The following is a 57,671-nucleotide window of genomic DNA, read 5'->3' as shown; positions in this document are numbered from 1 at the left end:
AGGTGCTGGTCCCGGCGAGCTGGCTCCATGCTCCGTCGTCAATTTTTATTTTGACCCAGGACAGGGCATGGGAGGAGGATGCTGTCCCGCTGATGACGGCATTTCCGGACAGGGTAGCACCTGCTGCTGGGCTGGCAATAGTGACCGTCGGGGGAGGCTGGCAGGCAGCCGACTGAGTGACCAGGCTGCTGGCAAGGCCGCAGGAGTCCACCGCTTTGATGCCGAAGTTACTGTACCCTTGAATACTCAGGCTCCTGCTCGTCTGACCTGCCGGAATGGAGCTGTCGATCAGTGTTTGTGCATCCCCGCTCAGCCCATAGATCCGGTATCCGCAGACATCATTATCTCCCTGGCCGGAAACAGGGTCATCGGCTGACAGAGACCAGTTAAAAGTTACGGTACTGCCTGCGATACTGAAGGAGAAGTCAGCCGGTCCGTCAGGGGGATCGGTATCGGTGACCGTGGCAGAAGATTGCGGGGAGTTGACACTTTCATATTTATCATCGAAGGCTCTTACTACATAGTAATAGGTGCCGCAGGGAAGATTTGCATCCTGGTAGGTGTAGGTCCTGGTAACTCCGCTCTCGATATTGGGATCGGCGAAGATCAAGGTGTACGGCCCGCCTGAGGCAGTACCCCGGTAAATCCGATAGGCGGAAACGTCGCATTCCGGATTGCCGGTCCAGGTGAGGGTAATCACCCGGCCCTGTGCGGCAGCGGTTAAATTCCCGACTGCATCCGGAGCGTTGCTGTCCATGATGGTCCGCTCCGTGGAATAATTACCTACCCCTGCGCTATTGACCGCCGCGACACTGACATAATATGTCAGGTGGTTGGGATCTTTTATCGGACCGATATCGATATCGCAACTCGTACTATTTTGAGGGTAAGCGGTGTAGTGACGGGTTAGCGGAGTAAGATCATAGGCCACGATATATCCGCTGACAGCGCATTCGGCAGGCAGGTTTTGGTTCTGATTATCCCTGGTAACCGCCGACCAGGTAACATGTATGGTACAGGGCGACAGGGAGTTAAGCCCGGCCAGGGGGGAGAGGGTGGGAGTTGCCGGCAGCAGGCAGCTCGTTTCCCTGAAATTCCGCAGGCGAAAATCAGCCAGTAATTCGGTACGCTTGTAACCATCTGAGGAACCATCCACATATTCACTTTGAGCAGAGGTGCGGGTTATCAGTTGCAGCCGATAATTCGGGAATGCGGCGGGGATGATCTGAAGATTCTCGACATCCTCGGCTACATCCACGTAATCAGCTTCATTATGCTTTCTCTTGAGGATGGGGTGTCCTGCGGTATGATGAAGATGAGAGGGGTCATTCTCCTCATTGATTACGGTATAGGTTATGACATTGATCTCCCTGACAGGCGCTCCTCCAGCATAGTTTGCAGCCAGTCCCTGATATCCTGCCAGGGAAGGATTGGTGTCAATTGCCAGGGTGTTCCCGGAGACAGCCACAACCCGCGCGAATTCGGTATGGTCGCCGAGGCGAATAATATCATTGGGCCTGAATTTGGAGCTTGCGGAATAGCCGGGGCTGTTGGGATCAAGGGTAATAGTAGTGCTGCTGCTGGATGCACTGGCCAAGAGTTTAGTCTCTCTGGCATCAGCCATCAGAAGGGTAATCATGTCCGGAGCGGAACCATTGCCTTGAGTGATGATCGGGCAGGAAGCTGAAGAGAGGTTGACGGTTTGGGGGTAAGTGGGGAGATAATCACTCGCTATCCAGCTCGAAAGATTATTTAAAAATGCAGCCTCCAGAACCTTGTAGCCGGATGAGCGAAGCTCCCTGAGGAGAATATCCTGTGAAGCCCGTGCACTCTGCGAGGATCCGATCATTTCCCGCTCCTCCTGGAAGGTTTTCTTCTGCGAGGTAATGACCTCAAAAGCAGCCAGGAGAGTAATCATGAAAACAGCCATGGATATCATCAGCTCTACAAAGGTAAAGCCTCTTTTATCCCCGTATAGTCCATACTCGATACATCCAGACATAAAATCTCCTGTTGGGGAAATGACCTCAAGGTTACTGGTTTGCCATCATGGTTTGCACGGAGACTGCATGTGGACCGAGGATGTCGGTCCAACTGACGGTGACCGTTATCAGCCTGGTGTCAGAAATCGGTCCATTGGCTGTCGTGACCGTGCGACTGAAGTACCCTCCCGGCTGTCCTTTCTCATCAATATTATTTTCCTGACTGTTGGACAGGGCATTATAACCCAATGCCTTGATCGCTTCTATTTTCGCCTGGCAAAGATTACAGGCCATGGTGGTTTTCCGGGAAATGGCACCGCTTCGGGCAGCATTCACGATAACATTTCCCATACCGAGAACCGAGATGGTCAGAATGGCCAGAGCGATGAGCAATTCCATAATAGTAAACCCTTCTTCCATCAGGCAACAGGACGTTCTCTCCGGATAGCGGTCTTTAATCCCAGGTATCATAGACTTTAATCCCTCCCGCCAGGTTGATGGTTATCTTCTTCCTGCCCCCATCACCGTTTTGAATTTTGATTGTCGAGGCTGTCGAACATAACCCCTTTGGATTGAAAACCGGATCCTGGGTTACGCTGCTGATATCGATATTTTTTTGATAATACAGGTTGGAACTGTCATTTAACCTTCTCTCCAGATCAACCAAAGCACCCGGCCAGTTCGATCCTTCTGATTTGTTGCCTTCCTCAATCCGGTAACTCTCCGCTGAGGTATTAAAACTGAGCCGGAATTCCCTGGAAGTCGCGATTGAGCGCATCCGGGCAAACTGCAGATCATTTACAATTTGCTGAGCAGTACTATTCAGTCTGATTCCGGGCATCATGTGGACGACAGCCGGTCCGGCAAGAGTAGCCAGGATGACAATTATCGAAGTGATGACCAGAATCTCGATCATGGTGAAAGCGTTCTGATGAGACAATAGCCGATCGTTCATGGCTGGATAAATACCTCCTGTATATTATGGTACCAGGATTCTTATCATGGGAAGCTTAAAATATCCTCCCCTATTTTTTCATCGACCGGGAGGGTACAGAAATTCGGGGAATATGACTTCCCGGTTGTTCCCCAGGTAATCATTTTATTCCCGGAAGTGGGAAACATTTTATCATATGATTACTATTGACATTGGTGGTTTTAGTTAGTTATAATTTTCATGGCAATATCGAGATGAATAAAACTATTGTTCTCTGCTCAATAAACCAAGGAAGGGTTTTTAAGCTTCAAGCAGTTCCTTCAAAAGCTTGCGCTAAGAATCAATATGCCGGGGCGGATAACTATCCGGCCCTGAGTCGCTTAACCGGTCTGGGGGGATCATAAATGGGCGTGATTATTTATTATTACAATTCAGCATGACGCTGAATAATAAAAACTTATATTCTGGAGGTAGCCATGCTAAAGGTGGAGAAGAGAGTGGGAAAAAGGCATTGTATTTCTCCGGTAGTATTGTCCTGTCTCACAATTTTTAGTTTGAGTGTTTTAATTCATTTCCTGATTCCTCCTTCAATCAGAGCAGCCGGTGATCTCATCACGATCAAAGATCCATCGCTATTAGCTGCCATTCAGCCTGTTTCGATAGCCGCCATACAACCGATTGATTTATCAGGGCTAAGGTCCATCGATATAGCAAGAATCATCCCTGCGGCAACCACGCCGGAAGCATTACAACCTGTATCTGTTGTCCTGAATGAAGAAATTCTTTCAGCTCAATTGCCGATCACCAGGTCCTTTGAGTTCAAGACCATTACTCCGCTGAATACCAGGAATTTCTCAATCCAAAGCCAGCTCGCTGCGGTTAATTTCTCCAAGATTACGGGAAATAACCAGGAATATCAGAAAATATCGCTGATAGGAAAAGAAGGGTTTGTGAGTGGGGAGGAGGGTCAGCCCGCGCTGCCTGGTTTTACCAAAGTTGTAGCTATACCTGTCGGGGCTGAAATGAATGTCAGGGTTATCGAGGGGGAACCGAAAGTAATCACTGGTATCAGGGTCTGCCCGTTTCAGCCGATTCCGGAAGACCAGGCCGGGACAGCCCAAAGCTTTGAAACAACCCCGGCCTTTATCGATAAGATAAATTACCGGCTGAACAGGTTCCTGCCGGAGGATTTGATTGCCATCCGTTATGACATGCTGCGCGGCTGCAAAGTCGCCATCATCAAGGTGACCACGGCCCGGTATAATCCTGCCCTGAAAGAGCTTCGTCTTTATCCTGATCTTACCCTTGATATCAGTTTTACCGGCGGAGAAGACAGCTACATACCGGATGAAAAAAGGTCTCTCTATTTTGAGGATACCTACAGCATGGTTCTGGCTAATTCCGCGAAAGTCGGTATATTAAGCAAGGCTGAACTGCTGGCTAAATTGGGCGCTGTTCTCTACCTGCGGTGTGATTTGCTCATCATTACCCCGGATGAATTCGTAACTCAGGCTGAAACTCTGGCTGCCTGGAAGCGGGAAAAAGGATTCTGGACCTGGGTCCGTACCCTGGATGACATCCAGGATGCACAAGGGGGAACTTCGGCTGCGCATATCAGGGAATATATCAGAGATATATATGACAATCATAACCTCAGTTATGTATTGCTCATGGGAGACGCGGAGGATATCCCTACCCATTATTACACTCCATCCGGATCAACAGTGCAGGCACCTACCGACCTCTATTATGCTGACATGGATAATGGTGCAGGACAGTATTTCCCGGACCTGGCCATTGGACGGCTGCCGGTCAATTCATCGACCGAGGCACAGAGGGTTGTCGACCGGATCATCGCCTATGAAAAGACTCCACCAACGAATTCAGGCTTCTACCGGCGGGTTATCCTGGGAGCATATTTTCAGGATGGTAATAACGATGGCCAGGACGACCGGAATTACGTCCAGACTATTCAGGAGTTATACAGCTTCTTTACCGGCAAGGGCTACACAGTTCAGAGAGAATACGTCAGCAGCAGCAGTAACCCGCAGTACTATTCGGACGGCACCGCTATTCCGGCGGATCTGAAAAAACCGGGCTTCCCCTGGGACGGCAATGCCGCTGATATCGTAACCGGCCTCAATGAAGGGGCTGTTCTTATGGCTCACCGGGATCATGCCGGAAGGAGCGGCTGGGCACATCCGAGTTTTACCACATCCAATTTTGCCAGCTTGAATACCGGCAGCCTGAGTCCGGTAATTTTCAGCATCAACTGCCAGTCAGGCTGGTTTGATAATGAGACCGACTCGGATTCCTCTACCACCACGGAGTCCTTTGCCGAGCAGCTTGTAACCAGAGATGGAGGGGCCGCGGCTGTTATCGCGGCCACCAGAAATTCTCCAACCTATCCGAACGATGATCTGGTCAGGGGCCTGACTGAATTCATCTGGCCGGATTTTCACCTTACCCCTTCAGTGACGGCCACATCCAAACGGCTGGGCGATGTACTGAATGCCGCCAAGCTGTATGTCAATGATCACTGGTCCGGCAGCACTGTCCAACGGGAATTCGAGCTTTATCACTGCCTGGGTGATCCCACGATGGAAGTCTGGACGAAAAATCCCCATCCGACGATTATCATCCCCTGGACAAAGTTGTATAAAGAGATTGTATACATCAAGCTCCCCGATCCGGGTCCGGATCCGATTAAGCAGCTCGCCGGGCAATTCATCGTTCCGGCATCGGAAGATGATGTTCTGGTCTCTCTGATCAGGGATGGAGAGATTCTGGGGCAGGGGATATCCCGGAATGGCCAGGCGGTCATCGATGTGGATGAATCAGTTGAGGATTTAACCGGGGTACAGGTTTCCTACCGCCTGCCTTCCGGGTATACCATGCTCGTCAATGGCCCGGAGTCAGGGGGGGATGAATGCCTGTGTAACGAGGATGACAGCGGAATCCTGGATCTGGGAGATGCAGTGGGTAAGGCGGGTTCGCAGGTGACAATCCCCGTCAGAATCCAGAGTGCACCCAATGCTGTTGAGAGCTTTGGCTTCGATGTGGTTTATGATACCGACTCCCTGGTCTATATCGATGATGGAAGGCTCGATGACGAGAAGGGTCCGCTCAGCCGGTCTCTCGATTTCTTTTCCGTGAGCGATCTGGGAGGACGTATCCATATTGGAGGATTTGACAGCAGTCTGGATAATAATAGCATTGTCAGGGGGAGCACGGGAGTTGTGGTCAATCTGAAGTTTGAGATCATTTCGGAGCGGGAGGATTGCACCTCCCCGCTGAGAGTGGAAGCCCTGGTAGATATGATCAGGACCTGGAGCGCTTCGGGCGGGTGTGTAAGGACTCTGCCTCACTGTGATGGCGATTTGAACGGGGATGGCCGCATCACGCCGGGCGATGCCCTGATCGCCTTCACCTGCTCGATGGGGAGCGGTCCCTGTCCTGCATGCTGTGATGTCAACGCAGATGGAGAAGTCACTGTCAGAGATGCTGAGTGCATTTTTCATAAGTATATGAAGCTTCCTTCGTGTCTGGATTAGACAAAGATACCTCAAAGTCCCCCTTGAAAAGGGGGACTTTGAGGCGTCGAGCTCAAAGGCTGAATGTTCGATTGAATTCAGGCTGCGTTTTTCTCCCTCCCCCCTGTGGGGAGAGGGCTGGGGTGAGGGGTGTGACCGGTGGTTATTCCTTATCATAATCATAATGATATTGACCCTGACGGCAGGTGGATGGGCATAAAAATTGAAGTATGGATAAAGGCAGGATACACACATTATTATGCATAAGTAGTCTCCAGGAAGGATCGTCTATAAAGAAAGGAAAAGAGGCTAAGACTATCTCTTGTTCATTTCTTGAGACTAGGAGAAAAGGTATTTTTAGCTTTAAACCGCTACTACGAAAGGTAAGAAAGTTTGAGAGTCTATCCTAGAACTCCATTTCAGGTCAATGAGTTCGTCAGTTCCCAAAGATTTTGGAATAAGCGCTGATAACATTGCGTGTTCAAGAGTGTTGGCTTGATGAATGTCCATACTGAGAGGCTATTCAAATCCTAAATCCCAAATCGCACCTATTGGTCGGAGGTTTTGGAAGAGGCGCTGAGTCATTCTGATGTTAAAGGGATAGGAGGGGAAGCAGAGGAATGCAAGGAGCATGAGTATGACGTTCTTCAAACTGTATGAGTTGGGAAAAGCAGGAGTTCTTGCAAAAGGGTTCTCCGGTATGTAATGTTTTACACATATCCCTAATATATTAAAAAGTAAGAAGAAATAAGTAAACAAGTTTTAAACTATGAATTCTTTTTCACATAGGAGAGAAACTCTGGCATCAGTATACCACCGGAAAAATTATGACTCAGGAGATATTAGTTTTTAGGAAATAGTTTAATTTGTATCCGGAATAACCAGGAGGGTTGGTATATCAGCTTGTTATTATTTATGTTTATGATATTTAAAGTTTCAGGGTATAAAGAGGTGCAGGTGGACATAAATATTTTTCACATGGCAGGGAAACTTTTATGAATGAGGAAAGATGCTGGAAGCTCCCGGTCAGTGGTATTTATAAGGCCTTGAATGGAAATCAGGTTAAGGAAGTAAGGTACAAAACTTGCATAAGCTACTGCAAGGTTAAGAAGGGAAAAGCGGCGGCGATTTAGGTTAAGGCTTTGGATAGGTGGAACCTTGAGAGCGGTATGCCAGTGCAGTATGCTGTTTACGGTAAGTATGGCATCGGAGTAAGCAGGGATCAGGAATGTAATTATGCGTACAGCAGTCAGTGACCGACCACACACTTGATAAGCGAGTATGAAAATAATTGCCTATAATACCAATACCTGATTACTCATAAAGACATTAGCCTGACGTGGAAATGATTCCTGGAAATGATCGGAAAAGAAACCATAACAGGAAAAGATAAAGTGTCATATATCTCAGTAGAATTTAGATTGTCTGAAATAACTGTCTTTGCAGAGGAGGTGATGAGAAAGAATCATTATCTAGGAGATTCTAGAGAGAGTAAAAGTCATAAGGAGGTGAGATGGTAGGTTAGGATAATCGTACAATACAATTCATCGTCGTCATCCCAGGTTATAACACGTTAACCTAGTATTTTTTTGTAATGGTTAGGAGGTTTTCACATGTCTATGAAAAAAGGAATTACTTTTATCGCAACTTTATTGATTCTAGCCTGTGTAGTCTTTACGGGAAGTGGCGCCTGGGCGGCATCGTCGACTACACCGACTATGAAACAAGAAGATGTCACTGCTTACAAAAAGGGGGACAAGACCCAAGCTCCCTATAATAAGATTTCACAGGATAACAGAACCATTTATTATGAAGGGACAGGCTATTCAGGAGTATTAGGCGGCTCCGATATCACCGTTGTAGGTTACCAGTATTATGATAAGGATGGCGACGGGGAGCCTGAATTCGTCGCGTATAAGGATTTCCATATTCCTCCGATCAGTTCCGTCAATAGCTGTACCTACAGCGCTGGTACGGTGAAAGGAAACTTTACTCTGCTCGAGACGATCGGCGATGAGGAGTCCGGATTAATCGGGGAAGGTATTGTTAAGTTGGAAGTCCTGATCAAAGGGATGGATGCTCCAAAGTCGTTCTGGCTGGAATACAATCCTCCTGCAATTGACTTGGATGAAAGCTTCCTGCCTGATACTGGCAGCCAGATTCGGAAATTCTTTGTAGCGACCATTACCTCTGCAGATGGAGATACCTTGGAGAGCACAACGATGGATGAAACTGGCGAAGATGTGGAAAGGCCGGTATATGTCTGGATGAAATCGAAGCTGGCCGGTTCTGAAGACAAGAACTATAAAGTAAGAGTTCAGTCTTCCGAATTCAGCAAGTCGGTTTCATTGGTAATCGATCCATTATCACAGACTTCAGATCTGCGGTTTGAGGTAAAAGATGAAAGCGGACTTTCTTATGTGACTGATTTGGATGAGATTGGCGGGAATGTTTCCTTTCTGCAAACTATTGATCCACAACAATCTTCCATGTTAGCAACGACTGAGGTTGCGCTGGTTAATGATGAACCCGTCCTCATGGTGAAAATGCCTGCTGGAGCTCTTGATTTTGATGAAGTGAGAATGAACAAGCTCAATGTAAATGGGAAATTCATCACCACCAATAATGACTGGAGTCAGGCGGATGCGGAAGGTTATCGGTACCTGGTAGTCCCGGCCACCGAAGATGTTGATGTCTATGCCTGGGGTTCAGCCGAACAGGTGACACTGGCTGTGGACAACGATGAAAATCCTGATGATTACGATGTTTACTTTGGTATTGTTGATGGATCTGCCCCGGTTTTAATGCAGGCTCTTCGGGATGAAGTTAACAACCGGACCCTGTTGATCTTCAATGAACCCCTGGATAAATCAGCACCCATCGACGGCATTGAAGTATGGAAGAGTTCTTCCGATCACGAATTCGTGAAATATACCGGCAAAGCAACCTATTCTACGACCAATGCCAATGTAATCGTTCTGCCTGAGAAATTGGCAGTGGGTTATGGGGTAAGAGTTGGTGACATCGGTGATATTGATGAGATATACAGAGATCAGCAAAGCCTGATCAGAGACCTCAGCGGAAACCGGATCATCGAAAGAGAAGTAAGCGTGATGAACGGTTTAAGAGTGAAAGAAGTGAGAGTGACGAGTGTTGGTGAAAATTTCACTACAATCGACATTCAATTCAGTGGTGATCTCGATCTCAATACTCCTGCAGAATGGGGTGACGCTGAATATTATCTGGTTAAGACATCTGCTGACAAGCTTGCTCTGCCAGAAGATGACCTCGCGACAGACTGGCTCTTTGATTCTGACGGCGATGGTACGCTGGATGCTTTGCGTTATTCCAAGATTGAGGATGAATTAGATCCGGTTCCAGACGAGGCAGATACCGTGCGGTTGACCATTAATGCAAGGCTGACTGATACCAGTGATGCCGGTCTTCCCCAAGTGTCGATTTCTTCGCTCGGTGCAACCCATATCAAGGGTGAAACTGGTGCGCTCCTGGTGAACGATAATAAGGGAGTAGCCTCCGTTGATGCGGTTGGCCCGTATATTGTGTCTGCATCATATAACAAGAACCCATCCAATACACAGCTTCTGGATGATGATGTAAAGAACCACGTGATGACCCTTACCTTCAGTGAGCCAATCCAGTGCGGAGCCGTATATTTCCCACGGTATGATTTGACCCTGGTAGATCGTGACGGCAATGCATTTGATGAAGACCTGGCTTTTGGACGGCATGCGGAATTCACCCCAAGGACTGGCTACTCAGCTCAAATCCAGGTTAAGATGGGCGAAAACTATGGCGATGAGGAAGACGAGCAGGTTATCCCAGTTATTGAAGGGGAGACCCGGGTACGTATTCAAGCTGAAAAGGGTGAAGGCTTCCGCGATAAACATGACAACCCGGCATGGGCTCGGGATATGGAAGATATGGGATTGGAAGAATTTGTGCGTCTGGTGACAATCAAAGATGGGACCACTCCCTGGATCGTAAGTGTCAGCACAGTTGATAGCAGTATCCATGATGGAGAGGAAATTGGAAATGGACAGATTGAGGCTCTGAGAGTGGTATGGAGCGAACCTGTCGATCAATGGTTTGATGAGCCGGTTGGTGTTGCATCGGTAGTGGGTTATTCTTTACTGAATCCCAAAACCTCGTCTATAGATATCGTAGATGATGATACTGTCGATGTCATGTTGAAAGAACGAGTGGATATGCCGGACACCAGTGCACGCCCATCATTGACTCTGAATCTAGCCCCCAATGTCAATTATTATGAAGAGGCCAACGAAAGACCAGAGGGTGAGGAAAAACTCCGGGTTGATAGCAAGATTGTAATTCCATCCTCCGGAATCACTGATGGGGCCCGTCCAGTTCCATTGAAGGTTACGTTCCAAAAAACCAAGTCTCCTGCGGCCGGCACGACAGGTACGTTTGAGTATACATTCAGAGTAAAATATTCTGAACCGATCGATCCGAATGTCTGGAGTGATGCTGAGCATGATGCAAGTCTCGATTTTGAAATTCGAGGTAATGCTTCAGGTAGTGCAGAGCCAGCTTTAGCCGATCTTACAATTGGCGAGTATATTGTGCACGAGTGTGAGCAAAATCCCACCACTTTGTCTTTTAAGGTTACGTATACGGGAAATGCACCAATCAATGAAACTGATCCTACTCCACTCTATGTTATGCCGGTTGAAACGGGTTATGAGAGTGCCGCATTTGATCCTGCGGATATGGGGCCGGATGATTGGCAGATCGGCGTTTACGACAAGAACTGGAACTTCGCTGCATCGAGTGCCATTTGGTCAGATCGACCGGATGATCTTGAGGCACAAAAGCACGAGATTGATGGCGGTTTGACCAGTGCTGTAGAAGGACACGATGTAACTACCGCTGCTGGTACGATGATATTGCGCGGAAAAATCATCGGTCCTGATGGCGATCCGGTTGAACCCGCTGTTGCTGAAAATCCGACGGATGCCGAGAAGTGGAGAATCTACGCTTACAGTCTGAATAACCTCTTCCGTTATGAGCATTCACGGCATTTGGAAGCTCAGCATGACGACGAAGATCATCCCGATTGGGTTACTGGATATGAGGTTGTCGATGGCACAGTCGTCGATCCCAATAGTGCTGCCTATGACCGCTATGATATGGTAAGACAAGTACTTGCACCAAATACTTTTACAGAAGGCGATGATGCTGAAAATGGTGTTTGTTTTGGGTCAGCCTATGTCGATCCGAATGGCGAATACATGATGAATATCTACGGCGATATGCTTGGCTCTGGCCTGGAAGATGGTTTTAAATCCGGCGAGCCGATCTATCTGGTTGTTGAAACTCCTGCGGAGCCTGGCGATGACATTACGCCCCATAAATATCTGGTCACCAACGGATGCAAGAACGATGCTGGTTTCTATGTTGAGTGGAAAGATAATGAGTATATAGCCCACGATATCGATCTTACCAAGTATGAAGAGATACCGCTGAAGAAGGGCTGGAACCTGGTTTCTTTCTCGACTCTCAAGAGATATGTCCTGGGTGATGGTAAAGTCGCTGGTACATCATTGCAGGTGAACGTTGACGGCACCTGGAAGGATATTGATGCAAGTACCCTGGTCAAGGCTGCCAGTGTCGATATGGTTATTCCTTCCTTGTATCAGCAATGGTCCAGAATATTTACCGTTAACCCATCGAAATCAGATAGAGTGGATGCGCTGAGAGTGACTGAACCTGTTACTACCGGCCAGTTGAACTTCACCGGTGGTGTAGAGTACTTCTCTGTTGGATATGGCTACTGGATCAATATCCCGTCCGTACTGAACGCTAACCTGGTTGTTCTTGGAGATTCTCTGAGAGACAGCACCAACTACCGGCTGCCGGTTAATGTGGGCGTATACGGTGGTTGGAACCTGCTTGGGTATTGGGGCCAGAAAGTTTCCTATACCTACCTGCCGTATGGTGTAGGATTCTCCAGTATTTTCGATGCAGATGAGGCTGACTGCTATAATCAGGTGTCGGCGATCAGTGAGGCTTTCTGGTCGATCGGATCGAAGCTTGATGGCGTCAGAACCTTCTATCAGAACGATCCCACCAATATGGATTCAAGCAAGATATCCAAGGCTTGGTATCCTGCCAAACCTGGACGGCCTGAGCTGAACGAAATTACCTATGTTGGTCCAGGCTTCGGATATTGGGTAAGGATTACGGACGAGTGTGATGTGATGTGGTAATGCCTTGTATCATGATCTCTTACGAGGTCAGATATAAAGTATACTACTGATCTTTCACAAGAGTTGAGTTTCATGGTGAGGCCTCTGAAAAGGGGCCTCACCATAAACTCTTTACGAAAACTTTGTAAAATAAGAGTCAGGAGAGTAGGAAAAAATGCCAGGCAAGAACAAGTTATCAATAACCCTGTTGGTCCTTGGCGTTTGTACTATTACTATTCTTGGCTGGATGTGGTGCTCATCCTACAGAACAGAAAAGGGCGAGGAGATGGATGGTACTTTGTTGGATAATGAGGAGACAGCCCTTCTCCTGGACAAGATTGATGGCTTGCTGAACGATTCTTCAAAGAAAAAAAATTCCGATATGCATGAGGCCAGCGAAATCCTTCATCCGGAAGTACACCATGAGGATGAGAAGGTTGAGCCGCCCAAAAATCAAATAGCCGCTCATGATCTGGAAGATAAAAATAAAAAAAGTGTAAGCTGGTGGGAAAACAACCAACAAAACTATAGAACTTATCCAGACATGCAGGGAAATGGCCAGCCAGGGAATCCGACGATAGCTCAAGGGCAAACAAAGCACAAAAGCGAAAAAATTTACGGATCAGGATACGGATCAGGATCTTTAATTTCTCTTGCTTCAAAGGAAAAAACCCTCCCTTCGTCATACGGGAAACCATTGGCGGAATCCTCGACCACGAATAATGGAGGCAATCCCATTCCGTGGTTAAGGCCGCCGGTAACTCCTCCCGAAGACACTCCAATCTCACCGGAACCAGAGGATAATATTCCCGATCCTGAAGCAAACCCCTGGAGTGTTGATTTCTGGGGACATATAACCAATCCTCCTAATGAAGGTGCCTGGGTGGTTGCCTATAACACCGAGGGGAAGGTCTGTGGGAAAACCAGGGTTAAGAAGGATGGAACATATGGAATTCTTCATGTTTATATGGATGATGCAGGGACTCCGGAGAAAGAAGGGATGCAACTGGGAGAGCCGATTATTTTTCAGGTTGGCGGGAAGAGGGCTGAGCCGGTAATACCAGGGAAAGCTGTATGCCAGGGAGATGGTTTAAACCAGCTCGATTTAAAGGTTGAATCATGAGGGAGGTTTGAAATCGATGCCTAAACGGTGCAAGGGTATATTCATAATTATCGCAGCTATCCTGTTGCTGCAGGCGTATTCAGTTTCTGCCTGTGGTCCGAAACATTTTGACGTTGAATCTAATTGGAAACCAGACTTATTGCCGGATATCAGCATGTTCACGGATATTGGTGGAATCCTGAAAATTAATGGTCAAACCAGGGCCTGTGATGAAATCGGAGTTTTCTATAAGGGTATATGCGTCGGAAGGACAACTGTAGAGAGTGAAGAGGGAATCTACGTCGTGCACATTTTTAATTATACGGCTTTTAAGGAAGGTGTTTGGGCCGGTGATAATGGGCCGACGACTTCAAGTGTCCTTGAGGTAAGAATTTGGGATGCCCAAAACCAAGTGGAGGTCAAACCCGGCACTCAGGGATACACGGTCAATATTCTTGATTCGGCAGTGAAAAATTCAGCCGGAAATCTGATATATAAGCCGAATACCACTGGCAAGTGGCGTGTCGATATAACGTATACTATGGAGTTAGACGTCACTCAGGTTGTGCCGAGCCAAAGTTATACGGGGCAAAGCCAGGAGATCACCATTACGGGAAAAAATTTCGCTCAGGGAGCGAAGGTTTTCATCGGTACTACAGAGTTATCATCAGTAATCGTTCAAAACTCAACCACCCTGAAAGCTATCGTACCTGCTACCATACCGGAGGGGACTTATGACCTGATGGTAACAGCGGGTTCCCTCAGCAGAACTTTGACGGGTGTATTTAAAGTGCTCGCAAAACCGGCGACAAGGATTAACAGGCTCATACCTAATAGGGGAGTCAACGATGAAGTAACACCGGTCACCGTGGTAGGGTTAAATCTCATGGAAGGCAGCACGGTAAAAATCGGGAATGTAAAGTTGATCAACCTGGTTTATTCCGGAGATCATATGACGATCGATGGTGACGTTCCGAGGGGGATCCCGGCTGGAATTTATACCGTAACCGTTATTGGTCCGGGAGGAGAAACCTGCGAGCTTGCCAGTGGGTTTACTGTTTTGCAGGGGCATGAAGAAACGATGAATCTGGTGCCTGGATTGAATTTTGTAGCCTACCCGGCCACTGCACCTGCATCGTACAAATCGTATGATTTCGTGTCTGATTTTTTCAGTCCTCAAACTCTGGACAGTCTCTGGTATTATAAAAATCAGGATAACCGATGGGAAGTCACTTTCTGGGACAATGATGGATACCCCAGCGGTGACAACTTTGCAATCGAAAACGGGAAAGGATATCTGCTCTATTCCAAGGTTAATGATGGGCTTTCTTTTCCCGGCTGGGGAAGTCGTTTCGAAACTCAACTTTATCGAGGGACGAATGTGGTTTCATTTAGCCTGCCAGGTACATCCTCTAATTATACATCCTATGATCTTATCCAATATATGCTTAATCAGCAATTAAAGGTTGTCGCTATTCAGAAATATGAAAGGGAAAGCGGCCGGTGGCAGATTACGTTCGGATTATCCGGCCAGCCTGTGGGAGATAAATTCAATATTAATAAAGATGAAAGCTATGTTGTTTACATGAAGGAAGATAAGCTGGTAATGCTGCAATAGAAAAATATAAACTCATATAGTAAGATATTAAAAAATAGGGAGGTATGATTATTGATCCCTAAAAAATCTAACAGGTTTTAATAAGATCATTGGAATAAAGAAGGAGGTGTATTTTATTCAGACAAGACATCTATTTCATCCTTGCTCTTTTATCCATAACACTTATCAGGAACATATCCAGAAGGTTACAGGGGTGTCCACATATGAGAGAATATGAAAAAGAGAATGCATTGCGAAAGAATGCATTATTAGTTTTTCTGAGCCTTGTGCTCATTCTTTTATCGGGAATGAAGGTAGCTCAGGCTCAGCAGGTAATTTTCGTTGATCAAAAGCAAAGGTTCTGGACAGATTCGGTTAAGACCATTACCGAAGGAATTGAGAAAGCTCAAAAGGCCAATTGTACAGAAATCTGGGTGGCTGCAGGTACCTATAGAGAAAGGATAAAACTGTCACCGGGAATCTGTATCTATGGTGGTTTCACAGGTGAAGAAGTTGTAGGAGGAAATCAAACAAGAAAGGAGGTAAGGGATAATAGAGATATTCTTACCAATGTAACCGTGATAGATGCGGAACTGAAAGGAACTGCCGTAACAGGGGCTTCGGGGGCTGTTATTGATGGTTTCATGATAAAGAATGGAAAAGCGGCTCAAGGTGGAGGGATTCTCTGTAATGAAAGTAATCCCTATGCAGGTGCCACGGTAACTATCATGAATTGTACGATAACGGGAAATGAAGCGACTACCGGTAATGGAGGGGGGATTTATCTCTGCAACTATAAACCGATTATCATTAATTGTGAAATCGTCGAGAATGATGCCCCTCGCGGGGCTGGCGGAGGTATTGCTCTCCTGAGCACTATGGATGGTCTCATCAAGAATAATGAGATTCAGCGGAATATTTCATCGAAAGGTGCTGGCCTTTATATTAATTCCGCAGGAGCTCAGGTCGAGATTCGAAATAATCTGATTACCCGCAATAGTGCAACAACCGGCTCGGGTGGTGGTCTTTATATGGAAAGGTGCAGCACTCCCCTGGTTTCCAACAATATTATTGCGCAAAATCAGGCCGTAACCGGTGGTGGCGGAATTTATTTATGGGGCAGCCATCCAGTTATCATCAACGATACGATAGCTGAAAACTACGCTACCATGAATGCATACTCCGAGTTACTGTGTGATCTTTCCCAACCAGCCATTACCAATAGCATAGTCTGGAGTATCGGCGGTGGTGAGGCTGTTTACAGCCCATACCCCATGACCAAGGTAACCTATTCCGATATTTCCAATCTTGGATCAATAGAAATAGAAGGCGCAAACACAAACATCAGCCAGGATCCCAAGTTTAAAGATACGCTCTATCATCTTCAAACCGGGATTGACGGCAGTGTTTGCATTGACGCCGGCGATCCGGCTTCTTCTCTCGATCGGGATTTAAGCCGTAATGACATGGGTGCCTACGGTGGACAGAACGCCGGTAAGGTTGGCTGTGATTATGCATTTCCGGTTATCGATGTAAAGCTCGACCCAATTCCCGGTATTGAGGCTAATAATATTGAAGGCACTATGACCTGGTTCAAGGTTGTCCCGATTTATCCGGATAACTCTTTGGGAATCTATTTGAATGACGTTCTCATCGTCGAGTTGAAAGACAATGATGGACTTCCCCCAAAAGTCGTGATTACCGATTCAATCGGTATACCACTTGATCCGAATACGATTTCCCTGGCCAATGGGAAGAATGTGCTGACGATTAAGGCAACTGACGGATTTGGTCACCAGGCGGTTCGCAGTATAAATATCGATGTAGTTGATACTACGCCCCCTGAGATCATCTGCCCCGCTGGAATAACGGTTGAGGCGGAAGGACCCGAAGGAGTAGCTGCTACCAGCGCTGCCATTCAGGCTTTTCTGAAAGGTGCAACGGCCACCGATATTGTCGATGGATCAGTTACCCCAACCACTGATGCTCCGCAAATGCTGAAAGTCGGCAAAACCATTGTTACTTTCACCGCAACCGACAAGGCCGGGCAATCAAGTACCTGTCAAGCTACGGTAAGCGTGGTCGATACCACATCTCCTGTTATAAGCTGTCCAGATGCCATTACGGTTGAGGCGGAAGGACCCGAAGGAGTAGCTGCTACCAGCGCTGCCATTCAGGCTTTTCTGAAAGGTGCAACGGCCACCGATATTGTCGATGGATCAGTAACGCCGACTTATGAGGCCCCGGAGATGTTTAAGGTCGGCAAAACCGTGGTCACCTTCACAGCTACTGATAAGGCCGGTAAATCAAGTACCTGTTCTGCTGCCGTAACGGTTGTAGACACAACTCCTCCGGCCATGAGTTGCCCTGATGGCATTACGGTCGAGGCTGAGGGTGCCGATGGAGTATCAGCCAATAATGAGGCCATTCAAGCTTTCCTGAACGGTGCAACGGCCACTGACATTGTCGATGGCGCAGTGACACCTGTTGCCAATGCTCCGGCTGTGTTTGGGATTGGCCAAACCGTAGTTACTTTCACAGCAACCGATAAGGCAGGCAACTCGAATACGTGTTCTGCCACCGTAATTGTGGAAGATACCACAGCCCCGGTTATTACCAGTTGTCCACAAAGCATCACCGTAAAAGCAGAAAGCCCGCGTGGTGCTGCCATTGACAGCGCTGCCATCCAGGCTTTCCTGAATAGTTTCACGGCTACGGATGTTGTGGGGGTAAATCTTACTAATGATGCTCCAGCTATTTTCCCGGTTGGTGATACGGTAGTTACTTTTACAGCTATAGATAGTGCCAATCACACAAGCACCTGTAAAGCTACCGTGACTGTTATGAGGACTGGAGATATTAATGGAGACGGCAAGTTAAGTGCAGCGGATGCCCTGTCCGTTTTCCAATGCTATCTCGAAGAAGGCCCCTGTAATCAAGGGTGTGATGTTGATGGCGATGGGAGAATTTCGGCCAAGGATGCACTGTGCGTATTCTTGAAATATCTTGGAGAGCCATCCTGTCTTGACTAAGAAATGCAGCGAAGAGAATAATCGAGAGTTATTCGATCGCTGACATAAATTAGCCGAGAAAGTGCGGACTAATGAGTATACCCGGCCTAGTTATTTAATGATTCTGAGCGGAGCGAAAGAATCCTGGAACCTTACGGAAAAAGGATTTCCGCTCCGCTCAAAGTAACAACACCTCCAAGTAACTGCCGCGTATTGAGCTCATAGGTTTATAAAGTAGTAGGGTAGATATTATTTTTAGGACTTAGGATAGAGGGAGCTTACATTATGAGTAATAAGTATAAACTAAGCGTTAGTTTTCTCATGATAATGTTAATAACTTTTATCGGTTCTTCCCTGGTCTTTGCAGATGGGTTTACCGTCGATACCCAGCGTTGCGTTGACGCTGGCGGAACGGTAGTTTTTACCATCTCAGTGACCAATGCGCCAAAGGCAGTATCGAGTTTTGGATTTGAGATCAACTTTGATCCAAGTGTGTTGGAGTATGTGAGCTTTAAACCCGGTGACGCGCTTGCCGGTTTCGGATTCTGCCAATATAACAAGATAAGCCCGAATACGGTAAAGGTCGGCGGTCTTGATCCATATGGTACCGGTGGTCTTGCTGCCGGGGCGAGCGGCAAGGTAGGAGAAATAACCTTTAAAGTTTTACAATGCGGTTCCTCTCCAGTCAGCGTGGTTAAATTAGCTGATGATATGGCAGACTGGCCGGCACAGGCTGGTGCATTGCAGCCGGATGTCCAGCATGCACCGGTGTTACAGACAATCGGTAACCAGAATGTAATGGTTGACAGCACGTTATCCTTCACTGCCCAGGCAACGGATGAAGATGGTGATACTATCACCTATTCAATTTTAAACGCACCGGATGGCGCTTCCTTCGATAGTCAAACTGGTCAATTCAACTGGACTCCGGGTCAGGCCCAGGCAAACCAGTCCTATACAGTAGTAATTACGGCTACTGACGGTACTGGCAGAAGTGACGACGAAACGATCACCATAACTGTTCAGGAACCCAGTGCCCCGGTTTTACAGCCGATTGGCAATAAAACGGTCTCGGCAGGAGATACCCTGTCATTTACCGCTCTGGCAACCGACGCTGATGGAGATGCCATTACCTATGCAGCTTCCAACGCACCGGCTGGTGCCACCTTCGACAGTTTAACCGGCCAGTTTACCTGGATTCCGACTCAGGCTGAGGCAGGCCAGACCTATTCAGTAGTAATTACGGCTACCGATACTACTGGCAGAAGCGCTTCTGAGACAGTTTCAATTACAGTTACTTCAGCAACATTGTCCCTTAACAGTCAGAGCTGTACCGGAATGGTTGGCGAAGAGGTTACCTTTACGATTTCGGTAAACGGTGCTACCAACAAGGTCAATAATTTCGGCCTTGAAGTAGGTTTCGATGAGAATATACTGGAATTCAAGCCCAGTACGGATGAAATAACCCGCGGGACCCTTACTCATGATTTTGACTTTTTCGGCGTGAGCCATCCCAGAGCCAATACGTTAAAGGTGGCTGGAGCAGGGAGAACAGGGTTCGATCAGGCGAGCAGTGGATCTTTAGTTAATCTGGTTTTTGTCGTAAAAAGCTGCGGACCTGCAACCGTGAGCATTATCCGTGACCGTCTTGACGACGACATGATTGGCTGGTCAGTTGCAGACGGGCAGCTCGTTGAAGCTCCCTCAATAGTTTGTCCTTCCAGTATCGTAGTTGAAGCAGACAGTATCGGAGGAGCATCAATCAGCAATCCTCAAATTCAGGCATTCCTGAATGGAGCTACAGCTACGGATGCTCTGAATAATTTATTGCCGGTTACTACCAATGCGCCTGCTATGTTCGGGCTTGGTATTACTGAGGTAACTTTCATGACGGTTAATGGCGCTGGTACAGTGAATAGCTGTAAGGCCACAGTAACTGTACAGGATACTATGGGTCCTGCAATCAACTGCCCCGGAGATATCACGGTCGAGGCAACAGGACCTGATGGTATACCTGCCAGCGCATTACAGAGTTTCTTGAACAGCGCAGTTGCCACAGACGTTGTCGAAGGCTCGTTGAATGTTACCAGTAATGCTCCCGCTGTATTCCCTCTCGGAGCCACGGTGGTGACCTTCAGTGCCCAGGATAGTGGAGGATATGTATCAAGCTGTTCAGCTACGGTTAATGTAATGGATAACACGCCTCCATCTATTAGCTGTCCGGGTACAGTCCTTCGGCTGGAAGCGGAAGATTCATTTGGCGTGCCAGCAGATAGATCAGCGATAATTTCCTTCTTTGGAGACGTAGCAGCAACGGATGCGGGAGATGCTTCAGTAACAATTACGAATGATGCCCCTGCTCAATTCCCAATTGGTACGACTCAGGTTACTTTTACCGCTCAGGATGATTATGGCAATACGGACTCTTGTGCTGCTACAGTGATTGTCGAGGATACAACAGCGCCTCTCATTAATTGCCCCGGAAATATTACGGTCGAGGCAGCCACACCAGGCGGTGTTGATATCAGCAATGCTCAGATTCAAAGTTTCTTGAATGGGGCTACTGCTTCCGACAGCGCATCGGCAGTATCAATTACCAACAATGCTCCATCTCAATTTGGGCCTGGCAGTCATGAGGTAATCTTCACTGCGCTCGATGCTTATGGAAATTCCGATACCTGCTCGGCTGTGGTGACTGTCGAGCTCAAGGATACAACACCACCTGTTATTAATTGTCCTCAGGGTATCACGGTAATGGCTTTTGATAAAGACGGGGTATCCGCTGGCAATGCTCAGATTCAGGCTTTCTTGAACGCAGCTACTGCATCTGACAATATTGATGGCGACGTCCAGGTTACCAACAATGCTCCAGGTACGTTCCCGCTTGGTTCAACCACAGTGACTTTCACCGCAGTTGATAGTTTATCGAATTCGGCTAATTGTCAGGCTGTTGTGCTGGTAGAGGATCAGACACCTCCTGTCGTCACTTGTCCTTCCGATATTACGGTTGAGACGGAGAGTGCATCCGGCGTACCGGCGACCGATGCCAAGATCAAAGCTTTCCTTGATGCATTTACCGCTTCGGATGTTATTGACGGATCGGCAGTAACTCTTACTAATACTGCTCCCACACAGTTTGCCGTGGGTGATACGGTAGTAACATTCGCCGCTATTGACAAGTCTGGAAATAGCCAGAGCTGTACAGCTAAAGTAACGGTTAAGCAGGTTGCGCCAGCATACGGTGGCCTTTATAATTTCTTCAGTGGCGGCTATAACGCCTACACCGGCTGGAATGGGCTCAGTACATCATACTATCAGCCATCGGCTAATCTCTATCAGCCATACAACGACCAGTTATACAACTTCCAGCAGTCATGGGATTTAAAACCAAACTATAGCCAGCAGTGGTATACGCCGGTAACTTCAAATATCTGGAATCAGACGTCATTATTTAATGGCTACCAACCCTGGTTTACCTGGTTTTAATTATTGTGGTATTTCGTGATTACCTCTTAATCTTTGGTACCCAAAGGTGGCGGAGCTTCTTTCAGGGGAGCTCCGCCAACCTTTCAAATGAGGGTAAAAATATTCAGATATGGGAGAATAGAGAGTACGTCAGCTTTTACCACACCATGATTAGCTAATAGCCAAAAATTGCATGATAAACAGGGGTGATGGGAAATAAAAATAAACTCGGATAAAATAGCTGTAACCTTAAAGAATGCTATCTGATCGTGTTAGATAATCAAGTTGCTCGTAATATGTTTATCAAGGCTATTAAAAAAGCATTAGGAGAGGGGCTTAGCTGTGAAAGAAAAAAATTATTCATCCCTGAAAGTATTTCTGTATTTCTTTCTTCTCGGTAGCTTGCATATCATATTATTAAACTCAACAATAACATATGCATCATCACAGGTTGTTGTGGCAGATGTATCTACCAAATCCTTTAGTGTCATTTACAACTTATCAGAGCCTTATCATCCTGATGACCTGGACCTGCTTGTTTTTGATGGAAGCGGAAAATTGATCAGGGAAGGGATTACGATAGAAAGTGATGATGCCGGTTCAGTCCCTATGGCATCTCAAGCAAATAGAATCAAGAGGTTCATAGTTAAAGGCTTAACGGCCAATACCACCTATTACTATCAGCTTCTTGCAAATGGTGTGGCTTTTTTGCCTGCCGATAACCCACTTAATCAGGGGCAGAAATACGCGGTAACAACGGAGAAGTACGATGGTACCGAAAATTTAAGGATAACGAATGCTGATTTAACGACAAATGATACTCTTTTGTTGCCGGAATGTAATGTAAATAATCCCTCTGCGGTCGGCGCGTCACTGGTACTTGTCAATGTCCTTGATAGTCAGAATGGTAACAATAGCAGGCTTAATGATTATCCATTATCATCCTGGGTAGGAGAATGTTCTCTTGCAGATGGACAAAAATATGCCTTCATTAACTTAAATAACCTGTTTAATAAAGAATACCATACACCGCTCGAATTAGCAGGCGGAGAAAGAATCGAAATTATTTATTTACGGCAAACGCAAACTGCCGCAGACAGTGAACTGAAATTAAATGCAGACCTTCCCCAGGAAACAATGGTTTATACCTCGTTCAAGCCAACGGCTATTCCCCAACCCAGGATTGCATATTCTTATCATTTGGATGGAGATTACGATGGATATGGAAGCAACGACGTATCTCTTCTTTTTACAGCTACTGTTCCCTATGGATATAGCAGGAATGGGGGCGATTGCAATGACGCCGATGCTCAAATACATCCGGGAGGAGCGGAACGCTGTGACGGGAAAGATAATAACTGCGATGGCAAGGTGGATGAGAACCTTACGCAGAACTGCTCAAATGTATGTGGGAGCGGTACCGAGACCTGTCAAAATGGACAGTGGGTTGGCTGCACAGCACCGCAGCAAGGTACTGAAGTGTGCGATGGGATCGATAATAACTGTGATGGCAGAATAGATGAAAACCTGACTCAGAGCTGCTCAACCCTCTGTGGTACGGGTGTGGAGACCTGCCAGAATGGAAGATGGGCTGGCTGTACTGCTCAGCAACCACAATCAGAAATATGTGGTGATAGGGTGGATAATAATTGTGATGGCAACATTGACGAAAACTGCTGCACCGGAGACCTCAATGGTGATGGCAGTATAACCCCCGCTGATGCGTTGTTTGCCTTTAGATGCTATTTGGGTCTTGGGCTCTGTGATCCATGCGCAGATGTAGATAAGAACGGTTCGGTTACCCCAGCAGATGCGCTTTGTTTATTCAGGAAATATCTGGGTATTCCCAGTTGTATGAACTGAGGAATCTATACATTCTACGACATATCTGACCGCCTATCCTTCCTTCTCTGTCAGGAAAGAAGGATAGGCGGCCCGCCTTGTCTGCCTGCTTATTTTCTCTCTATGCCTGTTCAATGATATCTTTAACAATATACGTCTTCTTATCCTGGGATTCGTGATAGGTGCGGATCAGGATTTCGGCTAAAAGCCCGATCATAATGAATTGTACACCAAGAATAGTGAGAAGGATGGCGAGTAAGATCAGAGGGTTTTTGTGGACCCAAACTCCCTGGTAATATTTTTCAATCAAGGTGATGAGCCCGGTAAGAAATCCTGAGCCGGTAAGGATCATTCCAAAGGTCCCGAAAAAGTATATGGGGCTTGTCGAGTAGTCACAGAGGAATTTAACGGTTATCAGGTCGAGGATGACTTTGAAAATACGAAGGATACTGTACTTGGAAGCTCCGGCGGTTCTTGGCCGGTGATTAACTTCAACCTCCGTGACTTTCGCTCCTACCCACGATGCATAAGCAGGGATAAAGCGATGCATTTCACCATATAGTTTGATATTTTTGATTATTTCCTTCTTATACGCTTTCAGGGTACAGCCATAATCATGAACAAATACTCCCGTCACCCAGGCAATAAGCCGATTGGCAAGGAAGGATGGCAGCTTTCTCGCAAAAAAGGCATCTTTTCGCCTCTTTCTCCATCCGCAGACAAGATCGAATCCTTGATCGAGAATATCTAACAGCATGAGGATATCGGCAGGGTCGTTCTGCCGGTCTCCGTCCATTGATACGATTACATCTCCGCGGGCAAGATCAAAGCCGGCACTCAATGCAGCAGTCTGACCGAAATTGCCGCGAAAGATAACACATTTGACCCGGTTATCTTTACGGCAGATTTCCCGGAGAACCTGAGGTGTACGATCGCAACTTCCATCATCCACAAAGATAATCTCGTAGGGCTGCTGATAATTCCGAAGGCTTTGGGTAATTTCCTCAAAGAGAGGATAGACATTCAGCTCTTCGTTGTAGGCAGGGATGATGATAGAGAGTTTTGGTCTCGGTTGGTTCTTTTCCATGCGGGATAAGTTATTTCAGGCTGAGCTGATCAAGTTTTTTTCTGATAAAATTTTCGGTAGAAGGGTCGAGGATAATTGCCCTGCGGTAGTTTATCTTGGCATGCTCGATATCGCCCATCTTCAGATACGTTTCAGCCAGCAGAAGATACCCGCGAACGTCCCGCGGCTCAAGAGCGACAATTTCCTCTCCCACCTGAATCGCCTCAGGTAATTTGTTCTGGGCCAGGTAAATGCTTTGCAGGATATATCTGGGAAAAATGAACTTGGGATTAACCTGCATATTGCGGTTACATTCCTGTATATATCGAGGAATATTGTCCAATTCGATGCTTTTCTCCTCCATGGTAAGCACAGGATGCAGGAGAAAATAGCCATCCCGCTCAATAAGTTTCCGATTTTCCGGTATGTTTCGAATATACACGACATTGCGGTCATCAAAGTAGACCAGCACCCATTCTCCTGTTTTTTTCAGATATTTGAAATGTTCAACCAAGTCATCCTGCTGATAATTTAAGACAATATAATCGATATGATATTTTTGAAACAGGGCTTGAAAGTCTTTTACGCTCAGCATGGCGTTCTGATGTTCAAGGTAAAGCCGTTCTCCATACGGTAAGTCACGAGAATCCATAACCACCCGTGTTTCGGGGTAGAGCTCATGGATAATATAGGTTCCATAGGTATAGGGGTTGAAGCAATTCCCCTTGATATGGTTTTCTTTGACATACCTGATAGCCTCAACCGGCATATTCGAGGCGACTCCAAGTCCGAAGGGCTTCCGGCTTCCGCGCCGATAGAAGTATCCATACTGAAAGGTCATGCCAGTAAGCACTATGGTAACGCAAAGGATTGTGATCTTACAGAGCAGATCTGCCCTGGCTGATCCCTTTTTGTTGAGCAGCAGATCGAAAAAATTATCGAAGTTCAGGCTCATTATCGGTGCTGTAGCCAAAGCAAAGGTAGTGATGTTACGGTGCATTCTCAATGACATGGCCAAAAAAAGCGCACACAGCGCAGCGTTGGTAAGATCGAAATGTTTCCAGTCGAGTAAAAATGAAAGTCCTAATAGAGCCATCCAGATTTCGAAATACAGGAAAGCATAGGAAGCCATAAAGGTTGGGCTCTTGAAGGGAGGCTGCCATTCATAAATCTGACTCATGAAGATTTTCTTGGAGGTTAGCTCAAAGGGATAACTATAGATACTGATCCCATGCGGATTGATCGAAAGAACGATTCCGGAGATCAGCCAGATGATCCAGAGTTTTTTCAACCGCTGCACGGAAAGGATATCATTCTGAAGGAAGGTGTAGTATCGGTTAATAAAGGTCCTGAACGTCTCAAACAGAGCAAAAAGAGTAATTATTCCCATTCCAACGACGAATCCCCCATGAATGTTAACCCACAGAAGCAGAAGTACCGGCAGCCAGATTAAATAGTCTTTCCGTTGGTATTTATAGGCGAAAAGAATATAAAAGAAGATAGGAACGAACATCTCGGTAAACATATGGGGTCTATCAAGAAAGCGCACGGCAGCATTAAACAGGGCAAAAACTATTATAGGGTAAAAGACAGTCCATCGGTTCCTGGTCAATCGGCAGGTTGCGACCATAAACACTGTCAAAAGCACGACCATCAGGGCTTTAAAAAAGATGAGAGCATTCACGGCCCCAATCTGATAAACAAGATAAAATATTACGCCAGCCAGCCATTCATGATTAACCCAGGGCATGCCAATGGTCCGGAAGGAATACGTATCTTTATAGAGAAAGTGGCGGTTCTTGAGAATCAGTTCACCATTTTTCAGGTGCATCCAGATATCATTATTGGACATCTGCGATATATTCAGGGTAAAGGCAAGCGTTACCAGACAGATAAACAAAAGAGCAATAATCCATTTATTGGCTATCGTAAGGCCTGTCACTGAAGCATCTTTGTTCAGCTCAGCGAGATAAGATTCTTTATCTTTCAGGGTAGTTTGGGGCTCCAGCTCCTCCAAAACATAGTCCTCCACTTCACGGACTGAACAGCCAAATTCATGAGCAATATGAACGATCGAAAATTTTCCATAATTGCTTTGAATGAACTTTTTTACTTTTTCTTTCAATGGCATGCAGTTGAATTCCTTTTATGGCCAAAGAGCTTACAAAAATAGAGTAAAAAAGAATATAATATCAATTTGATAGTAAGAAAAAATATTCCCGGTTAGGTTAGCATGTATCCAATTGTTTGTCAATGAAGTACATTGCGGGAAAAGAAACATGTCTGCAGGTATGGCTTATTGAACTCGTTTCCCGGGATCAGCGAGCTCGACTGAAATTATTAGTGTGAAGGCGTATCGAGGTTAATTACTCGAAGAATATAATTATCTTCTTCTTCGAGCAGGTCGATAGTCTGCATCTCCCCTCGGTAGTCACGTCCATCACGATCATAATAAACAGTGACTTCCGGGCTCAAGGGGGCTCCAGAGTAGACCTTGGTTACTATCCCCACTTCACCTCCGGCCAACCGTACACAAGTCCCAAGGGGATAAAGCGACAGGGCGTTAATTAAACCATTAGCCATAGTTCGGTCTAACTGGTTTTTGGAAAGCTGAAGAATAGATTGCAAGGCATCGAAGGGGAGTGCACATTTACGGTAAGGACGAAAGTGGGTCATGGATTCAAAGCAGTCGGCGATAGCAATAATTTTAGCGAACTCATGGATATTTTTACCATTGATCCCTTCAGGATAACCGCTGCCATCTTCCCGTTCATGTTCCTGAATAACCGCTTTTTCAAGGTCTTCACTAACTCTGGTGAACTTATCGAGGAGAAGCAATCCCTGATTGGGATGCTGCCGGAGTTTCTCCCGCTGTTCCGGGGTGAAGGCTTCAGCAGAATAGATCAGCCCCTCCAGAGCAAACATACCGATGTCATGCAGCAGTGCAGCAAATCCAAGCTCAAGGAGCTCCTCATCGGAGTAATTCAAAGTCCGTCCGATAAGCAGGGAGATAAGACAGACATTGAGAGAGTTGTGGAGTTGGAACTTTTTCTGGTTTGAAATAAGGGCCAGCGTGAGGATCTCGTTATAATCGATGGGAAGTTGAGAGATCATCTCGTGTAACAGTTGCTTAACGATGTTGATCTTTTTCACCGGAAATGATGAAGGGGAATTGACCAGGCTTTCGAAGTTCATAAGAAGAATATCGTAAACTTCAGAATAGTGAGACCTGGTGGCGAATTGTTGCTGGCTGAGTTGCATCAGAATATTTTTTTTCGTTGGATCAATGATTTCTTTCATTGTGTGGATTTCCTTATTCTCGGTAAGATCAAAGCATATACTATTATAGTAAATTAATAATCCAGGGTTCAAGTAAAAAGTACCGCCCGGAATATATTCTTTCAACGGTGCAGCGAATGAGCATTTTCCCGGCCTGTAAAATAAGTCGGATAAACCAGGTGAAAGTTATGCTGAAGAATGAAACATAATTTCACTGATGGTCATGTCATGGTCATGAGAAGGCGGAATGGTCATTTGCGTTAAATTTGGCTTGATTTATGAGGCGGATATATGTAAAATAAGCATAAATATTTCTTGCTTCCATCTTTTTTGTATTCTCGATGTTCCAAAGTGATCGCATTCTCATTGCTTCAGTTGACAGAGTGAGCAAAAGGTGTTATTACTTAAAAAAATAATGCTCACCATCAGGAGTAATAATTCATTTATACTAATCGTGTGATATAACGTGGAAAAATATTTTTGTATTCATGGGCATTTCTATCAGCCCCCCCGGGAGAACCCCTGGCTGGAGGAAATTGAAGTTCAACCTACGGCCACTCCCTATCATGATTGGAATGATAAGATCGCTGCCGAGTGCTACTCGCCCAATTCCGCCTCTCGGATCATTGACGGTAAGAATCAGATTCTGAAGATAATAAACAATTACCAGAAATTAAGCTTTAATTTTGGGCCTGCACTCCTTTCCTGGTTAAAAAAATATGTGCCGGAAACTTACAGCCGAATAGTAGAGGCAGACCGTCTCAGCCAGAAGGAGCGGTCAGGACATGGTAATGCCATTGCTCAGGGGTATAATCATCTCATTATGCCCCTGGCTTCGAAGAGGGACCAACAGACCCAGACGATCTGGGCCATCAGGGATTTTGAATATCATTTTCATCGAAAACCGGAAGGAATGTGGCTGCCCGAAGCAGCGGTTAACATGGAAGTTCTGCAAACCTTGAGTGAGCAGGGCATTCAATTTACGATCCTGGCTCCTCATCAGGCCCGCAGGATTCGGAAAATCGGGGCTGAAGAATGGATGGAAACCGGGCAGGGTAATATTGATCCGACACTTGCCTATAAGTGCTTTCTCAGGGATGGCCGCTCGATTGTCATCTTTTTTTACGATGCTCCCATCTCTTTCTCGATCGCTTTTGACCGGGTACTGGAAAGCGGCGATTACTTCGTCCAGAGAATCATGAAAGGATTTAACGATGGCCGGGTCTGGCCCCAGATTCTGCATCTGGCTACAGACGGGGAATCTTACGGCCATCACTTCAAGTTTGGTGAGATGGCGCTGACCTATGCCCTTGACTACATCGAAAGGAATAATATTGCCAGGCTTACCAATTATGCCGAGTATCTGGAAAAACATCCTCCCAAGTTTCAGGTGGAAATTTTTGAAAACACCTCATGGAGCTGTGCTCACGGGATCCAGCGCTGGCGAGCCAACTGCGGCTGCAATTCAGGCAGGTATTATGGCTGGAATCAGCAGTGGAGGCAGCCTTTGCGCGAGGGGCTGGACAGGCTGAAGGCAGCCCTTGATGAGCTGTTCGAGCGGGAAGGAAGGCGGTATCTGGCAGACCCTTGGGCGGCCAGGGACGCATATATCAGTGTTATTCTTGACCGTGCACAGGACAATGTCGAGCGGTTTCTGGCTGAGTACCGGCAGCACCCTCTTCAGCAATCTGAAAAGGTTCAGGCTCTGAAGCTCCTGGAGATGCAGCGCTGCGGCCTGCTCATGTTTACCAGTTGCGGCTGGTTTTTCGATGATATTTCAGGAATCGAGACAGTTCAGATTCTTAAATATGCGGCCAGGGCCATCCAACTGGCCCGTGAGGTCGGCGGACCGCCGGAGATTGACAAGATATTGCTCGACAAACTGGCCGAAGCCAGAAGCAATGTTTCCGAAATGGGAACTGGCGCGGATATTTTCCGCAAAGTAGTTCTCCCCTCTCAGGTTGACTTTCGGAGGGTCTTATCCCACTATGCCATCAGCTCTCTCTATGAGGATTACGAGCAGCAGCAGGAAATTTACAGCTATCGGGTAACGAGGAAGGATTTTGACAAGAAGGAGGCAAATTCCAGTCACCTGGCTGTTGGCACCGTCACGGTGTCAAGCCTGATCACCTGGGAGACCTACGAGGCTGCATTTACTGTCTTTCATCCGGCAGGTCTTGATCTTCGCTCCTACATACTTACCGATTCGGAAGGTGCACTGCCCGGTCACGAAGTCAGGCAAAACCTCCTGGCACACTTTGCCCAATCTGATATCGAAGGGGTCAACCGGATCATTGCAGAGAATTATGGAGCAAATTATTTGAGTCTCGGCGAGCTGTTCATAGAGGAGCGAATCAAGATTACTTCACTGATCAGCAAGCATATTCTGAAACACTTCACCGATACCTACCGCAATCTCTACCGTGAGCACTATCAGATGATGGACTATCTGCGGAAGGTGGAGGTTCCTATTCCCAAGGGATTTTTAGTGGCTGCGGAATATTTTCTCTATGATGAGTTTATCAGCAGATTGAAAAACCTGGCAATTCCGGCAGACTGCGATAGCTGCAGCCGCCTTTCCAGCATCATGCAGCAGGCCGAACACTGGCAGGTAAAGCTTTCGACCCAGGAAGCGGGCCTTCTGATCCGCCAGCAACTGGAGAACAGGCTTCGCCTGCTTGCCAGCGATCCATCCACCAGCGACCTTTCAACCATTCGGCAGCTTTTTTCCATAGCTGAGAAGCTTCAACTGTCCATGAACCTTTGGCAGATGCAGAATTTCTTCCAAAGCCTTTTGCTCAATTATCCTGGGGTGCTGCGGGCTGAAGCTCCCGGCCTGAACCTGTCCCACGAAAGGGTTGAAGAGCTGCGGCAGATGGGGAGACTGCTGAAGTTTAACGTGGGGTAGGAAGCTCAGCAGCCAGGCGTTAAAGTGGCAGTTTAATCCTCAGCAATCCTTCGCAGGACAAGGCCGGTCGGCAGTTTGGGATAGAAGAAAGTTGATTTTTGGGGCATCTGCTGGCCGATGCGGGCAATCTGGTTAACCATATGAATCGGGGTCGGATTCACGAAGACAGCCATCTGGGATTCCTGGCTGTTGACATCGTCGATCGCCTCCCGATAATCGTGAGAGAACCCCAGACAGGTCTCCTTGACCAGGCTGGTATGAGTGCCCAGGATATGGTTAACCAGGAGATGGTCCAGAATGGTTACCGGCAGTTGCTTGCAGATGGAAGGCTGGTCGCTGGAGATTTCCCTCTCGATATCGACTTCCGGCTTCAGGGTGAGCAGATAGTAGTTTTTATCTCCGGTATACAGGCCGAAGGCAGAAAGATGGCGGTTTCCTTTCTCCGACAGGTGGGAAAACATCTTCTCCCGTGCCTGCCGCTCGCTGCTGGTCAGGCCATCAAAGGGATAGCCGTCGATCCTGAAGTATTGGCTGACGATCGTCTTCCAGTTCCGGAGGGTTTCCGCCGGCAGATTCCTGAGCAGCCGATGGTAGGGAAGAATGGTCAGACCGGGCTCATCCATACTGGCAAAATACATCATCACAAAGGAGGCTGCATTGCGGGATGATGCGGTTGCAGGCAGGGTGCACTGCTGCATCTGTCGGCAGTAGGTCAGGGCGGTTTCGTACCGGTGGTGTCCGTCAGCCAGGAGCACGAATTTGGGTTGCATTTCACCAATAATCCCTTGAATAATGCGGGATGAAGTTATCCTCCACACCCGATGGAGGATCCGCTCCTGGGAAAGGATATCGATAAAGGGTCTGGTGCCAGCCTTGGCCTCATCGAGCAGAGTACCAATCGTGCGGGACGGATCAGGATAGAGAGCGAAAATCGGGCTGAGATTGGTCCGGCAGGCATGAATGAGCTTTAATCGGTCCTCTTTTGGTTTAGCGAGGGTTTTTTCATGGGGCAGGACCTTGCCTGAACCGTATTCCTCCAGCCTGATAAGGGCAGTAAACCCTGTGCGGACCAGTTTTTGTCCACTCCCCGGCAGGGTGTATTCATCCTCCATGAGATAGATGCACTCTTCGGTATCCTGGCGGAGGATCCCCTCCCGGAGCCAGGATCGCAGCGAATGAGCTGCCCGGGTATATTGATTATTCGATTCATCGTCCTGGGGCTCGGATTTTCCTTTGATCAGCCGGATAATGTTATACGGGCTATTTTGATAGAGTCTCTCTCTGGCTTCATCGGAGATAACATCATACGGCGGCGCGATGACCAAAGAGAGATTTTGTACGAACTCCTGATTATAGACAATACCCTGAAATGGTTTAATTTCAGCCATGCTTTTCCTGCTCCCTCTACATGACTCCCCCAAGGATCATCCGGCGGCAGGATTCACTCGCCCCGGCAAGTCTCTCAAGGTTTTCCCTGGTAACGAGTTCAAGCAGGGGGAATAAATCGGGCTCATGGGAGAACAGCTCATTGACGAGAGATGGATGGACCTTGAGTTTATCGGTTTGAATAGTATGAAGGTCCCAGTTGCCGATCAGCTCCAGGACTCCCTCTTTTCCCTGGTTGTAAAAAACATCGCTGATGATGGCCAGGATGGCGGAATTACCCGACATAACAGCCACTTCAGCAGCTTGAAGTGCAGCCTTGTCCCCATTGAAGGAGACAGCCAGACCGCCTGATTTCCTCACCCATGAAAGAGCATCCGCGTCCAGGATACTGCCGCCGAAATAGAGTATTCCCTCGGCAGGATTACCCGTTTTTTCAAGGCTGTCTTTGACGGCAGTCACTTTTTCGATTCCGGTCAGAGCGGCACCCTGGGTCAGGATTTTTCCAATCTCCATACCGCTGATTTCTTCAGTGAGTATAATCTCAAGCCTCCGGCAATAGGGAAGATGTTCAGGAACGAGCGCCGTTGAGGAAACTGCCGACCTTTGAGTCCAGGACAACGGGGGCATGTTAATGATTTCGTCGGCGAGGTCTTTCAGGGTCTCCAGCTCGGATATAGTTATCGCCGTGGAATCAAGGTCCATCGGCGTATAATAAGCTTCCTCATCCCTGAAACCAAGCAGGTGGCCCAGGGACTCAATGAATGGCCGGTAGGCAGAGCTGACGAAAAAGCAGGGGATGCCGCAGGCCCGGATCATATCCAGAAACTTTCCGGCTCCAGGTACGAGTGAGATGCTGACGGTCGAATATTCCGCGATCCGCCGGTCAGTAGCTCCGAAGGCTTTGAGAAAGGGCAAAAGATAACAAAGGAATTTACCCGGCTGATAGGGAGATGTCAGCTTTGCCCCGCTGAGCTTTGCCTCACTGAGAAAACTGTCATACCGCTGAAGGCGTGAAAACAGAACATTCCCCTGGGGGATAAAATGACAGGCAAGCTCATAGGCAATACTGTTTCTGGTAATCAGGCCCTGGCAGGCCAGATTGACCTGCCGCCGGCAAGAATATTCCTGTTTCAATCCTTTATTCTTGAGGACATCCGGGCGGTAGATCAGGCAAGCCCTGCTTCCTCATCCTCCTCCTCGAAATACTCCTCCTCTTCCTCTTCCTCTTCACCTTCCTCCTGTTCAATAAGGAAGGTCTCAATTTCCTGCGTCAGGCAGTAGCCGTTCACGAGAAGCTCTCCGTTGCGGTAGACCATCCGGTCTTCGATTCTGATCACTCCAGTAATGATATCCTGGAGGGTAAGGTTGATGAGAGGACTTTCCAGTTCTTCTCCAGCTTCTTTGATGGCCGAAAACAGAGGAATACTTTCTCCCTCGGTGGCCATGAGCTGGCTCAGGGGCTGGGTTCGCATCCTTCTGTCCAGATCCTGCCAGAAAGAGGAAAATTCTTTTCTTTTGATAAAATAGTTACAATACGTGATGGGAATCCCCCGCTCGGTGTCATCTTCGGTCAAAAGGTGCAGGGTGGCCCCTGCTTCAGCGCTTCTGGTTCCGATCAACTGCCAGATAACAGTCGGCCAGGTGCCCGAAGGTCCATCGGGGAGAGCGGATCGAAACTGAATTGCGGTATATTTCCTGACAAATTCAATGCTGATCCTGGGGGTATAACCCACCAGGAGAGCGATATCTATTGGGTAATTGGAAATTTTTTCCATTACCTGCCGGTGGTATTCTTCGTACCAGTCGGGTGGAAAACCGGTTTCCTGTTCGGCAGGGTGAGATTTGAGGTCTTTTTGGAATTCCAGAGAGGAATGAGTTATCAGGTTAATTCCCAGCTCCTGGACGGAAGTAAGAAACTGATCACTTTTTGAATCTTCCCCTTTACGGCGGTTGCAAAAAAGATAGGCGATATCAACATTCAGACCTAATTCATGAATTGCCTTGTAGGTGCCGGTAAAAAGATCATGAGCCTTGCTATCCTCAGCAGTGGTAAACCATCCAATAGTTAAAGACATAGCTTATCTGTTTTCTCCCTCATGCAATTATGGTTTGGAACACCTTGACAATACAGGAACTTCCATTTCCTTTCCGTGAATTTCTTCCGCTGATCGCAGATAAATAGCAGATAAATATATGATCTCAGTCGTTAAATCAGGCCAATCCGATTTTTTTGTACAAGAGAGGAAAATCTATCCTCTGGTCGATAAGCTCAACTGCCCGGTTCACCTTCCGTTGATCCCGGACCCGGATTCGGCCAAATATCCGCTCTACCTTCTCGACCGTAGCCTGCGTATCATCCTTGGCCACCATAACCGGAACATTATGTTCCTCTGCCTGGACGAGAATGAGATCACTGGGATAGAGATTCCCGGTTAAAATGATGCACTTGGTGGATGTCTCCAAAGCTGCCAGTTGAATTTCCGGTCGGTCTCCCCCGGTAATGACCGCTTTGTTTTTTTTCTGGCGAAAATATTTGAGCGCCCGGTCAACGGTCATGGCGCCGATAGTATAGCTTTCGACCAATTCATCCAGCCTGTCGTTGCAGCAGAGGACTTCGGCGTTCAGCGTGGAGCCTAATTCTTTTACCGTGACCGCATTCAGCAGTTGATCGTAGGGAATGATACCGAAGGTATCGATCCCCCGTGAGCTTAAGAAAGGGGCAATCCTGCGCTCGACGTACTCAATTCTTTCCGGGGCGACCCGGTTCAGGATAACGCCGATGAGCCGCTCTTTCAGGGCTTCTTTAACTCCCAGAATGCAATCCACGCAAACTTCGGTGGTAAAGCGGTCGATCAGGATAACCTGGGTATTCAGAAGCTTCTGGGCAATATACAAGCCGGAAAGGCCCAGGAAAGCTCCTTCATATAAATCGCTTCCTCCTCCAACCAGCATAATGTCCCGGCCTTCCGATAATTTGAGATGGGCTTCGATCAATTTTCCTTCCAGCCCCTCTGTCTTGTTCCGATATGCCTGCACTATCATGTCCTGAGTGACGACAATAGGACAAATGGTATCCAGTGGCTCACGGAGAGAGAGCGCTTTGGCGATGAAAATGGCATCCTCATCGGTGATTACATCCCCCACCTGGGCAGTGGGTTTGCCAATAGGTTTCATATAACTGAAGTGGAAACCATCCCGCGCAAATCGGGTTCCGAGCCCTAAACAGACCATGCTCTTTCCCGAATAACCGGCCGTTGATCCGATGTATAAGGAAATCATTATCTTCCCTCCAGAGCAAATGAGTTTAACATCATAATACGGTTAGTTTGGGCTGATGGTAAACCGAGCATCTACGGCCACGGCCCCTTGACCAGATTCTTTCATAAGCAGCGGATTAATGTCCGCCTCTAAAATTTCAGGAAAATCAACAGCCAGTTGTGAGAGCCGAAGGAGGGCTTCGACAATGGCTTCGATGTCAACGGTCTTCTGCCCCCGCACCCCTGCCAGCATCGGGTATGACTTGATCTCCGTGATCATGGCCTGTGCCTCCTCCCGGCAGATGGGAGCGATTCGGAAAGAGACATCCTTGAGCACTTCGACATAAATCCCACCAAGCCCAAACATGATGAGAGGACCGAACTGGGGGTCTCTGGCCATACCTAAAATGACCTCTCGCTTTCCTTCATACATCTTTTGGATGGATACTCCCTGAATCAGGGCATGAGGCATAAACTTGCGGACTTTGGCCATGATTTCCTGGAAGGCGGCATGAACCTCTTCAGGAGTTTTCAATCCTACCTTCACACCCCCGACATCCGATTTATGCAGGATTTCCGGAGATACAATCTTGAGGACCACCGGATAGCCGATCCCTTCGGCCAGGGCAACGGCCATATCGGAATCCTCGGCCACTCGGGAAGACGGCACTTCAAATCCATAGGCGGCCAGAATCTCTCTGGCTTTCAGATCACCGATTTCAACCTGCCCCGTGTTTCGAATCTGATCGATAATCTGACGGACCCGGCCCCTGTCCGCCTCAAGAGACACATACGTGAGCGGCGGTTGCTCCTGCCATCGCCGGTATTTCCACATCTTGTGAAACGACTCGATAGCATGCTCAGGATAGCTGTAGTTCGGTATTCTATATTTTGCCAGCCGCTCGATTCCCTCCCTGACCGCATACTCTCCCATAAAGGATGCCAGAATCGGCTTTTCGGTGGACATCGAAACCTCACCAATGACCTCCGCCGTCTGCGGTATCTCGGTCATGGCCTGCGGGGTGAGAATGACCAGTACGCCATGTACCTTGGGGTCCTCCAGCACCACTTCCAGTGTTTTCTGGTATCTGTCCGCCCTGGCATCTCCCAGGATATCGACAGGATTATAGACACCCGCTGCCGGAGGAAGCAGAGTAGCCAGCTTGTCGGTTGTTTCCTTAGCGAGAAAAAGAAGATTGATGTTATTTTTTTCCGCAGCATCCGCTGCCAGAATCCCTGGTCCTCCTGCATTGGTAATGATGGCCAGGTTCGGCCCCTTGGGCAGCGGCTGATAGGCAAAGGCCAGGGCATAGTTAAAAAGCTCCTCGATGGTCCTGGCCCGGATGACTCCCGTCTGCTTAAAGGCTGATTCAAAGGCGACATCCGATCCGGTAAGGCTGCCGGTATGGGAGGATGCAGCCCTCGTCCCCGCCGAGGTGCTTCCCGATTTGGTAATGACGATCGGCTTGACTTTGCTTACCTGCCTGGCTTTATGCAGAAATTCCTGTCCCTTCTCTATTCCTTCCAGGTACCCCAGAATGACTTTGGAATCATGGTCCTGACATAAGGATTCCAGGATGCTGCTTTCAGCAAGGTCAGCCTTGTTGCCAAGACTGATGAATTTGGAAAACCCGATTTTTTGGCCTACTGCCCAGTCCAGAATTGCAGTGCCAAGAGCACCTGACTGAGAGAAAAAAGCGATGTTTCCCCTGGGGGGCATCTCACTGGAAAAGGATGCGTTCAGGCTGGTCGAGGTATTGATGAGCCCCAGGCAATTCGGCCCCAGAATGCGTATCCCATATTCGTGCGCTGTCTGCAAAAGCTCTTTTTCCCGCAGCGCACCATCCTTCCCCGCTTCCTTAAAGCCTGCCGAGATAACGATAGCTGCCTTGATCCCCTTTTGAGCGCATTGGATAAGAGCTTCCTTGACATACTGGGCCGGAATGACGATGACGGCCAGATCAACCTGGCCGTCCGGAAGATCCATGATTCCGGCATAAACTTTTTTCCCCAGAATAGTGCTGGCCTTGGGGTTAATGGGGAAAACTTGCCCGGAGAAGCCACCGAGAAGCAAGTTCTTGACAATCTCATGACCAACCTTCCCCTGTTCTCTCGAAGCGCCAACGATTGCCACTGACCGTGGAGAGAAAAATTTATCGAGCATTTTTTACCCTTATTGAGTCTTGGTGGGCCTTATTGAGCCTTATTTACGCTCATTTACCCCTATTTGCCATTCTTGACCGCCTTCTTAATCGCCTTTTGGATAATCACTATTCCATTATTGGCTCCAGGAACAGCCCCCTTTATCAGAATCAGATTCTGTTCCGGCCGGATATCGACAACTTTCAGGTTCTGCACGGTTATCCGCTCATTGCCCATACGTCCGGCCATCCGCAGACCCTTGAATACCCGGCCGGGATAGGTGTTGCTGCCGACGGAACCGCCGTGCCGGCTGTAATCGTGGGTCCCGTGAGCCCCCGGAGCCCCGCGGAATCCATGCCGCTTGATGACCCCGGCAAACCCCCGGCCCTTTGAATTGCCAATAACATCAATATAATCACCAGCCTGAAAGAGCTGATCGGCCTTGATTTCCTGGCCTACTTCATAATTGCCTATTTCGGCCTCATCCAGCCGCATCTCTTTGAGGATTTTTTTCGGAGCAACGCCTGCTTTTTTAAAATGCCCCTGAAGCGGTTTGATTGTCCGGGACTCTTTTTTGTCTAAAAATCCCAATTGAATGGCATTGTAATGATCGGTACCTTTCACTTTTTTCTGTACCACCGTGCAGGGATCGACCTGAATAACGGTTACCGGCACCGCCTCTCCGCCTTCCCGTAAAAGCTGCGTCATTCCAAGCTTTTTCCCTAAAATACCCATCGGCATATTTACTCTCCTTGTTCTACTGAAGTTGTTCTCTTGAGGTTGCTCTATCCTGTTTTTCTGATAGCTGAGATTGACTTTCAGCCACTATTATCTATTTTTCGGCAACCAGAATGCCATACTCTAGCTAAAAGAGCAATTATGGCACCTTCGCCAAGGAATGTCAAGATGCGGCGTGACCGTGATTTCGGACATTGACGTGAAATGATGGCGTCAAATCAGTATCTTACTATTACTCTGGGAGAATGACAGGGATGCTTATGTTTGGTTTCACTACCGGACACTTTTTTAAAAATAGATTGAGAGTGCATTAGCAGTCACTTATGATATACTCTAACTAATTGAAACAATAAGTAAAAAGGAGTCGCTCATATGTGATAAATGACCCAAGAGCTTTGTAACAAGAAGTATACGGGAAACCTTAAAAGTTGTTCCTGAGCCTTTTGTATTATTGATTTCACAATAAAGGTAACTCTTTCATAGACATTGAGGTTGCGATGGTTTCGACGAAATTGGAGTACCTTGGCATAATTTAGGCAGATTGGGCTGTGCCACACCTCGAAATGGGAGGAGAAAGAGCAGCCAGAGTATCCCCACCCCAGGCTTTCAGACCGATTCTCATGCACATCCCCTCGCCCTCCTCTTCCAAAAAGCTATAGCAGGAATCTGAAGGCATTTGGACTGAATGAGGCCGGGATCAGCCTGGAATTGCTGGATGATAGGGGCATCACCGGAAGGAAGAAATCCCCCTGCCCCTTCGCATCGGAAGGGGCAGGGGGCCATAATTATCACGGAATCACGGAACCTGTCTCATGGGAAGATGGAGACGGACGGACAATCTAGGCAACCGTCCGCTTCTTCATCGCGGTCTCGTAGAGACTGACGTACTCCCTGGCTGAAGCCTTCCATGAGTGGTCTTCGCTCATGCCGTTCTTCATGAGTTTGGTCCATCTTTGCCTGTCTTCGAAAACACTGAGGGCTCTCTTTACGGTTTCAATCAGGGCCTGGGATGAGTATTCGCTGAACTTGAAACCATTCCCCTTGCCGGTATTGGGATCGTACTCCTGGATCGTATCGTCCAGACCCCCGGTGGCCCTGACAATCGGCACAGTACCGTATTTGAGGCTGTAGATCTGATTGAGGCCGCAGGGCTCATATTTGGAAGGCATCAAAAACATGTCGCTGCCGGCTTCGATCTTGTGAGCCAGGGTATTGTTGAAGGCAATGACAACTCCCAGCTTCTGAGAGTACTCCTTCTTTAATTTGGTGAACAGGTCATGATATTTTTGCTCTCCGGTCCCCAATACCACCATGGCCAGATTCATTCTCATCAATTCGGGCATTGCCTCGGACAGGATATCGAATCCTTTTTGATCCGCCAGCCGGGTAATCATGCCGATGATGGGAGCATTTTCCGGCACCTTCATTGTAAACTCACTGAGCAGGTCCTCCCGGTCGGCTTTCTTTCCCTCCAGGGTGCTGGCGGTATAGGTGCTTTTGATTAACTTGTCTTTTTCCGGGCTCCATTCATCGTAGTCTACCCCGTTGACGATCCCGTAGAGATCTTTGCTCCGGAATTGCAGCACGCCCTCCATGCCAAGGCCAAACTCCGGGGTCTGAATTTCCCGGCTGTATCCTCTGCTGACGGTTGATATGACATCGGAATACATCAGACCGGCTTTGAGAAAGCTGATATCTCCATAATATTCTATTCCATTGATGGAGAAGACATCCCAGGGAAGATTGGTCATGGGCATATCCAGAGCCCAGAATTTCCCCTGGTAGCCCAGGTTATGGACGGTAAAAACCGTAGCCGTGTTTTTAAAGAACTCATCCTGTGCATAGAGAACTTTCAGGTACGTGGGGACGAGCCCGGTCTGCCAGTCATTAACATGAATAATGTCCGGCGCGAAATCCAGTTTTTTGAGCATCTCCAGAATCGACCGGCTGAAAAAGATGAATCGCTCGGCATTGTCCGGGTAATCCCCCTGCGGGGTGGTGTAAAGGTACTCCCGGTCATAGTAGCGGTCATGTTTGATCAGATAGGTTGGAACCGTATCATGGAGCATGGTTGACAGAACGATGGCCCGCTCCTTCCGGTCGGCGATCGGCACTTCCAGAACCGGGATTTCCTCCTTGAGTTGTGGGTTATGCTGCTTGACCATGGTGTAGAGCGGCATAACTACCCGGACGTCATGCCCAAGGCTTTTTAATGCCTTGGGCAGGGCTCCGGCGACATCTGCCAGCCCGCCTGTCTTGGCTAATGGAGCGACTTCTGGAGAAGCGACGAGTATCTTGAGTTTTTTCGGCATGAATAATCCTCCTTTATAACTTTCTTTTACCCCCCTGTGGGAGTTTATGACTGCCTGAACGCTTGCTTACAAGCCTTGGTATTATTTTTTCGGATTAACATGGTGATCTTTATGATAATTAATGTGAGCTTTATTTGCTATCTTAAAAAATGTAATAAATTGAATCAAGAAAAAAGTGCAACCTGCGACCCCGGATCATATACTCTCTCTGTGGGCATAGGGAATACCCTGTCGATATAGGGAATAAGTGGTAGTTGTTTATTCATTTTTTCGGAAGACTTGACTTTCATGATCGGAAGGGTGAAAATTTTCTGGCGGATATTTCCGGAAGGAATCGATGAACCTTGGTTGACAGGGAGATAACAAGGCTATATAATGATTTAAATTGGTAGGCACTGTTTTTTCAACACGTTTAATTCAAATAAAAAGTAAGGAGGCTGCTTTTTGACCTGTCATTCGATAACTGGCAGTACCCATGAAGAGCCCTATGAGACCGGGCCCTTATCGTGCGGTCTGATTATTTTCCGGACCTGTGGATTGGCTGAAGAGCGGATTGGCGCAAAACTGCAAAGTCTCCTCACCCGGGATGAGCGGATATCGGTTTCCTTTTTGTCTCATCCCCTGGGAACGGATGTCCAGGTGAGGCTTCATTCCTCCCAATCCCTTGAGCCCGACTTCGTGACCCGGGTGCGGGATGAGGTTCGCCTCCGGCTGGGGGAATATCTTTATGGAGAGGGTGAAGAGAGCATGGAGGAGGTGGTCGGTAACCAGCTTCGGCAAAACCGCCATACCCTGGCTACGGCAGAGTCGTGTACCGGCGGTCTGATCGCCAGCCGGGTCACGGATGTGCCGGGCAGCTCGGATTATTTCCTGCAAGGGGTGGTTACTTACAGCAATCAGGCCAAGAAGGAGCTGCTCGGAGTCAGGGAGGAAACCCTGTGCCGGTTTGGTGCGGTCAGCGGACAGGTCGTGCGGGAGATGTGTATTGGATTGAAGAGAATAAGCAGGGCGGATCTGACCCTGGCTGTCAGCGGCATTGCCGGACCGGGCGGAGGAAGTGCCGAAAAGCCGGTGGGACTGGTTTTCCTTTGCTTGTACGATGGACAGAACTTTTCGCTGAAAGAATGCCGGCTCCAGGGTTCCCGGAAAGAGATCAAGCTGGAGGCTTCCCAAATGGCCCTGGACCTGGTGAGAAGGTATTATCTATGAAAGAGAACGAGGTTATTCGATCCTTTGTGGCCATGGCTATTGATCCCGGCATCCAGAAGGAGATCGGCAATCTTCAGGCCAGACTGATGAAGGAAGCTCAAAAGACGGCCTGCCGGGTGAGCTGGGTCAAGCCGGAGACGATACACCTGACCGTAAAGTTTCTGGGAGATATTGCCGCGGTTCAGGTCGGGCCTATCTTGCATGCGCTTCGAAAGGCAGCCGAGGAAGTCAAAGCCTTTAATCTAAAAATTGAGGGGATCGGGGTTTTCCCCGGTCTGCGAAATCCGCGGGTGGTCTGGGTCGGGATTTCGGAAGGAGTGGAGCCCTTGCGGATCGTCCAGGCGAGGGTGGAAGAGGAACTGGCCGCTCTTGGTTTTCCGAGGGAAAAGAAGAAGTTCAATCCCCATCTCACTCTGGGCAGGATTCGCTCTCTCGAAGGCGCGGCAGCTCTGGGCAAGCTCCTGGCCGATGTGCCCCACCCGGTGTTCGGCCAGGCAATGATCCGGGACATCAGGCTGATGAAAAGTGACCTGCGGCCTGAAGGAGCGGTTCATACCGAGCTGGGGCGGATCCCGCTGGTCTGATTTTTCTATGGCAGCATGGGGTTGGTGGCGAGCATGACGAGAACCCGGCAGGAAGCCGGGGAAATGGATATCCAGCAGATATCTTTAAGGAGAAACACAACAATTATGGAAGATAAAACAATAAATATGGAAGATGCCAGAAAAGAAAAACTGAAAGCCCTTGATTTAGCCATGCATCAGATCGAGCGATCCTTTGGCAAGGGATCGATCATGAAGCTGGGGTCGAATTTCGCCATGGATATCCCGGTCATTCCCACCGGAGTGCTGACCCTGGACATGGCCCTTGGCGTGAATGGAGTACCCCGCGGCCGGGTCATCGAGATCTATGGCCAGGAATCTTCAGGAAAAACGACCCTGGCCCTGCATATCGTAGCCGAAGCCCAGAAACTGGGAGGCATGGCAGCTTTTATCGATGCCGAGCATGCCATGGATCCGGTTTATGCCAAAAAGCTTGGGGTCAATACGGATGACCTCCTGATCTCGCAGCCCGATACCGGCGAACAGGCATTGGAGATTACCGAAACCCTGGTCCGCAGCACCGCTCTGGATATCATCGTGGTCGATTCGGTAGCCGCTCTTGTCCCCCGGGCCGAGCTTGAGGGAGATATGGGCGACTCCCATATGGGTGTTCAGGCCCGTCTGATGTCACAGGCTCTGCGCAAACTGACCGGCGCTATTTCCAAATCCAGAACCTGTGTCGTTTTCATCAACCAGGTGAGGGAGAAAATCGGCATGATGTTCGGCAATCCTGAGACAACCACCGGCGGACGGGCCCTGAAGTTTTATGCTTCGGTCCGGATGGAAATCCGAAAAGGAAGCCCGATCAAGGTCGGCGAAGAGATGATCGGCAGCCGGGCCATAGTCAAGGTTACGAAAAACAAGGTCGCACCTCCGTTTCGGAGCGCTGAATTCGATATCCTCTACAGCGAGGGAATCTCCAAAGAAGGAGCCCTGCTGGATGTAGCCCTGCAAAAGGAACTGATCCAAAAGAGCGGGGCCTGGTTCAGCTACGGAAACGAGAAGCTGGGCCAGGGACGCGAGAACGCCCGGCTCTTTCTCAAGAGTAACCCTGACATCTTCCAGGAAATCGCTGACAAGATCAGAGCGATGGGGGGCTCCGCCTCTCCCAAAGGGAGCTCAGCAGGAGATGGAGAGGAGAGCGACTTCGAGGAGTGATAATGATCCTCCCAGGAGGACTGCACCCCTTCGAATGGTGAATTATGCCAGCAGAAGAAGACTTCCAGAGGGCCAGGGACCTGGCCCTCAATTACCTTTCCTGCCGCCCCCGGAGCAGCAAAGAGGTATATGAGCGGCTTCGGCGCAAGGGCTGCTCCGATGAGGTGGCTCACGATGTTATCGAGTACCTGGCCGAGCGCCGGTACCTGGATGACCGCATGTTTGCCGAGGATTGGGCTGACTTTTCGATTAACCGGAAGCTGAGCGGCAGAATCCTGCTCAGGCAGGAGCTTCGGCTCAAAGGCATCCCGGCTGAAATTATCGACGATGTAATCCGAAGAGCCTATGATCATCCTGAAGGCAGAGAAAGGGAAGTGGCCCTTCGGCTCGCGCGAAAGCGCATCCGCAGCTTTCGCAAGGGAGATAGAGAAAAGCTGATGCGAAGCCTCATCAGCCTTCTTGCCCGGCACGGATTTCCCCGCTCCATCATCCGGGAGACGGTGCTGGAAGTGCTTGGAGGACCGGCAGGGGATGAGGATTTCGATGACTGCCCTGATGGAGAACTATGATGGTATATTCACAGATGCCCTCTGGTATTGACAAGGATTTTATCAAAAAAGTTAACCATGCGCTGCGGCAAAGGAAATCTCTTCCTTCTTATATACAGGCAGACTGGAATGATATTATTGAAGAACTCTCGGAGACTGCTCCAGAATGGGAAACCGTCAAGGAGTCTATTAGTTATACAAGGAAGAGGGGGTAATGTGCAGATGCTCATCGGCTTTGAAATATTCATAATTGGAAGGGGGCAGTGTAGATATGAGAATCAGCGAAATATCTGTTACAGGTCTGTTTAACCTTTTCAACCACAGAATTATGATGAAACTCAAGGACAAGATAACTATAATTCATGGGCCTAATGGATATGGCAAGACTGCAATTCTTCAAATAATAAGCGACATTTTTAATGGGAGATATTTCTACCTCCGGAAATATCCATTCTCAGCGATTTCGATAAAATTCGATGACAACTCTGAATTAACTATTTCCCAGGCAAAACTAAAAAACTCGAAGAAGGGAATGGATGCCAAGTCTTTGACGTTTGAATTCAGATCCCCGGATGGGAACCAGGATTCGTACACATATAATCCACTTGCGAGAGATATCCGTCCGGATTTTCCTCTTCATTCATTCGAGGATATAATCCCTGGGCTTATAAGGGTCAGCTCAGAGCTCTGGATGGATCGAAGAACCGGCGAAAAGCTGACCTTACCAGATGTTATAGACAGATATGGTGAAGAACTACCGATATCCAAGACCAGTATGCTGAGAGAAAGTTCCACGCCGGAATGGCTTAAAAAGTTGCGCTCTAAAATTTTTGTTCATTTCATTGACACAAGGCGTCTATATTCCTCAAGAAATACAAATACCAAACTCCGAGAGCCCTTAGAACCCTCCGTTGTGGAGTACTCAAAAGAGATTGCAAGCGTTATTCAGAAAAAGCTTGCAGATTATGCAAATTTATCTCAAAAGCTTGATAGCACATTTCCAATACGATTGGTAGATCAGCGAGCCTCTGCAATGCTATCTGCTGAGGAGCTTGAAAAAAAACTCAGTGAGCTTGAGGCACAGCGCCAAAGGTATGTCGAAGTTGGCATACTTGATAAAGAACGGGATTTTAATTTGCCTCTTACTAAGGATATCGATGAAAGCAAGCTGGCAGTTCTCTCCGTTTACGTAGATGATGTTCAGCAGAAGCTCAATGTGCTTGATGAACTCGCATCTAAGATAGAAATCTTCAAAGGCATTATTAATGAGCAATTTCGGTATAAAAAGCTTATTATCGAGAAGCAGGAGGGTTTTCACTTCCTCTGCGATAGTAATGCTCCTCTCCTTCCGGATAGCCTTTCTTCCGGGGAACAGCATGAAGTTGTGTTACTATACCAGCTCTTATTTAAGGTTCCGCCAAATTCTCTCATCCTCATTGATGAGCCTGAGATTTCACTGCATATAGCATGGCAGGAGAGATTTCTGGCTGATCTCACAAAGATTACATCACTCTCTGGCTTTGATGTCTTATTGGCTACACACTCTCCGGAAATCATTAATGACCGCTGGGACCTGACTGTTCAGCTTGAAGGACCATAAGGGTGAAAGAACGAATCACTGGTTTTTATGTTGCCAATTCAATAAGAATGAAGCGGTCCGGCTACCAAGGATCGTTTTTGATAGTGGAAGGCCCGGATGATTCTAAGGTTTACAAACGGTTTCTCGATGATCATACCTGTAGAGTCATTATCGCTCATGGAAAACAGAATGCAATTGATGCCTGGGAACAATTGGGCGGTGTTCAAGCAAAAGATGTTATCGTAATAGCCGATAGTGATTTTGATCGCTTACGAGATATTGCCAGAAAAAGTGTTAACTTCCTGTTTACTGACTTCCATGACCTCGAATGTATGATATTTGCGTCCGCTGCCCTCGACAATTATTTAGATGAGTTTGCAAGCAGTGAAAAAGTAAAAAGCTTTTGTGAAGCTTGTAGAACAACGGTTCGTGAACATATACTCCAATGTTCCTCCCCCATAGGTTATTTGAGGTTTATTTCTGAAATTTTACATCTAAAATTGACTTTCGAGGGCTTGAAGTATGATAAGTTTATTGATAAGAAAGAAGTTAAGATTAATGTAAGCAAGATGATTAGAAAAGTCATGGAATTATCTTCAAATAGCTCTATGGATGACCAGCAGCTTGAAGCAGAGCTTGTCTCTCTGAAAAGCAAAGGCTATGACCTTTGGCAGATATGCTGTGGAAAGGACATGATTGGTGTTCTATCAATTGCGATGAGACGTGCAATTGCTACAAGGAAGGAAAGTGAATGTCTCGCAGAAGATATTGCTGCTACTTTACGGCTGGCATTCGATTTTACCATGTTCACCCAAACCAGATTATATGAGGAAATACTTCAGTGGCAGAAAGAAACAGGTCGAAGTATTCTGCATGTATGAAGTTTCCGGGGAATGGTAAGCAGATTCTGGTGACTTATGCCGTATCAGACCTGCTCAAAAGGAAATTACGCCGAAGGTTTTCCTCTATCGTCAGCTCAAGTCCGTTAAACTCTTTTTGAGGTAATATCAGGGTGGTCCCGAACCGGCTTTTACCGTAGCCCTCCAGCAAATCAAAATCTCTCCGGCCCCTCGTTCCGCCTTTCGTCAGGATGGTAAAGGTCAGGTTATACCTGATTAACAGTTTGATCGACTCTCTGGTAAGCTCCAGCCTCATCTCTTCCGGCTGATAAGGATCGCCGATGAAAGAAACGAGAATTTCCCGTGGATCGTCCTGATGCTTGACGCAATCCTTTTCCAATCTCGCTCTGATATCCTCTTTGGGGTTTGCATGGCTGTAATATTTTTCCGGGGATTTCTTGAACACTTTCGGTCAATAGCAATACCCGCACCTGTGCGTGCACCCTTGTAAATATTACAGGCAAGCAGAGCATATTCTCCTGCTCTTCCTTGAGGCTCGTAATAATTCCCATATTTTATCATCAACCATCAGGGGGATATTGGGGGTTATAAGAATAAAAAAAGGGTAGCGGGTTTTTACCTGCGCTACCTCTTGTCATGAGAGTAAAATTGGTGGAGGCGGGGGGAATCGAACCCCCGTCCGAAGATATTCAGCTAAGGATATCTACATGTTTAGCCTCGCATTTCAGTCTCGTGAGTCCCCACTCCGAGAGGCGGGGATTAAAGGACTCACCAGCTCAAAGTTTTCACCGGCACTCCCCGAGCCAGGAAGAGCCGGCTATCCTCGTGAGTATGACGCCCGAAACTTACCCCCACAAGGCCAAAGGGCAAGAGGACGTGACCGCACTAACGGCTAGTTAGGCAGCCAGAGCCAATTCGTTGTTGGCAGTTGTATTTTTCCTATTGTTTAACGAGGTGACAGGACCTCGACATGCAACCCTTGCCTCAACTATCCCCGTCGAAACCAGATCGCCCCCTTTTTTTATTCATTCGGTAAAATTGTTATTGATTGCGGCACAGACCCTTACCGGTACTTAGCCTTCAGGGCCCGCGCCATATTTTTTTCCTCTTCTTTGCGCTTTAACGTCTCTCTCTTATCGTATAATTTCTTGCCCTCAGCCAGGGCAATTTCCACCTTCACCAGATTCCGCTTCAGGTATACCTTGAGAGGGACTACGGTCTGCCCTTTTTCGAGCGCCTTGCCGATGAGCCTTTTGATCTGGCGTTTTTTGAGCAGGAGCTTTCGCTTTCTGGTCGGCTCGTGATTATAGAAGGCGCTATGACTATACGGGCTGATATGGCAATTGAGGAGATAAACCTCATCTCCCTCGACCTTGGCATAGCTGTCCTTCAGGTTTATTCTTCCCTCCCGGATGGACTTTACCTCGGTCCCTTGCAGGACAATCCCCGCTTCCAGGGTTTCCTGAATAAAGTAATCGAATGAAGCCTTTTTATTTACGGCGATGACTTTCTGATCGCTCTCTTTCTTCATATTAACCATTTTACCACCAAATTCTTGAAAAGGCAATTGCCCCGCTCTTTTTGAGCATAACCAGGCATTCGGACATTCTTGCCCGGTTTATACCGCTGCCTGTTTATTCCCTGTTCAAATTCCCCATTTTGCCCGAAAAGAGAGTTGACAAGCTGGAAGGTAGCGGATATGATAATCGGATATTCTCTATTTACTGAAACCCGGACTTTGATTCTTATAAGAGGTTTCCCTAATTCTCAACTCCACCCTAAAAGCAACCCGATGGACCGGCAATCTCAAAGATTAAATTCTGAAGCACCGTACTGGCTGTACGATGTTCTGCTGCTTGGATTCTGCCTTGGTCAGATGCCGAGGTTTTTATTCGAATATTTCACCACGGCCAAGTACAAGGAGGACCTGTGGCAGCGGTTCGGCATCTATGCTCCGGCGGTGCAGCGACAGTTCAGCGGCAAACGACCGGCCTGGATCCATGCGGTTTCTGTAGGCGAGGTGATGGCCGCAAGCCCGTTGATCCGGGAATTATCCGCCCGCTACCCCGATCTTCCGCTGACCATTTCCACCGTCACCAGAACGGGCCGCGAAATGGTTAAAAAGTCCCTGGGCAATCAGGAGAAGCAAAGCATCTTTCTTCCCTTCGATTTCCGGTGGATTACCGGGCGGGTTATGGGGCTGATGCATCCCCGTTTCCTCCTGTTGACCGAAACGGAGATCTGGCCCAATCTGATTCATTCCGCAGCCAGGCGCAGGGTGCCGGTCATGATTGTCAATGGCCGCATCTCCTCCCGCTCGTATGAGCGATACCGCATGGTGAAGGGCTGGCTTCGTCCGGTTCTGGCCGGAATCAGGGTTTTTGGCATGCAGTCAGCCCGCGATGCGGCCAGGATTGTCAAACTTGGTGCGGATCCGGCGCGGGTCTTTGTCACCGGAAATCTCAAGTTTGATCAGGCAAACACGAGGATTTCAATAATCGAGCGGGAAACCCTGGCTCAGGGCCTGCGCCTTTCTCCCGATGTTCCGGTATTGATGGCCGGAAGCACCCACCGGGGCGAGGAGGAAGCTGTCATTGAGGTCTACCGGCACCTTCTGTCGCATTCTCCCAGTCTGGTTCTCCTGATCGCTCCCCGCTACCTGCCGGAAATTCCGGCTATTGAGGATCAATGCAGCCAGGCGGGGCTGTATGTTGAGCGAAAGACCCGCATCGTTCAGGGAGAAGCCCGAAAATCAGCCGATGGGCAAACCGGACGGGTGATTATCCTGGATACCATCGGTGAGCTGTCAAAAATGTACAGCCTGGCAACGGTGGTTTTTGTGGGAGGGAGCATGGTGCCGATCGGCGGGCACAATCTGCTTGAGCCGGCCATGTATGGAAAACCGATCCTCTTTGGCCCTCATGTGGATAATTTCCGGGAGATTTCACAGCTCCTCAAAAGTTGCGGGGCAGGGTTTGAGGTCCAGAGCCGGGAAGAGCTGGAAAGGCAGCTTGAGGGGCTTTTGCAGGACCGCTCAGCCCGCGACCGGGCCGGACAATCAGCCCTGCGGGCAGTAGAGGAAAATTGCGGGGCCACCCAAAAGACCATCGACCTGATTGAACGATATGTAATGGGGAGAGAAGAGAAGGAGACAGGAGTCAGAAGTCAGGAGTCAGGAGAAAAGCATTTATTCTGACTCCTGACCTCTGACTCCTGAATTCTGTGAACAGATTACAGCTAAGAGACGGTCTAAAGGGAAAGATGAAATCCTGGCTGGGCATGCAGCAGTTCCTTGAGGTCACGGAGCCGGGCTTTGGGCAGAAATTGTGCCGTGCTCCCCTGGTTGGTTTATCGAAAATCTATCAGGCTGCCGGGCGCTGCCGGGAGAAAGCCTACCGGCTTGGATTTCGGCCAACAGCCAAACTCCCGTGCAGGGTCATCTGCGTGGGGAATCTGACGGTTGGCGGGACCGGGAAAACCCCGACTGTGGACCTGGTCTGCCGGACGCTGCTGGAAAGCGGCGAGCGGGTTGGGATCATCAGCCGGGGGTATGGGAGACGGACTTCGCCTGCTGAACGCAGCGATATCCTGGTGGTTTCAGATGGCAGCAAGGTATGCGCATCGAGCCGGGCAGCCGGAGACGAGCCGCTCATGCTGGCCAGGAGGCTGCCGGAAGTTCCGGTACTGGTGGGAAAAAGCCGCTATCGGGCAGGGCAGGAGGCCCTTGCCAGGTTCAATCTCCAGACCCTTGTTCTGGATGATGGCTTTCAACATCTGCAACTTTCCAGGGATCTGAACATTCTGGTCCTGGACGGGCGAAAGCCTTTCGGCAATGGATATTGCCTGCCTGCGGGGAGTTTGCGTGAGTCGCCGCAGGCCCTTGCCAGGGCGGACCTGATCCTGCTGACCAGGATTTGCAGTCACGAGCAGCGTGAGAAGGCAGAGAGAGAAATCCGAAGGTATAATTCCCGTGCCCCCGTGGTTATCGGCTGTCATCAACCGAAAGACCTGATTTCACTTCAGGGGGATCAGATACTGCCCCTTTCGGCCATCGAGGGGAAATCGGTCGTTGCCCTGTGCGCCATTGCCGATCCCGGAGCCTTTGCAGCCACCCTGAAGGCCCTGTCTGCCGAAGTAATAGAGGCAGCAGCTTTTGCGGACCATCACTGGTATTCAGCGGCTGAGCTTCGGCAGGTGAACGGGCGGGTCGCGGCCGGAAAAAGCTGGGGCCTTGTGACTACGGAAAAGGATGCGGTTCGCATACAGCCCGGATTACTCCAGTGTCCTGTCTGGGTTTTGCGCATTGACATGGTCCTGGTGGACGGAAAGGAACTATGGGAAGAAAAGTTGAAGGACCGGGGAAAAAACGCCGCGATCTCCTCACCTACTGGCTGGCCTTGAGTCTCATGGGAATTTTGAACTCTTTGCCTTTTTTTGTGAGCTGCTGGATAGGAGAGATGGCGGGAAATCTCTGGTATCACCTTGACCAGAGGCACCGTCGCATTACGCTGGAGAATCTGGAGCGGGCTTTTCACCACGAGATGTCGGAGAGCCAGCGGATCGCCCTGGCCAAGCGGGCTTACCGTAACCTGGGCCGGGTACTGGTGGAATGCATTTGCCTGCCCGCCCGGCCCCCCGATGTCATTCGGGATTATGTATGCATGAGCGGTATCGACAATCTTTATGAGGCGAAAAAGAAGGGAAAGGGGATATTGTTTTTGACCGCTCATTTCGGCAATTGGGAATTGCTGGGTCTGGCTTTCAGCCTGTATGGGTTCCCTTCTTCGGTGGTGGCCAGACCCCTGGATAACCCTTACCTGGACCGGATGGTCGAAAGACGCAGGGTTCAATTCGGCAACCGGGTTATTGCCAAAAAAGGTGCGGTCAGGGAAATTGTCAGATGTCTGGCCCGCAAGGGAATGGTCGGTATTTTAATGGACCAGAACGTATCGGAGCGCGAGGGGGTGTTTGTCGATTTTTTCAATACTCCGGCATCGACTACTCCTGTTCTGGCTGCACTGAGCCAGAAAACCGGCGCGCCGGTTATCCCGGTTTTCATGGTGCCCCGAAAGGGAAGAGCCGGATACGAAATAGAAGTAGGAGAGCCGGTAGCCCTGATCGATACTGGAGATAAAGAGAAGGACCTGATTGCCAATACTGCCCGGTTTACCCGCATTATCGAAGAGAATATCCGCAGGTTTCCTCACTGCTGGTTCTGGATGCACCGGCGGTGGAAGGTCCAGCCTGAAGATCAGTTGAGGAAGTGGGGCAAGGTCCGGCAGGTGGAAGAAGGCATAAGCCACCAGCCATAAGGGACGATAAAAACTCAAGACAAATACAAATACAAAGACAAAGAAACCACAGAGACACAGAGGCACAGAGAAAAGCACAGAGTGAAAAGCTCTGGGTCGTAAGTGGTTGCTGAAAAGCAGGAAATTTACGAAGGTGAGGGGAGAAGACAGATACTCGATCAAACCTGATGGAATCAGGAATATTCTGGTCAGGGGAACCAACTGGGTCGGGGATGCGGTCATGACGCTTCCGGCCATTTGTGCAATTCGCCGGAATTTTCCGCAGGCCAGGATCATGATCCTGGCCAGGCCCTGGGTGCAGGGGGTGTATGCTCATTGCCCGGATATCGACGGGACGATTACCTACGATCAGCAGGGCGGGTTTTTAAGCTCCCGGTATAGCGTGATCAGAAAGCTGCACCATCAGGGGTTTGATCTGGCCATTTTGCTGCAAAATGCTTTTGATGCAGCCCTGATTACCTTTTTGGCTGGTATTCCCCGCCGGGTAGGGTATAATACGGATGGCCGCACCTGGCTTCTAACCCATAGGGTGAAAATCTCGGAAGATATCCTGAAGGTTCACCAGGTCTACTATTATCTGAGAATTCTGGAAGCCCTCGGCTTGAAGGCAGAGAGGGCTGCTCCCCGGCTGGCTGTTTCTGACCGGGAAAAGGATAAGGCAAACCAGTATTTGCGCGTCAAAGGATACAGGGGGGCAGAGCCGCTGCTGGGATTCAACCCCGGGGCTATTTATGGCTCCGCCAAGCGGTGGTTTGCGGACAGCTTTGCTGCCGTGGCTGACAGAGCTGCCAGGCAGTATGGGGCACGGTGTATTATTTTCGGCAGCATCCATGATTTGCCTGCGGCCAGGGAAATGGCCTCCCGGATGGAGTCTTCCCCTATTCTGGCTGCCGGAGAAACCAGGCTGGAGGAGCTTCCGGGCTTATTGAGCAGGTGCTCGCTGCTGGTTACCAATGACTCCGGCCTGATGCATATGGCTGCTGCCTCAGGCGTTGCAGTAATAGCCGTTTTCGGCTCCACTGACCCGCGGACCACCTCGCCCTACGGTGACGAGCATACCATCATTTACAAGCAGGCCGCGTGCAGTCCGTGCCTGCGCAGGGAGTGCCCGACAGATCATGCATGCATGAAGGCGATAACCGTAGACGATGTCTGGCAGGCAGTAGTGGAGAAAATGAGGAAAAGATAGTGGTCAGTGGTCAGTGGTCAGTGGTCAGTAAAAAAACTGACAACTGATAACTCGTTTTAAGATGAGGTTTGAAGGTACGATGGAAAAAGAAGGAAATTGTCGAGCCATATTTATGGACCGGGATGGGACCATCAGTGAGGAAGTGGGGTATGTGAACCACCTGAGCCGCTTCCACCTGCTGCCCAGAACAGCCGAAGCGGTCAGGCTGATCAATCAGAGCGATTTTAAGGCCGTTGTAGTTACCAATCAGGCAGGAGTGGCCCGTGGTTATTTTCCCGAAGTGCTGGTTCGGGAAGTACATACCAAAATGCAAATGCTCCTCGGCCAGGAGGGAGCCCATGTGGACAGGATTTACTATTGCCCCCATCATCCTCATGTCGGGCCGGACAGCTATCGGATTGACTGTGACTGCCGAAAACCCAAAATCGGCATGCTGGAAAAGGCGGTCCGGGACCTCAAGGTGGACCTGTCGCGGTCATATATTATCGGTGATAAGCATACCGAAATAGTCATGGGTCATAAGGCGGGGGTAAAGTCAATTCTGGTTCTCACCGGCTACGGCATCGGAGAGCTTGAGCTGTATGGTGACCAGTGGGAGCAAAAACCTGACTTTATCGCCGAAGACCTTCTGGCTGCGGTGAAGTGGATTTTGCAGCAGGAGTCACCGGGGGAGAACCGCTCCTGATGGATACTCAGCAGTTTATTCCTATTCTGGATCGATTTCGCTCGAAGAAAATCATGATCCTGGGTGACCTGATTGCCGATGAGTATCTTTTCACCCATTGCAGCCGCATTTCGCGGGAAGCGCCGGTGCTGATTCTGCGGTATGAATCGAGGAAGGTTGTCCTGGGCGGAGGGGCCAATGCCACCCATAATGTCTGCGCCCTGGGGGCCAGGGCATTGCCGGTTGCCGTGGTGGGAAAGGATGAAATGGGAGAATGTGTTCTTGACCTGATGCGGGAAAAGGGCATCTCTACTGATCTGGTCTACATGGCCAGTGGCTGCCATACTACAACCAAAACGCGCGTTTTGGCCGGAAGCCATCATACGACCAAACAGCAGGTGGTCAGGATCGACCGGGAGCCGGAAATTCCCGTGAATGGCGAAGCGGAAGAGTTTATCCTGCAATCCCTTACGGAAAACATCGACCGGGTTGATGCCCTTTTGGTTTCCGACTATGGCCTGGGGGTCTGCTCGGCGAAAGTCCGGGAGAGGGTCAGCCAGTTGGCTGCCGAGCGGCCGTCAAGGATCATTACCGTGGATTCCCGGTATGAAATTCTCTCCTACCGGGGAGTGACCGCTCTGACCCCCAACGAGCCCGAAATCGAAGAAGCCCTGCAAATTGCCCTGAAGAGTGAGGCGGACCTGAAATCCTGCGGCCAGATGGCCCTCCAAAAGACCGGGTGCCGGAACGTTCTGATTACCCGCGGCAAGAGCGGGATGTTTCTCCTCGATCAAACCGGAGATTTTCACTTTATCCCGATCTACGGTCAGGATGAGGTGGCGGATGTCACCGGAGCCGGGGACACGGTCATCAGCACCTTCACCCTGGCGCTTACCGCCGGAGCTACTCCCTTCGAGGCTGCAAGGCTTGCCAATTATGCCGGAGGGATCAAGGTCATGAAGAGCGGAACCGTTCCCGTATACTGGCAGGAGCTGCGGGAAGCAGTGGAGGGGGAGCGGGAAGAGGAAAAGAGCGGGGTGACTGCCGGATCATGAGCCAGTACCTTACCAGCAAGCTCACCGTACGCGAAGAAATACCTCTCCTGGCTGACCGGCTTCGGGCGGCAGGCAAGCGGATCGTTCTGGCCAATGGCTGCTTCGATCTCCTCCACGTAGGGCACATCCGGTATCTTACCGGAGCGAAGGAGCTTGGGGATGTCCTGTTTGTTGGCATCAACAGCGATCAATCCACCCGCATCCTCAAAGGTCCCACCCGGCCCCTGTTCCCGCACGAGGAGCGGGCGGAGATGCTGGCTGCCCTGGCCTGTGTTGATTATGTTACCATTTTCCCGGAGCTTACGGTTGAAAACCTCCTGCTGGCGCTGAAACCCGATATCCATGCCAAGGGAACGGATTACACCGAACAAAGCGTGCCCGAAGCGGCCATTGTCCGCTCCTTTGGGGGAAGGGTGGCTATCGTGGGCGATCCGAAAAACCACTCCTCCAGCGATATTATCCTGGAGCTGGGGGGAATGAGCAGGAAAGAAAAATAGGATAAAATATGTCACACCTTGCTGGACATTACCGAGAAACTCCACTGAATAGATCCGAGATATCACAGGCTGACCTTGATATTAAAAATAAAATTCGGAGTAACCCGCTCCATTGGAATGGTCAATTTTCTCCTCAATTAATTGAGGTCCTATTAAATAGATATGCTACTTCTGAAACCTTGTTATTTGATCCATTCCTAGGAAGCGGAACAATTTTACTTGAGGCAGGCTTGCTGGGTATTGAAGCGTATGGTACCGAGATCAATCCCGCGGCTGTCTTATTGGCACAGACTTATCATTTCATCAACGTTCCAGGTAACATACGATCCCTTTATTTAGAGAAGGTATCGAGTCTTATAAGACGAGAATTTATAAAAAAATTCCCGCTTTTCCAAAATGTACGTATTGAAATGATTAAGTCTCGACTCATAGACTTGCTGTCAAGCATCGAGGATGCCAGGCAACATAATCTATTTGAAACACTTATCGTATTGTTAGACTTTTATAAGCAGGATTTATCTGTAGAAAAGCTATTTAAAATGTGGAATAAAATCACAGAGCTTGTCCTCCGGCTCCCCTTTTCTGAGAAGCCAATTAAAGTATTCCATGCTGACTCGAGAAAAACTCCTTTGGCAGATTCGTCTGTTGACTTGGTTATAACATCACCACCGTATATCAATGTCTTCAACTATCATCAGCAATATAGAGCTTCGGTCGAATCCCTCAATTGGGATTTATTAAAAGTCGCAAAATCTGAAATTGGCTCGAACAGGAAGCATAGAGGGAACAGGTTCTTAACGGCTATACAATATTGCCTTGATATGGCACAAACATTTAAAGAGTTGGCAAGGGTTTGTTGCTCCAACAGCAGGTTGATTTTTGTGGTTGGTAGAGAATCAACTATTAGAGGGACTTCTTTTTACAATGGTGAGATTGTTACCGAAGTTGCTCATAGTTCATTGGGATTCAACCTGATTCTTAAACAAGAAAGGGTTTTTCTTAACCGTTTCGGACAAAATATCTTTGAAGATATTCTCCATTTTTCTCCACCAACGGGTAAATCAAATCCGTTATTTTTAGAGAGCGCACGATCAATTGCACAAAAAATCCTCGAAACTGCATACTCAGTAGCTAACAAGGCCAAGGATGATATAAGATCAGCCTTGGAGAATATTGATACGGTTCAACCATCTCCTGTGTTTGAAGGTGATCAGATCTTAAGTAAAGCTGAAAACACGAAAGGCCGAACTGATGAAATTGTCCACCTCTCATGGTGACAAGCTAAAATCCCTTCTGCAAAATGGAAAACTTCCCAGAGAAGATGTACCTAAAATTGAGGAGGCAATTGGACGTTATGAAAAATGGCTTCAACGATTACGAAAGGTCCAAGGTACATCCCAAGAAAAACTAACAAAAATGGTCAGCCTCTTAAACGATTATAGATTATACATTGACTTAGAGTTAGTCTTCGAGAGCAGCAAAGATTTTCTCTATCGTCAAAAAGGCCAACTTAAACTTGATAATACTGTTATTGAAGAGTTTCTTCCAATATTGGTTACAACCATCCTCTCGGATAAACTTAAGGGGTATGAGCTATCATTTGGACCAACTACTTGTTTTTCCAGCATTAGATTTGAATCAAGCTTAACTTCCTGTCATACAGAAGTTGGCATGCAAGTTAGAGAGAAGGACCAGGATTTCGCAATCAGTAAAAAACTCTTCATTCGCGCATCACACTCTCCAGATTTTAAAGAGGCTATCACCAAAGAAACACATATCGCTTATATAGTTGCCGAATGTAAGACTAACCTTGATAAGACAATGTTCCAAGAGGCAGCAGCAACAGCTATAGATGTTAAAGTAGCTGTCCCAACAGCCAAATATTACTTACTATGCGAGTGGCTTGATATGACTCCCATTAGCACCAGCACTACAGCTATTGATGAGGTTATAATTCTTCGGAAAGCGAAACGACTTTCGTCTAACATTCGTAAAGAATTCGATACGGTTGAAGGCAGACAGGGGAAAAAAGCCTTTTTCGAGGAGTATTTGAAATCACACCCTTTCGCGGAGGAAACATTTTCCAGATTCTTAGTACACGTCGCCATAATTACGCGGCCAGTTGTTTTGGGCCTGGTGGAGCAAATTGGAGCAGGAACTTTTCTTTCGTATAAGTCCAGTGTATTGGTTTAGGATGAGCATTGAGTTGATCACAAT

38 protein-coding genes and 1 other RNA gene (1 of these 39 running past the window's edge) are annotated in these 57,671 nt (G+C 48.4%); 23 read left to right on the top strand and 16 right to left on the bottom strand.

The annotated features are described in order from the left end of the window. The 3 genes in view from AB1611_19055 to AB1611_19045 are tightly spaced (at most 31 nt apart) and all read right to left on the bottom strand, a layout consistent with a single transcriptional unit that may run on beyond the window. Positions 1–2,002, bottom strand: the 5' portion of a protein-coding gene (locus AB1611_19055) for an Ig-like domain-containing protein (GenBank protein ID MEW6381682.1). 422 nt of this gene lie to the left of the window's left edge; 2,002 of the gene's 2,424 nt are visible here — the first part of the coding sequence; the start codon lies at positions 2,000–2,002; its stop codon lies off the left edge, out of view. Between the two features lie 31 nt (positions 2,003–2,033). Beyond that, complete coding sequence (locus AB1611_19050) at positions 2,034–2,453, bottom strand: prepilin-type N-terminal cleavage/methylation domain-containing protein (GenBank protein ID MEW6381681.1); 420 nt, start codon at positions 2,451–2,453, stop codon at positions 2,034–2,036. Beyond that, positions 2,437–2,937 (bottom strand): GspH/FimT family pseudopilin, encoded by a 501-nt coding sequence (locus AB1611_19045; GenBank protein ID MEW6381680.1) that lies wholly within the window; start codon positions 2,935–2,937, stop codon positions 2,437–2,439. The genes AB1611_19050 and AB1611_19045 overlap by 17 nt, the downstream gene beginning before the upstream one ends. Before the next feature lie 533 nt (positions 2,938–3,470). Between AB1611_19045 and AB1611_19040 the strand changes: the two genes are divergently transcribed. From AB1611_19040 to AB1611_19010, 7 genes are all read left to right on the top strand, one after another. After that, complete coding sequence (locus AB1611_19040) at positions 3,471–6,470, top strand: C25 family cysteine peptidase (protein ID MEW6381679.1); 3,000 nt, start codon at positions 3,471–3,473, stop codon at positions 6,468–6,470. A 1,592-nt stretch (positions 6,471–8,062) separates the two neighbouring features. After that, positions 8,063–12,697 (top strand): hypothetical protein, encoded by a 4,635-nt coding sequence (locus AB1611_19035; protein MEW6381678.1) that lies wholly within the window; start codon positions 8,063–8,065, stop codon positions 12,695–12,697. A gap of 154 nt (positions 12,698–12,851) precedes the next feature. Beyond that, positions 12,852–13,799, top strand: a complete 948-nt coding sequence (locus tag AB1611_19030) for a hypothetical protein (protein MEW6381677.1) — start codon at positions 12,852–12,854, stop codon at positions 13,797–13,799. A gap of 16 nt (positions 13,800–13,815) precedes the next feature. Continuing rightward, positions 13,816–15,396, top strand: coding sequence for an IPT/TIG domain-containing protein (locus tag AB1611_19025; protein MEW6381676.1), 1,581 nt, complete (start codon positions 13,816–13,818; stop codon positions 15,394–15,396). A gap of 203 nt (positions 15,397–15,599) precedes the next feature. Further along, positions 15,600–18,407 carry an HYR domain-containing protein gene (locus AB1611_19020; protein ID MEW6381675.1) on the top strand — a complete coding sequence of 936 codons (2,808 nt, stop codon included), beginning with the start codon at positions 15,600–15,602 and terminating at the stop codon, positions 18,405–18,407. A 300-nt stretch (positions 18,408–18,707) separates the two neighbouring features. Beyond that, the gene (locus AB1611_19015; GenBank protein MEW6381674.1) at positions 18,708–21,872 is read left to right on the top strand and encodes an HYR domain-containing protein; all 3,165 of its coding nucleotides are present in this window, start codon (positions 18,708–18,710) and stop codon (positions 21,870–21,872) included. Positions 21,873–22,193: 321 nt separating this feature from the next. Beyond that, on the top strand, positions 22,194–23,714 hold the full coding sequence (locus AB1611_19010; GenBank protein MEW6381673.1) for a MopE-related protein: 1,521 nt from the start codon (positions 22,194–22,196) through the stop codon (positions 23,712–23,714). Positions 23,715–23,814: 100 nt separating this feature from the next. On the opposite strand, the gene AB1611_19005 is transcribed toward AB1611_19010, so the two are convergent. The 3 genes from AB1611_19005 to AB1611_18995 all read right to left on the bottom strand — a co-directional run bounded on the left by AB1611_19005 (position 23,815) and on the right by AB1611_18995 (position 28,059). Then, positions 23,815–24,780 carry a glycosyltransferase family 2 protein gene (locus AB1611_19005; GenBank protein ID MEW6381672.1) on the bottom strand — a complete coding sequence of 322 codons (966 nt, stop codon included), beginning with the start codon at positions 24,778–24,780 and terminating at the stop codon, positions 23,815–23,817. 10 nt (positions 24,781–24,790) lie between these two features. Further along, positions 24,791–26,890 carry a hypothetical protein gene (locus AB1611_19000; GenBank protein ID MEW6381671.1) on the bottom strand — a complete coding sequence of 700 codons (2,100 nt, stop codon included), beginning with the start codon at positions 26,888–26,890 and terminating at the stop codon, positions 24,791–24,793. Positions 26,891–27,099: 209 nt separating this feature from the next. Beyond that, positions 27,100–28,059 (bottom strand): HD domain-containing phosphohydrolase, encoded by a 960-nt coding sequence (locus AB1611_18995; protein ID MEW6381670.1) that lies wholly within the window; start codon positions 28,057–28,059, stop codon positions 27,100–27,102. Between the two features lie 445 nt (positions 28,060–28,504). Here AB1611_18995 and AB1611_18990 point away from each other — a divergent pair, with 445 nt between their 5' ends. Further along, positions 28,505–30,946 (top strand): DUF3536 domain-containing protein, encoded by a 2,442-nt coding sequence (locus AB1611_18990; GenBank protein MEW6381669.1) that lies wholly within the window; start codon positions 28,505–28,507, stop codon positions 30,944–30,946. A gap of 32 nt (positions 30,947–30,978) precedes the next feature. On the opposite strand, the gene AB1611_18985 is transcribed toward AB1611_18990, so the two are convergent. The 7 genes from AB1611_18985 to glgA form a co-directional block, all read right to left on the bottom strand. Next, on the bottom strand, positions 30,979–32,334 hold the full coding sequence (locus AB1611_18985; protein ID MEW6381668.1) for a DUF1015 domain-containing protein: 1,356 nt from the start codon (positions 32,332–32,334) through the stop codon (positions 30,979–30,981). 16 nt (positions 32,335–32,350) lie between these two features. Further along, on the bottom strand, positions 32,351–33,466 hold the full coding sequence (locus AB1611_18980; GenBank protein ID MEW6381667.1) for a hypothetical protein: 1,116 nt from the start codon (positions 33,464–33,466) through the stop codon (positions 32,351–32,353). Positions 33,467–33,498: 32 nt separating this feature from the next. After that, a complete protein-coding gene (locus AB1611_18975; protein MEW6381666.1) occupies positions 33,499–34,407 on the bottom strand; it encodes a hypothetical protein in 909 nt (302 codons plus the stop codon). A gap of 136 nt (positions 34,408–34,543) precedes the next feature. Next, positions 34,544–35,611, bottom strand: a complete 1,068-nt coding sequence (locus AB1611_18970; GenBank protein MEW6381665.1) for a phosphotransacetylase family protein — start codon at positions 35,609–35,611, stop codon at positions 34,544–34,546. A gap of 42 nt (positions 35,612–35,653) precedes the next feature. Then, positions 35,654–37,753 carry an acetate--CoA ligase alpha subunit gene (acs, locus tag AB1611_18965; protein MEW6381664.1) on the bottom strand — a complete coding sequence of 700 codons (2,100 nt, stop codon included), beginning with the start codon at positions 37,751–37,753 and terminating at the stop codon, positions 35,654–35,656. Between the two features lie 59 nt (positions 37,754–37,812). Continuing rightward, positions 37,813–38,472: a 50S ribosomal protein L3 gene (gene rplC, locus AB1611_18960; protein MEW6381663.1), complete on the bottom strand. Its 660-nt coding sequence runs from the start codon at positions 38,470–38,472 to the stop codon at positions 37,813–37,815. Positions 38,473–39,308: 836 nt separating this feature from the next. Beyond that, a complete protein-coding gene (glgA, locus tag AB1611_18955) occupies positions 39,309–40,781 on the bottom strand; it encodes a glycogen synthase GlgA (protein MEW6381662.1) in 1,473 nt (490 codons plus the stop codon). A gap of 444 nt (positions 40,782–41,225) precedes the next feature. On the opposite strand from glgA, the gene AB1611_18950 reads away from it, so the two are divergent. From AB1611_18950 to AB1611_18925, 6 genes are all read left to right on the top strand, one after another. Next, a complete protein-coding gene (locus AB1611_18950) occupies positions 41,226–41,990 on the top strand; it encodes a nicotinamide-nucleotide amidohydrolase family protein (protein MEW6381661.1) in 765 nt (254 codons plus the stop codon). Next, a complete protein-coding gene (thpR, locus tag AB1611_18945; protein ID MEW6381660.1) occupies positions 41,987–42,574 on the top strand; it encodes an RNA 2',3'-cyclic phosphodiesterase in 588 nt (195 codons plus the stop codon). The genes AB1611_18950 and thpR overlap by 4 nt, the downstream gene beginning before the upstream one ends. Before the next feature lie 126 nt (positions 42,575–42,700). Continuing rightward, on the top strand, positions 42,701–43,750 hold the full coding sequence (gene recA / locus AB1611_18940; protein MEW6381659.1) for a recombinase RecA: 1,050 nt from the start codon (positions 42,701–42,703) through the stop codon (positions 43,748–43,750). 44 nt (positions 43,751–43,794) lie between these two features. Next, the gene (locus tag AB1611_18935) at positions 43,795–44,319 is read left to right on the top strand and encodes a RecX family transcriptional regulator (GenBank protein MEW6381658.1); all 525 of its coding nucleotides are present in this window, start codon (positions 43,795–43,797) and stop codon (positions 44,317–44,319) included. A gap of 250 nt (positions 44,320–44,569) precedes the next feature. After that, positions 44,570–45,898, top strand: coding sequence for an AAA family ATPase (locus AB1611_18930; protein ID MEW6381657.1), 1,329 nt, complete (start codon positions 44,570–44,572; stop codon positions 45,896–45,898). Positions 45,899–45,900: 2 nt separating this feature from the next. After that, complete coding sequence (locus tag AB1611_18925; protein ID MEW6381656.1) at positions 45,901–46,758, top strand: DUF4435 domain-containing protein; 858 nt, start codon at positions 45,901–45,903, stop codon at positions 46,756–46,758. A 34-nt stretch (positions 46,759–46,792) separates the two neighbouring features. Here the strand turns inward: AB1611_18925 and AB1611_18920 are convergent, their stop codons facing one another. The 3 genes from AB1611_18920 to smpB all read right to left on the bottom strand — a co-directional run bounded on the left by AB1611_18920 (position 46,793) and on the right by smpB (position 48,268). Next, positions 46,793–47,182, bottom strand: coding sequence for a hypothetical protein (locus AB1611_18920; GenBank protein MEW6381655.1), 390 nt, complete (start codon positions 47,180–47,182; stop codon positions 46,793–46,795). A 204-nt stretch (positions 47,183–47,386) separates the two neighbouring features. Continuing rightward, positions 47,387–47,753, bottom strand: a transfer-messenger RNA (tmRNA) gene (gene ssrA, locus AB1611_18915). A 47-nt stretch (positions 47,754–47,800) separates the two neighbouring features. Beyond that, positions 47,801–48,268 (bottom strand): SsrA-binding protein SmpB, encoded by a 468-nt coding sequence (gene smpB / locus AB1611_18910; protein MEW6381654.1) that lies wholly within the window; start codon positions 48,266–48,268, stop codon positions 47,801–47,803. A 345-nt stretch (positions 48,269–48,613) separates the two neighbouring features. Between smpB and AB1611_18905 the strand changes: the two genes are divergently transcribed. From AB1611_18905 to AB1611_18865, 9 genes are all read left to right on the top strand, one after another. Continuing rightward, on the top strand, positions 48,614–49,933 hold the full coding sequence (locus AB1611_18905) for a 3-deoxy-D-manno-octulosonic acid transferase (GenBank protein ID MEW6381653.1): 1,320 nt from the start codon (positions 48,614–48,616) through the stop codon (positions 49,931–49,933). 65 nt (positions 49,934–49,998) lie between these two features. After that, on the top strand, positions 49,999–51,138 hold the full coding sequence (lpxK, locus tag AB1611_18900; protein MEW6381652.1) for a tetraacyldisaccharide 4'-kinase: 1,140 nt from the start codon (positions 49,999–50,001) through the stop codon (positions 51,136–51,138). Continuing rightward, positions 51,072–52,049: a lysophospholipid acyltransferase family protein gene (locus tag AB1611_18895; protein MEW6381651.1), complete on the top strand. Its 978-nt coding sequence runs from the start codon at positions 51,072–51,074 to the stop codon at positions 52,047–52,049. Before lpxK ends, AB1611_18895 begins: the two co-directional genes overlap by 67 nt. A 133-nt stretch (positions 52,050–52,182) precedes the next feature. Continuing rightward, on the top strand, positions 52,183–53,238 hold the full coding sequence (gene waaF / locus AB1611_18890) for a lipopolysaccharide heptosyltransferase II (GenBank protein MEW6381650.1): 1,056 nt from the start codon (positions 52,183–52,185) through the stop codon (positions 53,236–53,238). A 61-nt stretch (positions 53,239–53,299) separates the two neighbouring features. Beyond that, positions 53,300–53,923 carry an HAD family hydrolase gene (locus AB1611_18885; protein MEW6381649.1) on the top strand — a complete coding sequence of 208 codons (624 nt, stop codon included), beginning with the start codon at positions 53,300–53,302 and terminating at the stop codon, positions 53,921–53,923. After that, positions 53,923–54,957, top strand: coding sequence for a bifunctional ADP-heptose synthase (locus tag AB1611_18880; GenBank protein MEW6381648.1), 1,035 nt, complete (start codon positions 53,923–53,925; stop codon positions 54,955–54,957). Before AB1611_18885 ends, AB1611_18880 begins: the two co-directional genes overlap by 1 nt. Next, positions 54,954–55,454 (top strand): adenylyltransferase/cytidyltransferase family protein, encoded by a 501-nt coding sequence (locus AB1611_18875; protein MEW6381647.1) that lies wholly within the window; start codon positions 54,954–54,956, stop codon positions 55,452–55,454. The genes AB1611_18880 and AB1611_18875 overlap by 4 nt, the downstream gene beginning before the upstream one ends. A gap of 8 nt (positions 55,455–55,462) precedes the next feature. Continuing rightward, positions 55,463–56,731, top strand: a complete 1,269-nt coding sequence (locus AB1611_18870) for a DNA methyltransferase (protein MEW6381646.1) — start codon at positions 55,463–55,465, stop codon at positions 56,729–56,731. After that, entirely contained in the window at positions 56,706–57,647 is a 942-nt protein-coding gene (locus AB1611_18865; GenBank protein ID MEW6381645.1) for a Bpu10I family restriction endonuclease, read from the top strand. Before AB1611_18870 ends, AB1611_18865 begins: the two co-directional genes overlap by 26 nt. Positions 57,648–57,671: the final 24 nt, after the last annotated feature.

The organism is bacterium (assembly GCA_040755755.1).
In the GTDB taxonomy this organism is placed as follows: Bacteria; SZUA-182; SZUA-182; order DTGQ01; family DTGQ01; genus DTGQ01.
The sequence above is the reverse complement of the archived record's forward strand: the minus strand, read 5'-3'. Positions and strand labels throughout refer to the sequence as shown.

What these genes read in the sequence shown, in the direction of transcription:
- AB1611_18970 (MEW6381665.1), bottom strand. Translation starts at nt 35,611, where the DNA reads ATGATTTCCTTATACATCGGATCAACGGCCGGTTATTCGGGAAAGAGC.
- AB1611_18995 (MEW6381670.1), bottom strand. Translation starts at nt 28,059, where the DNA reads ATGAAAGAAATCATTGATCCAACGAAAAAAAATATTCTGATGCAACTC.
- AB1611_19045 (MEW6381680.1), bottom strand. Translation starts at nt 2,937, where the DNA reads ATGAACGATCGGCTATTGTCTCATCAGAACGCTTTCACCATGATCGAG.
- acs (MEW6381664.1), bottom strand. Translation starts at nt 37,753, where the DNA reads ATGCTCGATAAATTTTTCTCTCCACGGTCAGTGGCAATCGTTGGCGCT.
- AB1611_19035 (MEW6381678.1), top strand. Translation starts at nt 8,063, where the DNA reads ATGTCTATGAAAAAAGGAATTACTTTTATCGCAACTTTATTGATTCTA.
- AB1611_19015 (MEW6381674.1), top strand. Translation starts at nt 18,708, where the DNA reads ATGATAATGTTAATAACTTTTATCGGTTCTTCCCTGGTCTTTGCAGAT.
- AB1611_18935 (MEW6381658.1), top strand. Translation starts at nt 43,795, where the DNA reads ATGCCAGCAGAAGAAGACTTCCAGAGGGCCAGGGACCTGGCCCTCAAT.
- thpR (MEW6381660.1), top strand. Translation starts at nt 41,987, where the DNA reads ATGAAAGAGAACGAGGTTATTCGATCCTTTGTGGCCATGGCTATTGAT.
- AB1611_18885 (MEW6381649.1), top strand. Translation starts at nt 53,300, where the DNA reads ATGAGGTTTGAAGGTACGATGGAAAAAGAAGGAAATTGTCGAGCCATA.
- AB1611_18985 (MEW6381668.1), bottom strand. Translation starts at nt 32,334, where the DNA reads ATGGCTGAAATTAAACCATTTCAGGGTATTGTCTATAATCAGGAGTTC.
- AB1611_18870 (MEW6381646.1), top strand. Translation starts at nt 55,463, where the DNA reads ATGTCACACCTTGCTGGACATTACCGAGAAACTCCACTGAATAGATCC.
- AB1611_19030 (MEW6381677.1), top strand. Translation starts at nt 12,852, where the DNA reads ATGCCAGGCAAGAACAAGTTATCAATAACCCTGTTGGTCCTTGGCGTT.
- AB1611_18875 (MEW6381647.1), top strand. Translation starts at nt 54,954, where the DNA reads ATGAGCCAGTACCTTACCAGCAAGCTCACCGTACGCGAAGAAATACCT.
- AB1611_19005 (MEW6381672.1), bottom strand. Translation starts at nt 24,780, where the DNA reads ATGGAAAAGAACCAACCGAGACCAAAACTCTCTATCATCATCCCTGCC.
- AB1611_19050 (MEW6381681.1), bottom strand. Translation starts at nt 2,453, where the DNA reads ATGATACCTGGGATTAAAGACCGCTATCCGGAGAGAACGTCCTGTTGC.
- AB1611_19025 (MEW6381676.1), top strand. Translation starts at nt 13,816, where the DNA reads ATGCCTAAACGGTGCAAGGGTATATTCATAATTATCGCAGCTATCCTG.
- lpxK (MEW6381652.1), top strand. Translation starts at nt 49,999, where the DNA reads ATGAAATCCTGGCTGGGCATGCAGCAGTTCCTTGAGGTCACGGAGCCG.
- smpB (MEW6381654.1), bottom strand. Translation starts at nt 48,268, where the DNA reads ATGAAGAAAGAGAGCGATCAGAAAGTCATCGCCGTAAATAAAAAGGCT.
- AB1611_18905 (MEW6381653.1), top strand. Translation starts at nt 48,614, where the DNA reads ATGCCGAGGTTTTTATTCGAATATTTCACCACGGCCAAGTACAAGGAG.
- AB1611_19000 (MEW6381671.1), bottom strand. Translation starts at nt 26,890, where the DNA reads ATGCCATTGAAAGAAAAAGTAAAAAAGTTCATTCAAAGCAATTATGGA.
- AB1611_18895 (MEW6381651.1), top strand. Translation starts at nt 51,072, where the DNA reads ATGGGAAGAAAAGTTGAAGGACCGGGGAAAAAACGCCGCGATCTCCTC.
- recA (MEW6381659.1), top strand. Translation starts at nt 42,701, where the DNA reads ATGGAAGATGCCAGAAAAGAAAAACTGAAAGCCCTTGATTTAGCCATG.
- AB1611_18930 (MEW6381657.1), top strand. Translation starts at nt 44,570, where the DNA reads ATGAGAATCAGCGAAATATCTGTTACAGGTCTGTTTAACCTTTTCAAC.
- AB1611_18865 (MEW6381645.1), top strand. Translation starts at nt 56,706, where the DNA reads ATGAAATTGTCCACCTCTCATGGTGACAAGCTAAAATCCCTTCTGCAA.
- glgA (MEW6381662.1), bottom strand. Translation starts at nt 40,781, where the DNA reads ATGCCGAAAAAACTCAAGATACTCGTCGCTTCTCCAGAAGTCGCTCCA.
- AB1611_18880 (MEW6381648.1), top strand. Translation starts at nt 53,923, where the DNA reads ATGGATACTCAGCAGTTTATTCCTATTCTGGATCGATTTCGCTCGAAG.
- AB1611_19020 (MEW6381675.1), top strand. Translation starts at nt 15,600, where the DNA reads ATGAGAGAATATGAAAAAGAGAATGCATTGCGAAAGAATGCATTATTA.
- AB1611_18975 (MEW6381666.1), bottom strand. Translation starts at nt 34,407, where the DNA reads ATGTCTTTAACTATTGGATGGTTTACCACTGCTGAGGATAGCAAGGCT.
- rplC (MEW6381663.1), bottom strand. Translation starts at nt 38,472, where the DNA reads ATGCCGATGGGTATTTTAGGGAAAAAGCTTGGAATGACGCAGCTTTTA.